The organism is Paludibacter sp. 221 (genome assembly GCF_010501035.1).
Classification (GTDB): domain Bacteria; phylum Bacteroidota; class Bacteroidia; order Bacteroidales; family Paludibacteraceae; genus QVMH01.
On record NZ_QVMH01000005.1, the window covers coordinates 1 to 57,051 of the forward strand.

The following is a 57,051-nucleotide window of genomic DNA, read 5'->3' on the forward strand; positions in this document are numbered from 1 at the left end:
CAATGGCAACAGCTTGGTCTATGTCGGGAATAATAAGAGAGGTATGCTCACGGTTGAGGGTAAGACCATCAGTACATTTTACGGTTACAATTCCTTCGGCATATTTCGTCAAATCAAAACGACCGCCCACAGGGATAGCATCAGTTAGAGTTATCTCACAATCGCCCGAAGTGTAGAGAGAAGCGTTATTCCATGTAGCATCCGATGTAACTTCGACGGGTAAGTCTGTAATGACTTTACCTCTATAGGCAATCCTTTCTTTTCCATTGGGGGTGTCGACAGTTATATCTGTACCAAATTCGGGATCATCGTTAGTATTCAGGTTTAAATGCACATGCTCTGAACCTACTTCTACTTGGTCATACACTGTTTCTCCAATTTTAATAGAAGTGTCAGCAAAAGTAAACTCAGAATCAGGTAGTATTATTCCATCGAAATTGATATAAGTTACAATGTGGTCATGGTACTTATCAAAAGTAAATGTTTCAATACCTACCCACTCATAGGTGTCAGATTCAGGGTTGTTTATATGCCGATGGGTTGCAAGACTTTCACTATCTATAACATTAGTAGATGTACGAGTACATATATACAATCTTTCCTCAGAACCCCATTCTCCAGCATCAGTAAACTCAGTGGCAATAATATCTATATTACCCTCAATTCTTAATATCCCTCCAGTATTTGCACTATTAAACTTTATACCTTTAGTCGTGTCAAATTTAACAGTCAATCCTCTCAAGTTCATTCCTACTGTTATATCTTCTAAAGAAATTACTTCTTCTTTAACATATTCCGCTAATCCTAATAATTCATATTCAGTAGAATCTTCATTTTTACCAAGAATCTTAGTTTTCTCCCTTAATTCAATATTATTATCTTGGTTGAATTTTACACTTTCTCCGCTTAATACCTCTATCTTTTTATAGTTGTATTCACAATCTACGTCTGTTGTTTCGTCACTCTCATAGGTAGTAGCATCAACAAAATTTGGATTTGAAGCAAAATTAAGAGCTGTAACTACCGAGCCTTCCGGCATAACCAATTCAGTTAATTGCCATTCTGTAACTCCGTCAATACAGAGAGCTATTCGTATATCTCCGAGTATTCCTCGAAGGGAAACGGCTGTTATTTCAGGATCAAATTCAAATGTATCATTATCAATAACCCCGTTTTCAAGATTAAGAATAGAGTTGTAAGTAGGGAAGATAGCAGGACGTGTCGATTTAGAAGTATCAAATCTTAAAGTCTTGCCCGATAAATCATCTCCTACTTTTATTTCAGATAAGTTGACGTAAACAGGAGCTTCATAGATATCGGCTTTATCATCCAATACCTCTTTCAAAGCCTCGTTATCTTCCGGCTGTCCTTCTATATCGGCAAACGAGGTTGATGTCGGAGCCCCCCCTCCGGATTTAAAAGAACCAATAAAAGCTGATAATTCCTTTACTGTTTCGGCTGCCGAATTGAGAACAACTCCATCCACTTCTATTTGAGTGTAATGAACAGGAAGGCTGTTTATTTTGTGTTTTTCGGAAAAAACAACAACCATATTTCCTGAACACTTTGCTGAAAATTCGGCGGTGAATGTATCGTTTGTTACTTCTTTACCATTTTTTATCTCAATATAACCGATGGTATTGTTTTCGCCTTTGGATATTTTTAATTGAACTGGCATAATAAATAGATTTATTTTTTGTCAAATTTATTTTAAAACATTTTCGGGTAAAAGGACAATTATCCGATGAATGATTTCCAGTAGCCCGGCTTGCCGTAATGGTGTCAGGTTGTTGATCAGATCGGACTTGATATGAAAATCGATTTCAGCGAGGCACTCATTTATCGGTAATCCATCGAAAATAGCTATTACACAATAGATCATTCCCCGCATTACTGAGGCATTGCTCCAACCATTGACATGAAGAATACCATCAACAATTTTAGCTTTAAAATAGCTTCGGCTCTGGCAGTTCCGGATGGGATGCTGCAGCAGCTCCGGCGGACACACAAGTCCGAGCTTATCGCTAAGTTCAATCATATAATTGAACCGGTTCTGCCAGGTGTCGAGCTCGTCCATCTCCCGGATGAAGGAATCTTGGTTTTCACGTAGTTTAGTTTTCATGGAATATTGTATTTGCGTTTTTAAACATGGCAACCCAACCGGCACACCCATGAAATTTAACCGGATCTACTACACGGATTTCTACCGGATCGGAAATAAGTTCGGAGTTAGCACAAAAATCGAGAGCATCCTGCTCGCTCTGCATGGTGATGATGATTTTTTCTAACAGAGCAAGGCACTGGTTCATCAGGATGATTTCATTCAGGTTGTCGTTATTATTATTTGAAAAATTGTAAGCTACAGTAATAGCCAGATGTTGCTTCACTCCTTTCAGAGTGTCATAGTTGACGCTTAAAGCACCATATTCTACAAAAAGAATAAATTTGTTTGCGTTTTTTATTCTTTCAGATATGTAATTCTCATTGATGGATACCACAAAAGTGTCGAACTCCTGAATTACATTGGTGTCGGGTGTACCGAGCAATTCGGCTTTAATTTCTTCATAGCCGGTTTTAATACTTTCCCTGGGTTGGATAAACATCCGACGAAGCACCTCTTTTGGGACAAACTTTACGAAATATTTATATAAAGAAATGATTAAATCGTTCATGATAATTTTTCGATGGTTGATATCGAGATTCCTGTCTGATTTGCTATTTCAGCTATTTTTACGCCGTCGGCAAGTGCCTTGCTTATGGTGTCTTTTAGTGATTGTATCTGAGCATCAAAGTAATCGTTCAAAGGCATATTATCCATACTTCCGTATCCCTGCTTTGTCAGGTGCAGTGCGGTGGCATTCATACCCAAGCCTATTTTATCCTCGCTTTTTTCTTTACCACCTGAAAAAAGCAGGCTGTAAACCGGATGTTCCGTGTAAAACCTGATTATCCCGGTGAACCAATAGAATATAAGCAGTTTTTTTACGGGTTCTATCATACGCATCTGTTCTATCTGGCCCGATACAAGGTTTTTCTGATGTTCGGGATGCGAAGGGTAAAGGATGGCACATAATTGATTGAGGCATTCTTCTCTGGACGACGGGTCCTCCAATTTATTTATAGCTGTATACAAGTCGAACGCATCAATAAATTCTTTTGCTACGATATCTGTTTTAACCGTAATGTCCATATTGAAGATCTTTCCGGCGTATTTCTTTTTGCCTATCTTGAGCAATGGCATCGGATTGCGCCTGAAGTTAAAATGAGGCACTATCCGTTTGACAGTTTCATTGTCCACTTGCTCGATGGTAAAGGCAAAGGTGAGCTGCTCAGATAAACGTATCAGGTTGAAGTTGATATTCTCCCGGACGGATTCGTCTTTAATACTTTTGTCAGGCTTATACCGGATAATGGCAAAAAGCATTTCAAGCCTTGCCCATCCCGGATCCATCTCCATGGACAGCACCCGGTGCAATAAGCCGATACAGATCAGCACTTGTTTGGGTGTCAGTTCGTCCCAGTACTCCGGTAGGTTTATTGAGCCTTTGTTTAACGGAATTGTTTTCATGAATAGTAAAATTTATCATCCTCGGTAATGTTGTTTCTTCCCAGTGCCGGTTTATCGGCTGCCGTTTTATTTTGTTCTGCGATGGCTTCCTTTTTTATCTCCAGGTCGACCGCTTTCCAGTACGTTTCGGCTTTCTGCAGAAATTTTCCGGCCACATGTTCCCGGATATCTTTATCTGCTTGCGCCTTGTGGTTTTTACCCATTTCGTTATCAATATCCCGCCGGATGGGAGATGGCAGGCAGGAGTAAGCAAGGCGTTGACAGGCAAAGCCCATAACCTGATAACATACAGCCCGTGTGATGGCATCTGTTTTAACAGGTTCTTTAAACCGTGACTTTACAAAATCGAGCCATACCTCCCTGATGATCCATCCTGCATAAATCATGAAGTATTCGCCTCCGGTAGTTTCCACACCCACCCATTTGTTGAAGTCAGTCAGATTGACCGGTAACTCATCATTTTCTTTTTTCTGGTCACTATTCTTCCATTCCGGAAAATCATAGAGATGATCGTTCAGGTACTGAATTAACTGGTTCATCCAGAACCACGCTGTAGTGATCAGGTTATCATTCAGCATATCGGTCTGATACTTGAAAGCGGTTGTTTCATCCTCGTTTTTTTTCGTTGTGATACCGTCATTGCTTATCCGGAGCATCAGGTATACTTCATGCTCATAAATAGTAAAATGAAGCATGGCCCGTTGGAGGTAATCGATAGCTGTTTTGTCATGTTCCTGAATGTTTCCGGCTTCGAACTTATCTATGAGCCTGTTATACAATGCTTGGGATATTGTTTTCGGAATCTGCACTGCAACCTTATACAAGCTGCTTTCTATATTGAAATATTCCAGAGAGAGATTGTTGCCTGATATTTTGGGCTTCATCTCACTGGCAAAGTTTTCCGGATTGAATGGTACTTTAATCATTGTTCCTGCGTTTTTTCGATGTTCGTCTGGTTGTCAGCTGTAGCTGTTTGTTGTGGACGCTGGCTTGGTGGTGTATCCTGCAGCTTGGCCGGAATGTCGATCCAGAATCCAAATTTGATTTTCTTCTTTTTCGTTTCCGGAAAATTAAGATGCAACGCCCTGTTCAGGTCTTTCATTACAAAATACTCATCCCATACGAGTGAAGCTACATATATCAGATAATTGTAATACACTTCAGAGCCTGAATTGCTGATGGAGCCGTCCTTGTCTACTCCGGAGATGGAAGGAGGTACACCTTTGCCGGCAAGGGTAACCTGATCGGCCCGTTTGTCGTAACTAATCACCGTATCAAAAAACTCTTTGAACTTGCCGGGGAACTCTTTGAACTCCCAACCTTCTTCGCCCCATTTGGTAGAAGCCCATAGTTTGCCCTGGTTTTTTCCTTCGCCGGACATGAGTGATGTAATCATTCGCAGCTCGTTGGCAATCACTTCGTCAATCATCGTTTCGTAGAAAGGAATTGGAGCTCCCTTTTCGTTTACGAGCTTCACGCCTTTGTATTCGGTCTGTACCGGAGCTTCTCCTTCCAGGTTTTGAGCACATATCCGTTGAAGTATATCTATTTGGGCATTGTACCACGTACCGGGTATGATAACATGAATATGAGCATTGAGGGCATTTTTTAGATACGAATTGAGGTATTTAGGCGAAAGGTTGGAGGCCTTTATCCACTCCAGTAGCCCCTCGAACCAGTCGTTGAACGCATATATCCATTTGGTAAATGTTTTATCGCTTTCGAACGATACGGCGGTATTGTACCTGAAAGGATCGGCCGGAGTAAATCGGTGGTATACCTGGTAATCGTATTTATTCGGATTTAGCCAGTCGGCAATAATCACATATTTGCAATCAGCATTTTTTATCCGTTTGCTTATTCCTTTTTCCCTGGTAGCGAGGCGGGCTTCATCGGCACCCACATAGCTCAATGCACGTACTTTGTGCGATCCCTGAAAATTTAAGGCTGACCGGCGTGAAGTATTGAAATGCCAGCGCGAACAGCATGTATTGACATAGTAAAAATCGACAATCCGGTTTTTGAGATAATCCCATACGTTTTCGACTCCCTGTTCCTCCCAAGTGTCGAGCCACTCATCCACAGCCGGCATATCTACAGGAATCCTGACACGGCGTTGGTTTTCACCTTCTCCACTGATGACTTCCTGGTATAAGCGTGGCCCTTTGCCGAACAGGAACTTCACCTGTTTTTTGATAACTTCAGGTAGCAGCTTGTTTTGTGAAGTTATGGAGAACACCTCTTGCGGATACAGGTTGTGCCGGTTACCCCACACCGGAACTGTGAAGTCGGCAATGGTCATAGTCATATTGTCGGACAAGTACCGGGAATATAAATTTTGATATTCTTTCTGTTGGATGCTTTCACGTTCGGCAAATCCCTGTACCTCAAATGTGAATACACCGCCGTTAGGAATGGGAGCAAAACCACGTCCGTCTTTAATCTCAATGTTTGTTTGATTATTCTGTATCATGGAACCAGTCTATTTTTAGCATTTCGTAGTCAGGAGGAAAAGCGATGTATCTCATCAGTCGTTTGAAGCACATTTTAGCTTCGTTGGTGTCAAGATCCTCGTAAGTAAAATAAAGATCTCCATCCAACCGGAATGTATCTTGCCTGAGTGCCGGGCGAACACGGCATCGGTCATGCTTTACCATCCGGCCAATGTCGTTCGTTTTCTCATTGCACGTCAGGTGCATCAGGGTGAAATATGCTCCCGGAATGAATTTAAGATTCCTGGCTCGCTGTATGGCTTCGGTCCCTGTTATCGTTTTTTGGTTCATTGTCTTTTTTTCTTCTTAATCTTCTGAATGCTTTTCCATCCAATGGCTGCAATCCCTGCCTTACACGCAATGTGTTGATATAAAATAATTGGTCATTCAAGTCGGTTTTTTCCTGATTTTTCATTGCTTTGTGTCGTTTTATGGTTTATAATACAAAAAAAGTATTTCAATTTTTTAATCTAAAGGACATTCTAAGAAGAATATGTTCCTGCCCCTTTCGGCATTTCACTACCGAGATCGGTATCCGGAAGATATTTGGAATACAATCCCCAAAGCAGATACATGAACGCTGATGAGAGTTGTGTGGAATTGTATGCCTGTTCCTCGAATGGTAGGCGTTCGCTGGTTTTATCTAAAATGATACGGCCTTCGTGCCGTTTCAGTGGGCTGTGATTGATGGAGGATACCAGAGCTTCACACTCATTTTTATCAATAAGTATCTTATCAATACGCTTATCCCTGCCTCTAAACAGGATGTTTAACAGGCGGTAATGTTGTGAATAGTAGATTGTCTTTTGCTTTGGTGATAGCAAATGCACAGTCCATCCGAGTGCTTGCAGCTCCTGCTTTATAAGTTTAGCATCGGTATCGTTTATCCCGTGTTCCTTATAATCAGGATAGTATTTTTTCCATTCAGGATCCTTCTGGTTAGCGGCACGGTCGTAGTAAAGGTAAAGCACTTTCTTTCCACCGGAGAAGAAATCGTCTATCTTTTTGGCGAATTCTGCATGTTGGTCAGGATGCCATACCCAAATGTTTTTGAGTACCCGGAGTTCTTTTTTATTGCTGTTTTGTTGAGCGAATATCATAGAGGAGAATGGTCCGGGGTCATAACCGGCAACTAAAGGTTTGCTCTTATCGTAATAACGCAGATGCTTGCACGAATCCTCAATCGTATCGCCGGCAGATAAACGGTCGATGTACCGGTATTCGTATCCGTCATCGAACAGGTGTTGTTTACCGAACTTACCGAAAAACATATCTTTCACCTTGAGCTTCCGGATGGCAAATATAGAGGTGTATAACAAATCCTTATCTTTTGTAGATTTTATTTGGTTTTCGATATAATCTACTCCTAAAATTTTTAAGTTGGAAAATGAGGAAGCCCTAATATATAATAATTGTTTCCTTTTTAACTCATTTAATTCTTTGGTCCATCTATTGATAAATCGCTCTAACCTCTTAATCTTATTAAAATCTAATGTTTTGCGGGCAATTTCAAGTTCATATAAGCGAAAGTCTATTTCATAAGCAATTTCGATAATCAAGTCTATTATTTCCCTGTTCATTTCTTTTTCCAAATCAATGAACCAATCTTCATCTGTTTCGAAATTGGGAGTAGATGTGAATCCGGACCAACCCATAAAATAAGGTGAATGTCCGAATTTGGAACGATCGGCACGTAATGTAGGCATGAATCGTTCCATCATAAATTCTTTTTTTATTTTTAATAATTCATCAAAAAATCCATGAGGTGTGCTAATACCCAGAACAGATTCAGGCCTGTCTGCAGATACAAATTTTATAACAGATCCATTATGAAAAGAAAATGAATGTTTCCAATCAAAAATAGGTGTAGTGCATTTCTTAAAATGCCTGGGAGGCTCTTTTCCTACTTCAAAATAAATACCTCTTTCATAATGTTCATTAAAATACTCCATGACTCCGGGAAGTATATTGCTAAAAATGTCCCGGTAGGTTGCAGCTCCTAATGTTAATAGTGCTCCTGGCATTGAATTTTGAACCCTGTCAATACGAGCTGCTTTTATATGAGTCGTTTTTCCAGATCCACGACCCAGTTCGGCTATTAAAGTATTAGTATCTGCTAATTTTATTTTTGTTTGGAGTGCTGATAGATAAGACTTTTCAAAGATTTTATCAAGTTCAAATTTCTTCATAATTAGTATCCTGAATATTTAACTCGCTATCTACTTCTTCAAATAATCTTCTATTTTCTGTATCAGAAAACCCTTGTTTTATAATAATTTCACGAGCTCGTTTTCGTGCCTCCAGTAATCCTCTTCTTTTTACTCCCATACGTTCAAGTTCGATATCCGGTGAAACTATCTGAGGTTTGAATCTGATACGTTCCGGATCGATGGCGTTGGCCGATGCTTTAATACGATATTCGCAGGATCTTTGCAGGCAAGTACGGGCCTCTCTGAAATTATGTGCTATTATATTCACTTCGAACATCTTCATGAACATATCAGCATAATACAGCAGCCATGCCTCAGATGTAACAGTACAGTCTGAATTGAGGTAGTTTATAGCATCGTATATCCGGCTTTTACAGGTATGAATGGATAGTTCCGGATAGCTTTGTTGTAATTTTTTTGCACATTCGGTTATAGAATGGTTGGTGCGATGCAGATTAGATGCTTCGTTGAGCTGCAGAATATAATCGGCCAACTTGGGAGGAATACCAAGCGGTTCGGCTTCACGGCTTTCGAGGAAACGTTCGACGATTTCAGGTGATAATTTCTGCAAGTGCTCGATCATAACAATCCGAAGTTTTCGTGTATTTTGTCGTTGATGTTATTTTTTGATTTACGTTCGTCAAGTAAGGTGTTTGCTATAGTATCATGGCCTTTGGTCGCTTTATCGAATAGATCTTTGTCCAGGTTATAGGCTCCGGTCCTGAGTCCTTTCCGGTATGCTTTATATACATCACTTCCTTTGGTAGCAAAATCAATTCGGAACTGCTGCTCGTCCTCCGGCTGAGTCAGGTCGATTATTTTCTCAACCGAATATCCCAGTACCCCGAATGATTTTACATTGTCCAGGAATGATTCACTGTAATTCATATTCTTCCAGTTCCTTCTTAGTTAATACTACTCCGTTCTTTTTGATCACAATCTTGGAGCCTGTGAATTTCATGAACCTCAAATATCTTTTAATGGTAAGGTCACAATACTTCGGATCCAGATCGATGGCATAACATTTTCTTTCAGTCTGTTCGGATGCTATAATGGTAGTTCCTGACCCATTGAAATTATCCAGGACGATATCTCCGATGTTGCTGCAGTCCATTATAGCATCTGCTACCAGTTTTACAGGTTTGGGAGTAGGGTGGTCCTTAGTAGTCACATCGGACGAGCTGCTGAAGGAATTAGCACCGGGATAATTCCATACATTAGTCCTATACCTTCCGGTTTGCCCTAACATGAAATTGTTGATATGCTTGGTATTACCATTCTTAAAAGCATATATGAGGCTATGGCCATCTTCGTATCCGTGTTTTTCGATGGTGTCCAGGCGGTTATCCAGTTCTTGGTCTGATACATTATCGGAGTTTCCAAACATGAAAATAAGTTCGTGCTTTGACCGGTAGAATGTTCCCATGCCACCATTGTCCTTATTCCAGACAATAAGGTTTTTCAGCTCAGTATATTTTTTGCCGGCTACAATTATTTCGTAGATATGCTTCCAGTCCATGCATATGTAGTGAATAGAGCCTTTTTTAGAGTAGGAAATAAGATTTTCAAAAATGTTCTCAAGGAAACGTATAAACTCTATTTGCGACATTTCTCCTGCACCCATTACGAATCCGGTAGCCTTGTTTTTGCCAAATCCGGAGAAATCAGAAGGCTTCAAGTTATAAGGTGGGTCAGTGAACACCATCACTGCCAGAGCTCCGGCCATCAACCTGCCATATGCGTTTATATCCTCGCTATTTCCACACAGCAGGCGGTGTTCTCCCAATTCGTATAAATCGTTCAGGTGAGTTAATGGCTCTTTGTTCTGGGTAGGTAGGTCGTTGAACTCATCGTCTATAATCTCTCTCTTGGCATCTTTCTCAATGTTCAACATTTCCTCCGATGGGAGGTCAGTAGATACCGATGGGAGGTCAAGCACTATATCTTTATATAGCCCGGAGAAATGTTCTTCAAGCATAGGCAAGCTCCATTCGCCGGCATGGGTATTGGAGATAAGCATATACTCATCCACTTCCTGCTTTGTGAGCATCCGGTTTGGTACACGCACATCGATGGATTCATTCTCACGACCACTCTCCATGTACACCTCCCATCGGCGTTGACCGGCTATGATATGGTTATCCAAGTTAATAACGGGTATCTCTACCAGGTCGAACTTATCAATGCTTTCGTTGAGCTTCTTTTGCTTCACCTCATTCCTGATGCGAGGGTTGTAATCGGTAGGTATAAGCTCCTTTACAGTTCTTTTTTCGGTAGTCCAAACTAATCTCATAGTAATGATTTTATATTGATACAAAGCTACCGAGTTATGTGTGTGTCTTAAAGGACGAAATGAATCGGATACTTTTTGGAGAGAATCTAACTTTTTAGATCTATAAGAATGGAAAAGAAGAGTTGATTATAAGTGATTGATATATAGGTTAATCATATTTCCAGTTTTAGGGATGGGTTTGTAATGCAAAGCCGGAACCCAGCGGCACGGATATAATAAGGAGACGAAAAAAAATGAAATATCATTTTCCGACAAAGTAATATTGATAATCAAACAAATAAGTGTATTTTAAATATCAAAAGGCTTAAATTCATACTGCTTTTTGAAAATTCCGATTATTTTTGATTTTTTTTTGAATGTTTTTAGCAAAAAAATAGCCTCTGAATTTTTAGAGACTATAATTTACTTTTTATTTACTTATTACTTCTTCCAGTACTTTTTTTCTGATTTCTGCACGTTCCAGGTTTTGTTCCCATGATTGTTTTTCTTCCTCTGATTTATATTTGTTTTTATTGAGGTTGCTTTGTATCCGGCGAATGTTCTGGGTGACATTGGTTATTTCTATCATCAATGCACCGGGGTTATTTCGCTTTAACTCGTACAGTTCTGCGAGCTGCTCATCGAATTGTTTCTTCTGTACGACAATAGGGTGTTTATATACAAATACTTTGTGATTGTTGTAGGCTTCGAGTTCTGCATGGGCGATCCTGGTCCGATTGTCGAGCTGTACCATTTCAAGTACAAGCTCCGGGTGTTTCTCTAATAACAAAGAAATCTCCTGCATGCGATGCCATGTGTTTACACGCTCGTCATACAGGAGAATACAGGTTTGAATATCCGGATTTGAATTATCAGTCCAGTTTATTCTTGGGAATTCTTCGGACTTACTTCTTTTTTTTTAGATGTTGTTTTTTTTGCAACATCTTCTTTTACTTCCGGTGTGGCATCATTAGCATTGCTGTTATCGGGCAATGTGTCTCCTGATTGTTCTTCAGATACTCCATCCACGCTTCCTTCTGGATTTTGAATTTCGTCTCTATCAGAAGTTCCATCGCTGTTTTGTTCTCCGGTGATTTTGGTGCTATTCTTCTCATCAAGCTCTGATGTACTGTCTGCTCCGGGAGTTTCTTCATCAGTTCCTTGAGGTACTGTTTCTTTCTCTGTTGGTAAGTCATGTTTTGTAGAATTAGTCCATGTTTTAGCAAAATTGATATAATTCCGAATTTCTCCTTCTGTTTTTCCTACCATTTGGTCGATAGCTTCAGAAGGATACGAATCATCTGTAAATTCGGAGTCAAATATTTTTTTCACTTCTTCTGTGGTATCGATAGCATCAATTTCAGTATCAATTCCTAACTTATAAATTTTATCCAGGAAATCAATAAAAGGAATAATTTCTTCTTTCTTTTTACCAATGAATAATGACAATGTTTCATTATTAAAGTCCTCAAGATCTATACTTGTATCCTTAAAAAGAAGTATTACTTCTTCATTGCTGTTAATAATTTCAGTTGATTCATTCTGCGTTTCGATACCACGATTTTTCAAAATTTCTTCCGGAGTACATTTTTCAAGTAATTCATAAAGCATCATACCATCGAGTTTCTCCATGGTAAACGAATTTACCCTTTTCAAATCGACGTGAAGTGGAGAACCAGAGCAATGTTGTTTAAAAAGCTCCAGATCTTTATCAAAGTATACTTTGCTTTTATGTTTGACTATAAAATTATTTTTTTCAGTAAATTTCATAAGATTATTTTTTTAAGGGTTTGACGGAGTATCTTCTTCTACTGGAAATTCAGTTGGATTGTAGAAATAGAATGGTTCAGGGCATTCCTGACCTTGAAACTGTAAAGCTATACCGCCGATACCTCCATCTAATGCACCTATATTGGTATAGGTAAGTCGTAGGCCACTGGAACATGGAGAGCCTCCGATGAATTTCTGATTGTCGATACAACGTACCCATACTACTACAAAATCTTCTCCTACGTTTTCGTATATCCATTGGAGTGATTGTGGAGAAATACCTTCGATATTTGGAGTTAAAGTTAAAATTCCATTCAATGGAGATTCTCCAGGGGCTGCACTTGGATTTATAGATGAAGAAGTTGAATCTACATAAGTAAATTTTTTGCCTTCTTTCAGTACATTTTCTGTAATTGTAGCATCTGTTGCTACGGGCCAGTTCTCTACATCCACATCATTTAAAGGTGCAGCATAAATTCTAAACAAAGGGGTATTCTGTTTAGATTCTTTAGGTTGTTTTGGCAAATTAAATATCATAATTGTGTTTTTTAGATGATTAATTAAGAATAAGGATACATATTATTGTATCCTTATTCTATGGATTATTAATACTATGAAACTTTGCGCTCCAGTTCTAAAAACTTACCTGTAGGCTGTACAACTTTCTTTTGTTTATTGCCAACTGTTTTTGTAACTTGTTCTAATTGAGCATATACCTTAATGTAATCGCCTACAGCAGTAGGATTCCACGCTGCAGTTATCTCCGAGAAATTTCCTGATTTAGCTATTGTTGTAGCATTTTCTGTAGATCCACAAATAATTTTGTAGACACGGTCAATATGTACATTGCTTATATCTGTTAGAGCTGTAGCAGTGGTATTTTCACTTGTTTCAATTTCGAATCCCAAACGTCCGTCGATGCTTGTTGCATCAGGATCCAATACAACTACCGGATAATTGGTAAACAGCCATTGAAGTTTACGTTCGGAGTTTTCTAAATCTTCAAGCATATTGAATTGAACACCTGGAGCAAGAACACCAGAACCTTCTTTCCACCAGGAAGCCATGATAAGTTGTTCTAGGTCTTGTTGGAAATAAAAAGCGTACATTTCGTTTAGTTTGTCCTCATAGTTTTCTACATTTCCTGGAATAGTGATCCACATTTTGTAGTCTACCATATCCATGTTCGGAACCCAAATGATATTTTCCGGCGAAAGGTCAGCAATGAAGTTTTTTACTCCGGTAAAGTCTGTGTCTTTACCATATTTATTACGAAATCCTTTTAAATACCAAGGTTGATGTTTTTCATTTGCATGAAGCCTGTAACCTGTCATATTTGGAAGAATACCCATCACCAATTCAAAAAATTCTTCTGAATAATCTACCATGGTTATCCGGTCGTATTGTTTCAATTCTTTGAACGGAAGTACTTTTAATTCTTCTTCAACGCGTTGTATTGCACGTAAACCTCCGTCTGCAGCAAACATTGCAGGTTGTGGAAATTCACCCTGGCGTGGAACTCTATAACCTATAACATGACGGCGTTGCTGTTCGTTAAAGAGTATTGTGCCAAAATGAACAATACACCATTCAAATAATGTCCATTTCATAGGATTTGAACCCTCACGGTTCATATAACCGATATATTCTTTTTCGAGCTGCTTAGGATCGTCAAAGAAAAATTTGAACATAACATCGTCAACATGATAGATTTCTCCATCAAAATTGACAGCTCCCTTAAAATGATGTCCGGATAAATAACTTTGAGAAAGTTCTTCAAAATGAGCTGTTGGAGCAGTCAGTTTATTTTGGACATTTGAAACTTTAGGGAAAATGCTTGCAACAGATTTCAATGTACGCAGATAAGCGATAACTGTATCCATCCGTCTAACAACGTGTTCTCCCAGTTTCGCATTCATGTTTGAATAATCCAGGTAACTTTCACCCTTGAGCATTTTACCATAGTCCAACAATCCAATCTGGTTTGAGGTTGCAAGTTCAATACAACGTGCCTGGAAGTCTTTTGTGTAATTATTGAATGCTGCACGAAATTCTGTAGCATCTTCATCCCTGTAGTTTTCCTTGCCCTTTCCGGTTGCAACAAGTTCTGACCACCATGACCCACGTTTGAAATAATCGCTTTCAATTCCAAACAAATGCGTTTCGGTATGTGGAGCATGTCCCATAACAATTGCGAATGCTTGTGGATTCATAGCTGAACCACTTCCGGATATAACAACTGCAGGACTATCATTTTCCGGAGCTGCTGCCAATGTCCTGATTGTACTGGTTGCAGAATTGAGAGCCCCTACAAAAGAAGCCATTGCTTCGTCTATTGTAGTTGGTGCTGTAGTTGGAGCTTGGTTACCTGTAGCTTCAGCAGCTTCGGTAAGTGCAGCCAAGATTTGGCTTTGCATGTTTTCGGGAATGCTAACTGTTGCAGTTCCTTGTGTCCCTTCCGGAGTTTCATCCGGAGTTTCCAAATCTTCCTGAAATGAAATTCCATACGTTTCTTTGTATGAAGCGTTGAATTTATTCCAATCTTCGTTTGTCATATTTGCTTGTTTTTCTTTAGTGAATCCTAAAGTTGCAAATAGGGCAATCACACGTTCTTTTACGTTTTTTTTCATTGCAAAATAATAATTAGAGGATTGATAAAATTTCTTTTCTTTTTGCTATCAGGATTTCAAGTTCCGAGATTACCTGAGTTAAGGTTCGGACACCATCGATCATACCAAGGCTTTCGGCTTCGTATGCATAATACATTTTTCCACTTAATACTTCTGGGTTTATTCCGGGGCGATTTTCTTTGACTATATCTTGAAAATGAATAGCTAATTTTGCGAGCTGCTCTTTAAGAGGTTCCTGGTTTCCATCTACTGCTTGACGTTCTGGTAGATTTTTGTCTTTAGATTCATCAGGATATACTTCAATAATTTGATACCGGGCATTTTCTTTATTGGGAATTACTATCTGTGCCATTACACCAATACTTCCGATACGAGCCATCGGGTTAATGGCATATAGTTTATCGAGATAAGAAGCAACTATGTATCCGCAAGAAGCACACATGCCATCTACAAATCCGTATGTAGGTTTTGTTTTTTCACTTAATACTTCCTGAAGGAGAAAAAGAGAATCGGTTGATCCTCCGGGAGTGTCCATTTTCAGAATGACTGCTGAAATATTTTCAGACTGATAGGCTAAACGTATAATTGTTGCTATGTCGTCAACTCCATAGCTCCACCAGTAACCATATTTCATCATCACTCCATATAATGGAATAATAGCGATAGAATCTTCAGTCCACTCATTAAAAGGATTGGATGAATTATTAGTTTCATTAAAAGCTCCGAGAATTTGTCCCTGGGTGGATATGATGGTTTGTTCCATCACTTCCGGAACAAAATTTCCATTGATGATGGCATTCGATATATTTGTCAAAACTTCAGAACCTGATGAATGAATCATCAGGCTTGAAGATTGTATTTCTTGGAGAAATAGTTGTCTAAGCATTGCGTAATTGTAAATTTTACGCAATGTTATATATTAATAGGGGGGCTTTAAAGGACGGAAAAGTAGAGTAATAGCGTGGTTATCTGATTGAAAATCATTTATAAAAACAATTTCAGATATTCAATAAAAGCGGCATATTGTTGCTTGGTATATATGCCAGTGATGGTAGTGCCATCTTCATTTATTGTTTTGATTTCATATTTGCTTTTATCTTCGGTTATTGTAACTGTAGTTGCTACCCGATTTATACCTTTATTCATAGTTATGCTTCCGAATTTCGTATGAATGAATAGTTCGTATATACTTTATTATGATTGAGCTCAGTAATAACCGGATATTCTGATGATCCCATAAAGAACGTATCATTATCGGTTTTAAGTCTCAATATGGTATAAAGATGGCTTAATGAAAGGAGCAACTCATCTTCATCATACCGTGATCGGGCTGATAATGTCTCCTGGTTAGTTGCTCCGGCATCGGATTGTTTTATATCGGAAGTATAGAGAGGCCTATCTGTTACCTTAATATTTTTCCATTTGGCATCATGTTTTAAAACAGGCACTCCGTTTTCAAAAAATTTAATTTCTGACAAGAAAACATAGTCGACGGAATTGCAAATTAATCTATTCATTATTTATTTTTATTAGTATTGATAATCAACTACATAACTTGTTTTATACAATAAAACGACCAGTTTTTCACATGTTTTATGCTGAAAAAAGGACAAAACACTACATCAAATACACAAAAAATCATACTGTTTTTCTTATGTATTCTCGTTTCTCCAGGTTATTGTTTTTACGTCTCCATCTCTGATGGTCCTTAATAAATGCTTCATCGGTGATGGACTCAATACAATACTTGCACTTGAAGTGATATACTGTATCAATAAAGCAAATACCTTTTCGGTGTTTGTTATGATCCAGCAGTTCATGAAGCTCCCTTAGCATCATACATTCAATTCTATCTTGTATCTTTTTTACCGACCGGTCTGATAAATAGTTATAGGTATCCGGATTCTTCCTTATTAGTTCATCATTGCTTTTACTCCGGTTAGGTATTACAATACTTAGATTTCCACAGTCTGTATGACATCCACGAGGACGCTTTTGTGTTAGGTCATGTATCAAAAAATATAGCTCTGTACTATCTGGGAAACATACCGGTTCATTAGGAGCAGTTCCCCATTTACCTATGCAGTACTCAGCCAGGTGAGGAGTAATCTGAATCTTTGTTGTTACCATACGTAAATCTATCTGTTTATAAATCAATTCAAAATTACAAAAACAAAACATCAATACCAAAATATAGATAGCTGTATTTAGATTTACATTGCTTGATATTGAACATCCCCCTTTGAAATATATAGCTAAATTTTTGTGCATTAGTGCGCTTAAGTGGATGTTTTTAATTTTTATTATTGTGTATCAGCTATTTAAATGCGCACTTTTTCTGTACTAAATTGTACAGAATTTGAAAATCCTGTACAAAATGAAAAAAAGTGCGGATAAGTACGAAAAGTGCAAATTCGTGCAAAAAAAGTGCATCAGTAAAATGCTGTTATACAGTAAATTATTTTTTAAAAATTAAATTTTGCACAAATGCACAATTTTTTTTCTTTTTTTTTGATAGTCATTTTTTAAAAATGAGGAATAATAAAAAAAGAATATTATATATGTCTCCTGTCTTTCTTTTTGTTTGTCATTTTATCCCGGTAGTTTACATTTTGCTGCAGCAGCAGCTGTTGTTATTATGAGTACCGGGGAGATATCGCTTTCTTTTTGTTACATTTCGTGCAGTTGCCATTTGTGTTCATTTGCACTAAATTTTTCATCCAAATTATTGAAAGGGGAATGGGGAAAACTTGCAAAAGAAAAAAGATAAAATGAATTCGTGCATTCGCACTCATGCGTGTTCAATCTTGCCAAGGCAAGATGATAAATAATGAAGCTCGCACTTCGTTTTATAAAATAGTCAACTATACGGCTTTGCCGCAAGCTGACTATTTTATAAAACTCGATTGCTCGAAATTAAAAAGCCGGCATTACGCCGGCCCGGCTGGTTTAGATTAGCTTTAGTTTTTAAATATTGTTTTCGGTGTATATCTCACAAATAAATTCATATTCAGGTGGTAGTTTCTTTACTCCTACAACGACCGCTATACCTTGTACAGCCATTTCATACAGCCGTTGTGTGGTTTGTGGGTGCTTGCGGAAATCGTGCGTTTCGGCCAGGATGAAATAAGCAGTAGTCAGATCATAGTCAAAAGGCGATTGTTTGATGATTTTATTGGCATCTCCGGCTGTGATGGCGAAGCCTAACTTTACTGCCAGACGTTGGAGCATCTGGCGGCGGATTCGTTCGTCTTGAGAGATTATAACCATTATTTTATTCTGCTTTTTCATCGCTATTGTTTAAAATTCAAATTGTTTTTCTTGTTCCGGTTCTTCATCAGGAGTACCGATTTCAAAATACTCAATACCACCTGTTTTGTAATCAATAATGGCATCTCCCGATTTTTTATCATAGTACAGTGGCTCCCCTGATATTGGATCAAAGCGGCTCTTGTTGAAAATGTACCCTTTCCATTTACAATACGCCTTAATCCGTTCTTTGAATGAAGTGGCCGAAATGAATTTACGTTGCTCCGGAAACTGCACAATGAATTCTTCGTACAGCTCACGCCTTTTTAATTGAGTATTAAGTTTTGCTTCATCACTGAAGTATTCTTCTGCCCATAGTAGGAAACTTTCGCCCATTTGCTGGCGTAGGTTACGTAGCTCGATGCGCTCGGCCGGAGCTTCCACTACTCCGAACCGGAGGTAAGTTTGCACACATACAGCCAGTAGATTCCACAAATAATTCCATTGGTCGAAATCCCATTCGTCAAAAAATAGTTGTCCGAAATCGTCCACCGGCTTATGGTTGTCGTTATAAAAATCGCTGAAAGCAATTATCCACATACGGTCGGTAAATGAGCTTCCTTTGCCATTCAGGGCATGATTAGTAGGGATGTATATTTTGGGTGATTGTTGAAAAGGTATGATTGCCCGGCGGCCACCTTTATAGTTTACATTCCAATCGCCGGTTATATTCGGAAAAAGGAACTCGATATTGAAATTTGTACGAACGTCGTCGATAAAAACAATTTTAGTCTTTTCTGTGATCGGATCCCATAAGAAGTTGTCATCTTCAATATTCTTAGATTTACCATTTATAAAAGCGGTAGGTAGTATTTGCTTCAACATTTCACCAATGATGGACTTTCCTGAGCGTCCGTTCGACTGGCCAACTTCACTTTGTTTCCCATCCATTGCAATTACTGCTTTTGCTACGCTACGGTCTTTACATGTCATAAGCATATAGCCAATGGCCGAAAGTTTGGCAACCAGATGTTGAACGTTTTCTTCTTCCTCTTTAGCCAATTCTTCCGGATTTATTTCTTCCTGGTTATTATTTTGTTTTTTTCTCCAGTTAAAATTCGACGTGTTGATAAGAAACTGCAGGAAGTGTGCCTTTTCTGCTGTAGATGACAGTTTATAAGAAAACACTCCATCATCAGAGCACTGTATGGTAATTAGTGGGTATTGGTATAATGTAGGTTGCGAATCTTGCTTCTGATCACTCCATATCTGATACGTAACCTGAGAATAGTCAACCTCCTTTATTCCGTCTGCGTTAATCTCCCAACATGTGTTTTTAAAATAAAAACGCTGCATGTCACGCACCGGCTTTTCAAAATTTGGTTCGATATACTGCAGGTTTGATAGTTTGTCGGGGCCCATATATTGCGGGCCACCTCTGTAAAGCATATTGAGTACATCTTCATTAGCAACCATAGTTGTAAATTCAGAAACAAAATCACGTATTTCCGTGTGTGTAACCTGCCTTACTTCGTGCTGCGATGTGTGTATAAAAACATCTGTATTATCTAACATGCGATAACGTCCAAATCCGCGATTTCGGAGGAAGCGAAAACAATGCACATAATTAAATTCATATGAGGTGCGTTCTTTTCCGGATCTGTCCGTTCTTGTCACTTCTTCCCAGTACTGTTCATCAGGGTCGATGGGCTGTGCCGATTCTATCTCTCCGTTTTCTTTAAAACGCCAGGTGTGCCGGCCAATCCGGAACTCCGGCATTCCGCTTAGAACATCCTTGTGCATCTGGGCAAATTTCTGAGGATTATTAAGTCCCCATAATTCTTCCAGTTTAGTATCCGGCCATGCTGTTATTTTGTAAAGATGGATATATTTTCCGTCAAGATTTTTAGAATTTATGAGCTCTTTAATGTCTTTTTTGAGTTCATTTTCTTTTCCTTTGAGACTATTGGCCAATAGGTCATCAATGCCTTTGTCAATGCGTTTATTTATCTCTACTTTGTTCAGGTGGCCGATGTATGTTTCTACATATATTTCTCTGTTTTTAAGTGTACGTATGTAGTCCCGGAAATTACGTGCGGCATAATAGAAGTTGAGTGGACGCTTGGCCACAGAGGTGTTTAATTTTATTTCTTGCGACAGTTCATTCCAATCTGCATCAAAGAGTAAAACTATTTCTTTTACTTTGAGTGATTCAATAATTCGGATGAGATCTGCCGGCAGCTGGCCGTCTTTTCCCAGATTATTTATCCCTGATATACCAACCGACCATATGCCGTGCTTACAGGCCTTTTCTGCCTTCTTTTCTCCTTCCTGTACAAAGAGTAAGGGAACTTCTGTTTTTTCTCTGTAGAGCTTACGGATTGCTTCCGGAATGTAAAGATTATTTGAAGATCCCGGAGGTGACTTGTATTTACATGGTTTACCGTTTTTATCCAAGTGCTCATGTGGAAATTGAAAACGAATACGAAAAAATGTTTCGGTAGTAACCTTTTTGGAGTATGTGTCCTTTTTCTCGTATGTGACAGGTTTTCCGTCCAGATCGTAATACTCTATAATAACATCGTCGCCGTTGGCATCTATGTTGAATTTCTTGTCTATTGTGCCTGATTTGAATACATTGGAGGTCAGGCAGGTCTTGTTTTTATCTTTGAGTATAACACTTGCTTGCAGATCTTTTACTGTCAGTCCGGATTCTTTAAGCATCCGTTCGCAGAAACTCTTTTTTTTGCCGTTGGAGTCTCCCTGTTTTATCTTTTTCGGCGTGGCTGTTTTCGGCTCATCAATTATAACAGAAAATCTCTTTGTCAGGTATTCAAGTGCTTCAACAAATTCCATTTCTTTGGCCGACATGAGGAAAGCCAAAGCACCGCTTCCTTTCACATGGCTGCATTTGAAGCATTTAAACAGGTTTTTTGAGGGAGTAATACTAAGCCCTCTTTCCGAACCACAATGAGGGCACTTTGCAAGATAACTCGTTCCGGATTTTTTCATATCCGAAATAAAATCTTTTGCTACATCAAGCAAACGTCCTTCTGAGGCTCTGAGTATTTTATCTTTATTTTCCGGTGAAAATACCATTATCTAATAAACTTAATTGTCGCATTTCAAAAGCATCTTGAAGTGATACTTTAAAATGGAGGGTAAGATTTCGATATTCTTTTTCAGTTATTTTTTTTTCGCCCCGGTACAGTTGCCAGAACCTACGTTGACCTATGCCTACAGCTTTATAAAAATCCTTTGTAGGAGTAAAGTATTCCGGTTTTGTAAATTTTAAAGTCAACATTTCTAACAGTAAATTACGCTCTTTCTGTTCGGGGAATATACGGTTCTGCAGTAGGAACAATTTCAGATTATAGGACGTTACTCCTATTTCTTCTGCCATTTGCTCAGGGGTCATTTTGTTGATGTTGTCCCGGATAAATTGGATATGTTTTCGCCAATGGTCGTGCATTGCTCTTGTATTTTTGGTTTGGTGTAAGCATGGGGGATAATGTGTCTAATCTCGGTGAATTTTGAATTGAATTCAAAGTTTTGCGCTTTTTGTTCTGAAATAAAAAGACAAGCAGCTTTGATAAACAAATTATAATTCCGTGGGTCAACCTTCGCTGTGATGGAGAAGCTCTCACCTTCCGGAAGATCCATTAGCAATCCATAAACTTTATTTACATAAGAGCGAAGTTCCTTTTCGCCCATTTGTTTTTCATATTCTTCGTACCACGAAAAATCATTAAGATCTTCCGGCCGGTGGTGAATTAAGTTTATTGTATCCATACGTTTTTGAATTTAGAATTTCAATTTTTCTCGCAGTCACCATTCCCCCAGTAAGTATGTTTCAAAACCTCGTTTTTCATACAATCATCACTCATGCAGGCACGGTAAACGCAAGTAGAATCGGTTATTTTACAGGTCATACTTGTTTTATAAAAACAGTTTTAAAAATTCTTTTTTCACGGTCAACAATGCAATACGGCAACTAACCAGTGTATTATAAGATATCCTATTTTGAACTTTCAGCGTTATAATCGCATTGATACTTGACACTGCAGCAACTTTAATCCGGCGGCGGATAATACTAATTTTCATCTTCTAATGATTTTTGCGAGGCTACACACTCGGAGAAGTGATAAATGCCTTTTACCTTACTTATTGTCAGGAAGAAAACGTTATCCTGATTGCCGTTTGTCATTTGGTATATGCTTACCCTGTCTTTGCTAAACGAAAGGAATAACTCTTTGCATTTAGGATAGGCTTCGTTTATCATTGTTACAAACATTTCAAATTCTGCTTTCATCGCATCCAGTGCCAAATCATCAGCTACAATTAAGTTTTCGTATTCTTTGACACATTCCAGAACATCCGCCCATTTCCTATTCTTAGCGGCGTATGTGTAAAGGCTGTGGGTAATATAGTATTTCATAATTTTTAGTATTATTTGTTATTATAGGCTTCTTCGAGTAAATCAAGAAGTTTCTTAGTTAGCTTTGTCTGTGCTGTCAATTTCCCTAAATAAACAAAATCGTCAGAATGTTGCTTCTCATAATTTCGCCTAACAAGCAACAATTCTTCGTGCTGTTCTTCTGTGGTTAATCTCTTAAAGTCCTCTACTACTTCATCAAAATCTTTAAAATAATTTAGTTTCATGGTCTACTCGTTTTCAAATAATATAGCTGGCATAGAATTATTTAGCATAAATAATGCTTCAATAGATAATACTTTTGGATAACTATTTTCGAATTCTGAAAACGATTGAAATATATCTGGTTCGTTTTTTAATGAATCATGGACTATAATTGAATTATCTTTCATATATCGGCAACAAATGATATGATTCTTTTCTTTAGTTGAAGGAACTACAATAAAGAATGGATACCAGCAATTATTATAAGATTCTTTTGATAGGTCAGTGGAACTAAAATCAATCATCTCGACAGGTTCTCCATTATTATATCGAAGATATGCGATATAACACCCCTCTTCTCTTTCAAGTAGATATTGATTTAATTTACCTACATTACCTCCGTTAACTTCTCTCCTTAAATTATGCTCTGTTATCGGCCAATTGTCTTGAAAAGCGTTAGCTAATGCGTATAATCCGCATCCATATGGCTGCTCTTGTTTAAAATGTTTCATATTATTTTTTCGGTCTATTGTCGTTGTTAAATGTTTTTCTTCTTTCTATAATCCTTTACGATATTCCACTTACTATCAAAATAGCAGGTTTCCCATGTAGGGTGGAAGGGAACTGTAGCATCATCGTCGAATAGCTTTGCTTTCAGTCCGCTGTTCGATACTCCGGTTACCTTTCCGGCAGCGCCTATCACTACTACATTCATTCCCATATAGAGGAATGGCATGTCATAATTCTTTTTTATTTGCTCCAAGGCAAAGTCAGTAGCATTCATAGTATTTTATTCGTTTTCTGTTTGTATTTCTTCCGGTAAAATAACTTCGGATACTTCACCGTTAATTTCTAATATTTTAGATTGTAATGAGGCTTTAAACTCATCAAGTAGAGAATAAACATTTCCACCATAAGCATGAACTGTGTCATTCCATGTATATCCTTTCTCTTTATGATCTAACTCAGCTTTTAGGTGAAATTGATTATTGTCATAACACTCAAAAACTCCTGATGTACGATTTAGTCTCCAGCTCGAAAAAAGCTCAATATCGAATCCTAAAAGTTTTTCAGTATCCTTAACCTGTTCAAAAGCATTTTCAGCAAAAGAAGAAAAATTCAAAGGCATTGCTTTGGTCTTGCCAAGAACATAACGTTCTACCAGTTTAGAATATTCCAGATTATCGTTTTTAGCCTGTGCTACTATTTGCCGGGCGATAAGTTCAGCATCTTCTTTTATAGCTGCAGTCAATACAGCAATAAGCGTTTTGGGGTTAATTTCTTTTGGGTTCATGAAATTTATTTTTCAAATAGTTTAAAAATTTCAATTTTTTCAGGTTGCAGAAATAGCGTTCGTTTTTTCTCCTGCAGGTATTTGTTGAATAGTTCTTCCACTTTCACTGATTGGCCCGTGTGCGGATTTTCTACTACCCACGTAGGAATCATATCCACATACGCCGTGCTGCCATGTGTGTAGAAGCTCACAGGTATATCTCTTAATTCCACCTTTAGCCCCAGGTTCCGGAGGATCTTAACAGCTTCGGCGGTCGAGAATATGAGTTCGGTTTTTATCATACATTTTTTAAAAATAAAAGAGAGGTTGGTTCTACGCCCCGGCACTCAGAGCGGACCATTCAAAATAGATATCAATACCAATTACATTTATTTAATTAATTAATGTGCCGCACCTCTCTTTTATAGGGTTGTTAATTATCAACTTCTTGAGATTTTGGAAATAAATCTTCAAAGGGCCTATTTAAAAACTTTGCAATAGCTTGTTTCTCAAGAAGAGTAGGGTTGTTTTTTCCTTCGCACCAACGTCGAACTGCAATTTCCGACTTTCCAGTAATTTCAGCTATCTTTTTTATAAATTGCTGCCTTTCCGAAATTCCAACTTGACCACTTAGTGAATTGAAGTACGTTGTTAAGTCCATATTATTTTTTGAGTTTTAGTGTTTTTTTATTTGTAAATGTTTTTTTTGGCTTTATCTTTGTGATTATTCAAATTATCAAAACGATAAATTCAAGTATTACAGTGCAAATTAAAGTATAATAATTTAATAACGCAAGTAAAATACTTTAAAAGTTTAAAGTATTTTGAAAATAAAAATGAATATGTCTGATATTGAAAGAATTAACGATATAATTAAGTATAGTGGCTTATCAGTAAGAGCATTTAGTAGTCACATAGGATTACGTGGCCCTCAAAGTATTTATGATATCCAAAGAGGAAAACATGGTATATCCAAAAGATTAGCAGATTTAATTCACTCAAAATACTTGAATTTTAATTACAATTGGATACGTACTGGAGAAGGAGAAATGCTAAAATCAAATGAAGTAAAATTAGAATCTGTTTCCAATGATGATGCAATGACTCCGGATGAAAGAATAGATATGCTTATAAGGTCATTAAGTAAAATGACCGAAGTGCATGACCGAGATAGTCGGAGTATTGAAACAATGGTTAATCTAATAAAGGATGCTGAAAGCGATAAAAAGGGGACTGCCCCTGCGAAACAGTCCAAGAGTTATACTGCCGACAAATACGAGGATGCCGGCTAAAACACGCACGTAGAATTAGCTTAATTGATTACAAAAAATAGGATTGGTAGTACAAAATTAACATAATGTTCTTAACAAACAAAATAACGGAGCTTGCAGAAAATCTGATTTCAAAAGATAATTCGTGGAATTTAGAGCACATCGCTGCAGCTTGCGGGTTATCTCTAAGTAATTTCAATTATATACGGAAAGGAAAGTCTGTGCCGGGTATTGATAAGGTAGAGAGGATAGCACGTTTTTTCGGAGTAGATATGAATTACTTTTTTGATTACTCCGAGTGGAAAAGCATCCCTATTTCTCCTACAGAGGAAGTAAATTATATGACGAAAAGGCTTGAGGAATTGGTTAGAGAAAACGAACGATTGAAGAGTGAAAAATCTTGATTTTACAGACCGTTAGCAGACCGATAAATTTTAAACGACTAAGAATAATTCAGATAGATAATCCGCCAGGAACCTCAATTACATGCATAAAGCCTCTTAAAGACAGTACTTTAAGAGGCTTTTGTTTTGCTGGGGACCAATCTGGGGACCGCAAGCCATTATTGTGGCTCATCGTAAAATTATTGTTTGTTTAAATTGATTATTTTATCATTGATTTGTAGGGCTATTCAATGAAATGAAGTCAAAATTTCCCTAGAAAATTTCCAAAATTTATCTTGCGAGTAAAATTTAAACAACCTCTTAAAGCTAGAAGAAATATGCCTGAAATATCATGGATAATCTTATAACACACTATATCTTGACCTTCAGCTCATCATCTATTATTAAATATTGTAGCATGCTTTTTATAACATCACCTCTTATTCTTCTATCCGTAACTTTCCGGCAGCTTTCATATAATATGTTTCACTTAATTTTAAGGCAGCTTTAGCATTGATGAAGTCGGATGAAGCTTTTTGCCAGAGAGTCTGTGCTTCCAGATAATCGGCAAGGGTTTCCATGCCCACATCATAATGATTCCGGCTTATTTTCAGGTTTTCTTCAGCTTGTTTCAGTGAATTGGCGGTTAGTTGTATTTCCAATATAGATTCTTCATATCTGTTTAGTGTTTGCGTTAGTTCAAGCTGCATTTTTTCGGTTGCTTCCTGCCATTGTATTTGTGCAATTTTTTTTTCTGTTTCAGCTATTCGTATTTTGTTAGCACCTTCGCCCCAATGAAATAATGGGATGTTTACTGAAATCATCGCCGAAAATGAAGTATTATCCATCAGTACCTCATCATTTAATTTTAGTCCATACATATAGTTATATCCGCCTCTGACTCCTATATTGGGCAGAAATTCACTTCTGACAAGCTTTTTTTCCTGTTCCTTTAGTTGTACCCGCTTGCTTAGCATAGCATATTCAGGGCGGGAGGTAACATCCACATTGTCATCCATGCTTAGCAACGCATAATCAAACGACTCCGGCAACATAATTTCACTTAAAAGATGTATTCCGATAATATGGCATAAATTCATACGGGCTAGCCGCGTACCATTTTCAGCCTGAAGCAATTGTAATTCGGCTTCATTAAGTTTTACCTGTACTTTCATTACATCATTTTGCGATTTCATCCCTGTTTTTTGTGCATTTTCTACTACCCGGTAAAGCTCGGTAACCACTTTCTTGTATTTCTCACTTGACTTTTTTAATTCTGTTGCTTTTACATACATCCAATAGGCTTCATCAGTTTGCTGTATGACTTCTGTTTCCGTCAACTTCTGGTTTTGCTTGGCGATATCATTTCCGGTTTTTGCCATTTTATAAGCAGAAGTAATTTTGCCCCCCATAAAAATAGGTTGTTCTACACTTACCCCGACCAGATATGAATTATTCAGATTCAGATTAAAATTCATATCAGGAATACTGATTGTGGAAAACTGGCTGACTACAGGCAATAAATTTGGAGGCAAAATCCCGTTTAAATCATCCGGATTAAATAAATGAATATTATCTGTTTTTACTTTAAAGTCATTTTCAGCACTAGTATAATATGCCAATCCTGTAGCTGAAATCCGAGGTAAGAAATTTGCCCTGTAAGCCTTAACTGTAGCAGAAGCCTTCTCTTTATTTTGTTCGGCAATAGCTATCTGCTTATTGTTTTCCAATGCCATTTTACGACATTTTTCAAGTGTCATAGATTCCTGCCCATGGAGAAATAACGGGAATAGCATGAATACAATACAGATGTTCCAATGGCAGAAAGCGACATATTTTGCTGATATATATTTTATTTTCATCGTAATTTGTTTTTAATCAGACTTTTTTATTTCATCTTTATTTTAAAGAATAATGCGTATAATACCGGAATGAAAAGTAATGTGATAAGCGTCCCGATAAGTAAACCACCCATAATGGCTACCGCACCCGGACCAAACAGCGGGTCGCTCAAGAGTGGTATCATACCCAGAATAGTGGTCAGTGATGCCATCATAACCGGACGAAAACGACTGGCAGTGCTATCCAATAATGCTTTTATCGGTTCTATACCTTCGGATATCTGCAAAGTGATTTCATCCATCAGTACGATCCCGTTTTTGATTATCATTCCCATCAAGCCGAGTGTTGCAACAATCGCGACAAAAGCGAATGTTTTCCCTGAAATAAGCATTCCGAATATCACCCCGACAAACATCAGCGGAATACAGAGAAAAATAATCAATGGTTTCTTATAATCTTTAAAAAGCATTATTAGAATAGTAATCATTAATATAATAGCCAATGGGTAGCTTTTGAACAGATATTTCATAGATTGTTCACTGGCGCTTTTCTCTCCTTCCCATTTCATTGTATAACCTTCGGGTAGTGAAATATTCTCAATTTGCGCCTCAATGCTTTGGCGTGCATTTTCGGCGGCAACACCACTTACTGGATTACATTGCGCGCGCATGGCACGTTGCCCGTTACGCCGTATCACAAGCGGATCTTCCCACTGAAGTTTTACACCATTTGAAGCCTGGCTTAATGGGACAGTCTGCAATGCAGAAGCAAGTAATTCTTCTTCGGTGATTGCTCCTGTTATTATTCCTTGCAAAGTTTGTTTGTCAATCCCATTGAGTGAAGGTTTAATACTGAATACAGGTGTATTTTCAATTGACTCGATGGGATTTCCATCTTTATCGATACATTTTAAATAGATAGTTTGCTGTTTTGTGGCGTCGTAAAAACCTCCGGTTGGAATACCACCTGTCACGGTCAGCAAGGATAATCCCACATCCTGACGGCTAAGTCCTATATTTCGTGCAACTGGTTGATTATAATCCACCATCAACACGGGTGTCTTGGGTTCCCAATCTGTATTTATCAAAAATATATCGGAACTACTATTCATGATTTCTACCGCTTGAGCTGTTAAACTGCGCAATACAGTAGGATCGGGTCCGGTAAATTCTACCTCTATCGGATATTTTTTATACATCAAGTTATACCGTTTAAGACGTACGTAGGCATCCGGATAGTTCTCTGTCAGATAATCTTGTATTTCATTGATAGAAGCAACCAATTGCTTAGGCGAAGTATAATCTACGATTAATTCTCCATAAGCCAATGAGGGATTGGCTATATTTCGTACCAGATTATAACGACTAGGAGTTCCTCCAATGGATGTGGTTACATGAGTAACATCCTCTCGTGTTAACAGATAAGTTTCTATAGTTTCCAGGTCGGCTTTTACGCGAGTGCTGTTTACACCTTCAGGGAGTTTGTATTCTATATATAGCTGATCATAATCCATATCGGGAAAAAAGCCGCGTGGAAGGAAACGGAAGCAGAATAAGCTGATAAGTACTAACGTCACTCCAATACTCAACGAAATAATACGGTGAGATAAAACCCATGTCAATACTTTTCGCAATGCACGGTAGTATTTATTATTATAAGGATCTTTTCCTTCTTTTACCGGTTTTGTTTTGAGGTATTTATCGGCATGGATAGGAATCAATACTAAAGCTAATACCCAACTTAACAGAAGTGATACTGCCAGTACAATAAATAAATCGCGGACATAAATACCGGCACTATCGGGCGACAGGAAAATAGGGAAAAAAGCCAGTGTTGCGATTAAAGTAGCTCCCAGTAAAGGCATGGCAGTTCTTTTTCCAATAGAAGTAAGTGCCTCCCGTCTTGGAACACCTCGTTGTAAATCTACCTGAATGCCATCAATAATTACAATAGCGTTGTCTACCAACATACCCATTGCAAGAACAAATGCGGCAAGCGAAACTCTTTGCAACGTGCCATCAAACATATTGAGCATAAATAACGACCCAAATACGGTAATAACCAAACTCATTCCTATGATGATTCCACTGCGGAATCCCATTGTAAACATTAGGAGTATCACTACAATCAGAACCGACTCAAGAAGATTTAGCATAAAAGAGTTTAACGCAGCATTTACTCTTTCAGGTTGAAAGAATATTTTTTGGATTTCAATTCCCGTAGGCAATTTTGTAGCCTTAAGTTCATCAATTAGTTTATCAGCCTGTTTACCTATTTTAGTAATATCAGTACCGCTTAATGCCGAGATGGAGATGCCTAATGCTTCTTTTTGATCGTAACGCAGTTCGTTGCGTACAGGACTTTCGGTACCTTTGGTAATGCGGGCAATATCGCGAAGACGTAGCTGGTCATTTTCGTAGCCTTGCAACAATAAATTGCCGATGTCTTCTATTGTTTCGTACTTATCGTTTACCGAAACGCGTATACGCATATCACCACTTTCGTAATAACCGGAATATACCGTTTGATTCTGGCCGTTGAGTGTAGAGATTACCTGAGCAGGATGTACGCCCATATTAGCCATACGGTCTTCGTAAAGTTCAATGTAAATGCATTCTTTTTTCTCTCCATAGATACTGACTTGAGATACTCCTTCTATGTCCTGCATCTTACGTTGGATGAGTTCTGCATAACGCATAGCTTCCCGGTTAGAGAAACCATCAAAAGTTAACGCATACACCATTCCGTATACATCTCCGAAATTATCCATGACAATGGAACTTACCGCTCCTTCAGGCAACTTACTCTGAACGTCATTTACTTTCCGACGGAGCATATCCCAACATTGCTCTACTTCTTCATTTTGCACTATTGTTTTCAGTTCCACACTGATCATCGATACATCATTCATAGAACGGCTGGTTACATCTCCTACACTGTTCATGGAAAGAATGCTTTTTTCTAAAACATCCGTTACTTCCAGTTCCACCTGATGTGCAGAAGCTCCCGGATATGCTGTTACGACCATGGCTTGTTTAACTTTTAGCTCCGGATCTTCCAGTTTACTCATGTCGTAATAGGAGAGTATGCCCCCGATAACCAGTACTGTAACTAGAAAATAGACCAACTTGCGGTTATTAAGCGACCAACTGCCAATATCTTTCATAGCATTCCTCCTACATTGGTTTGTGAAATTTCAGGAAGTAATTTAACATGCTCGCCATTCTGTAATGTATGAACACCTGCCGAAACGACGGTTTCACCAGCTTGCAAGCCTTCGGAAATAACCACTGTACCATCTGTAAGTATTTCGGAAAGCTTTACCGGGCGAAATTGTATTGTTTGTTGTGTAGGATTATATACCCAGATAGCTGATTGTCCGTCTTTTTCGAATATAGCTGTCATAGGAATGCAAACAAGATGTGAATTCTCCGGTTTGAATGAAATAGAAACCATAGTGGACATACCGGGTGTAGGAAGTGATTTATTTCCATTGGCTCGTACCTTCAATCGCATAGTATATAGCTGATTAAGATTGGCTTTCTGGTTGATGGATATTAAATCTAATGAGAATACGGTTTCGGGATAAACATCGAAGGCGCAGGTAAAAGAGTCAAATTTATCACGCTGTATAAAATATCCTACAGGAATGTTAACTGTCACTTCGGGTTCTCCTATACTGATAATTGAAAAGACAGGCATCCCGGCACTGATAGTTTCATCCTTATCATACCAGCGCTTTTGTACATATCCATCAAAAGGAGCTATCAACTTGGTATCAGCAAGGGCATTTTTGTGTGCATTGTACTTGGCGGTAATTTGTTGTAATCCAGCAACCGCTTTTTCATAATCATTTTCCGATATGCTTTCCTGCTCATACAGTTTAATTACTCGTTCGGCTTCGCCCTTTATTTGATTATATTCAGCTTCGGTTGCCGAAAATTGTATTCTATAATCGCGGTCGTCCATTTCGGCAAGCACTTGTCCTTTCCGTACAAATTCCCCCTCATTTACATGTATGTTGGAAATGGGGCCACTGATACGAAAAGACAAGTTAATATCAGAAGACGCCTTGACCTTTCCGGGAAAAGTAACCGTATGATTTTCGCCATAAACTAAGGCGGTACAGACTCTTGCTGTTTTGATTTCCGTTTTAGGTGTTTTTTCTGACTTACAGGCGGAAAACAAAATGATAATACCGCCTAATAACATAATCGAAACTTTTTTCATCCTATTTATTTTAAATTTATATTTTCAAATTTTATAGTGCCAATACTTTTGTGTATTTATTTATAAGAGTTTTATACCTTGCACAAAAGTAAGAGGACAGGTTGTCAAAAGGATGTTTGTTTTTTTACTAAAAATGTTCAATTTGTACAATTTATGATATTTTATGATTGTTGCGAAGTAAAATAATGTTTATTTTTGTTAGAAAATAATAGAAAAACAGGTAGAGTTATATGAAAATAGAAAGAGAGCCGGAATCAAGAGTACAATTTATCTCAAGTGATGTATTCCGGGGTAAGATGTGTGGAGCTCTGTTGGATATCGATGAAGCCTATGACTATCTGGTGAATGATGATGACGAGGCTATTCCTTTTGAAATAGAATTTGCAGCAGTATTTATTTGCTTAAGTGGTGAGGCAGAAATAATGCTCGATACGAAAGCTTATCGGATAAATAAAGGAGATTTATGTGTATTGTTTCCTCATTCGGTAGTACAAAAGATACGAAAAAGTAATGATTTTGAAGGTTATGCACTTGGTGCAAATATAGAGTATATAAGTAAAATCCAGATACCATCTACCATGAATCATTTTCTGAATATATCAGAGAACCCATGTATTTCATTATCCGAAGAAGAACAGAAAGGCCTTATAGAAATTTCTAATTTGATAAAGGAGCGTCAGAGGAAGATGAATGAACATCCTTTTGCAGAAGATGTAATGAATAATTTGTTGATGGCTTTATGCTATGAAATAGTAGGAATTTACACCCGACGAAAACCTATTGAACAGCAGTTTTACTCGCGGCAGGATACTATTTTTCGTAAATTCCTTTTTTCACTGACGAAAAACTGTAAAGAACACCGGGATGTTGCTTTTTATGCAAATGAACAGTGCCTGACTCCAAGGTATTTTTCCTTTATCATAAAAGAAAAATCGGGTGAAAATGCGATAGTCTGGATTCAGAGGAGTATTATGGTAGAAGCAAAAAAGTTATTGTCAAACAGACAATTAACAGTTCAGCAAATATCAGAAGAGTTAAATTTCCCCAATGCATCATTTTTTGGACAATTTTTTAAAAAGCATTCGGGAGTAACACCTTTGGGCTTTAGAAATGGGTGTAAAATAATAGCTTAGAAATTGCTTGAGCCCCAATGGCCACTGATTTAATGATAAGAAGAGATATGATGTTATTGAATATGATAAAGTAATCTGACTTTCACCCTTTTTTTATGAATTTTATTAAACCTCTGAGATTTCAATATATCTTCAGTTAAGGCTTAAAATAATAAAACATCCTATTTTCCTCTTTTTGATGGTGAATGTTGTTTTGTTTGTACTTTCTTAGTAGGTGCTTTGGATTTTCCTACCCGTTTACCGCTTCCTTCTTTTTTTCTCATAGGTTTCTCTTTTGTTATTTCGCCGGCGAATACTCCGGGAGATTTATCTGATTTTGGATTTTTAGGCTGCTTGGAAATACTACTCGATTTGCGATAATCATTTTTTATATCATGTTCCTTCAGGGCTTTGTTTATAGCTTTATTGCTATTGGCGGGTTTACTGCCCTCAATTACAGATTTTGACTTTTCCAACAAATTAAATAAACCTTCCAACTCGCTGGGAGTAAGATTCCGCCAACTGCCTTGTCCTAAATTGCCTAATTTAATGTTCATAACCTGGATGCGCTCCAGTTTGACCACTTCATAATCAAAATATTCGCACATGCGGCGAATTTGGCGATTAAGCCCTTGAATTAAAGAGATTTGAAAGGTGTATGGATTAATCTCCTTTATTTCGCATCGGCGAGTAACACGGTCAAGGATTGGGACACCTTGCGTCATTTTAGTAAGAAACTCTTTTGTTATAGGCTTGTTTACTTTTACAAGATATTCCTTTTTATGGTTATTGCCAACACGAAGTATTTTGTTTACAATATCTCCATCATTGGTCAGGAGAATGAGTCCCTGTGAGTCCTTGTCTAAGCGGCCAATAGGAAATATGCGCTGCTCGTGGCTTATGTAATGAACAATGTTATCACTTTCATTTGGGTCTGTAGTACTAACTACCCCTACAGGTTTGTTAAAAGCAATATATATAGGTTCAACTTCGTTTTCAATCAGTTCGCCACGTACTTTAACCTTTTGCCCGGGCAGTACACGCATTCCAATACTTGCGCGCTTGCCGTCAATGGTTACATGTCCCTCTTCGATAAGTTGGTCAGCTTCTCTGCGCGAACAATAGCCTGAACCACTAATATATTTATTAAGCCGATATTCCATTTTTCAATTTAGTGCGAATCCGTAATCTATAGTTGAGATTACTTAAGTGTTATTTTGGCCCAAAGGTAAGTAATATTGCTAAACTGGCATTTTCTGATTTGAAAATTATAGCTGTTTACAGAATCTTTCTTCAAAAAACAGGATTATAATCCTGTCAAGTACTTTACAAGCCATAGTATACTGCCTAAATATGGATGTCCCTCTGTATATATGTGGTAAGTTGTTTGGCTTGTTAGCTATGCCTGAACCATGTTTTAATTAACTATTTTTTCTTAAAGAGGCTTTATACTTGTTCAGGTTCACAAATAAAAGCCTACCTTTGATGTTTAAACAATAGATTTCAGAAAGCAATATTGAGTAAAAAGAAACACCAAATAGATAATAATACTTTTGCAGAACAGGAAGCTGAGTTCCAGTCCTGTTTGGAAAGAATTATAGGTGGCGTTCAGCTACCACCGAGAGAGATACAACTGTTTGAACAGGATGTTCGTAAGGCTGTGGAATATTATATAAGCTCGTCGCTGACGATGGAAGAAGCGTTTGAACGCATCGGGCCGGATATTTTTGGCACCTTCTATTCCGAGCCTGACCCAAACGAATGGTATCCTTTGGATAGTGCCGCCAAGATTTATCCGCTCTCCATGACACGGTCGAACATGTCGATGTACCGTATATCGGCAAATATGACGAAACAGGTTGTACCTGAAATTCTGCAGTTGGCCTTACATGCGGTTATTAAACGGTTTCCTACCTTTGCAACCACGCTGAAACGAGGAGTCTTCTGGCATTATCTGGATGCAAGGCGAAAACGGTTTACGATAGAAGAGGAAGAAAATCAGCCCTGCTCCCCAATAAAAGTAAACACAAACAGCGATCAGGTTTTCAGAATATTATATTTCAACAGGCGAATATCTATAGAAGTGTTTCATGTGGTAGCCGACGGATATGGAGGTATGACACTTTTCAAAACGCTTCTTAATGAATACCTGCGTATGCTTGGTGAGCCAACAACTGTAGCCGACGATATATTGGATATTTCAGAAGTTCCAAAACCCGAGGAATCTGTTAACGCATTTACCCTTACCGATAAATCAAAGAATACAAGCGGATATGGTAATGCAAGTGCGCTGCAAATAAGTGGTAAAAGAACAAAAATACAGCCGGCACAGTTACTGCACTTTATTATGCAATCGCAAGATTTGATTCAAACAGCAAAAAAACATGGAACGAATGTAACCGGCTTCGTATTGTCTGCCATGTTTCTTGCGGTGAAATCGGCTACGAAAGAAACAAAGGGGACTTTTCAGATACAGGTTCCGGTAAATATGCGCCAGTATTATCCGGTAAGGACTTTGCGGAATTTTTCGATGTATGCAATTGTCAAAATACCGTATGAAAATGTGGTTGACATGGAGACACTGATTCCAATGATAAATGAGCAGTTGAAAGTAGGAACGAGCAAAGAATCACTCGACCAAATGGCGGCAATGACTAATAAAATAGTGAGCAATCCGGGGGTGAAATATATGCCGATTGGCTTGAAGGGGATTGTAATAAGCCGTATTATAAAATACATTACCCGGAAATCGTTTACGGCAACCCTCTCTAATATTGGTGCGGTAAAAACAGATTTCTTTGGTAATATAAGAAGTTTTGAAGCCATTTTAGGGCCTGTAAACTCCAACGAGGTAAGCTGTGGTTTGGTAAGCTATGAGGATAGTATCGTATTATCTATTACAAAAACGGTAATGGAAAGTGCCTTTGAAGCAAAATTATATGAAGTATTTACTTCGTTAGGTATAGATGTAGTGATAGAAGGGAATAATTTATGAGAATATGCAAATGCTGTAATGCGAAGGTCGGCGATTCTTTTGATAATTGTCCGGTCTGTGGCTCCAAAATAGAGATTAAGTCGGAAGAATCCAACTATCCTGTTTATAAATGTAAGCGTGATATTACAACAATTTATCTTACGTGGAGTGTCCGTGTCTTGATAATTCTGACAATCATTTCAGTTGTTGTGAATATAGCGGTAGGAGGGATTCCGTGGAGCCTGTATGTTATTACCGGAATTTACCTGTTTTATAAGATATTTTTATCACGTAACCTTGTCGAAGCCAATTTGATACAAAGGTTCCTTTCGGTTGTAATTACTGTTTGCCTGCTCATGATTATAATTCGCTTAATCTCAACCGAAGCATTGAATGTGCAGATTGTAATTCCAAATATACTTTTTGGAGCCTTGGTGGTGAGTGGCGGATTTTATTTTTATGATTTCCAATCTCAGAAAAGCCATATATTGCCTATAATTTTTACTATTGGTGTTGCTATATTCAGTATTGCCATTTTGTTTTTCCTGTTTGGTATAATCAGGTGGCCAATGATAGTGTTGGGTGGTGTGTCGCTGTTTATCATAGTGTTTTCATTATTGTTTTACCGTAAATCAATAATTGCTGAGATAAAGAAGAAAATACATACGTGATAATATAGTTACGAGTTACAAGTTTTATTTTCTGGTAAATAAAGAATAGAATTTATTATATTATGTTTGTAGAATGCTTGTTTTTGTATTCAGCTCTTTTGTTTTAAAACGAAAGGTTTGAACAAATCCCTTTGTTATTCGTTCTGCTTGTACAAAGAAACAACATATAAATTGCCGAAAACCGAAAAATAAAAGCAATGAAAGAATTTATTATGCATGTGATATTTGGAATTATCCTGTTATGTTTTGTTGTTTTTGTTTTGCTCTCCTGCAAAGGAAAGATGAGGATAAGCAGGTCGAAGTATAAGATAACGAATTATTCGGACGAAAGTAACTGGCTTGTCAATCCCGGTAAGGATGCTCCAAAGCCTGTGGATGTTTTTTATCTTTATCCTACCTTTTACGTTGGGCCGGAGCATGCAGGTGCTGTAACGAATTTTATAATGAGAGAAGGAGCCAGAATAAACCATGCATCTTTTGCTTCGGTATATGAAAAGAGCGCCAATTTGTACATGCCTTACTATCGGCAAATGAACGCCGATTATCTATTAACTTTACCTCCAAAAGATCAGGAACGGTTTATGCGCGGTATTCCGGGTATTGATTGCATTAATGCCTTTATATATTATATCGACCATTATAATCACGGGCGTCCGTTCATATTGGCAGGTCACTCGCAAGGCTCTAATACGCTACTCTATGTGTTGGAATATATGAGGACACGTCCGGAGTTGATGCAACGTTTCATTGCTGCTTATGCAATAGGTTATACCGTTACCGATGAGTTTTTGAGAAAAAATCCGCCGCTTAAGTTTGCTACAGGCCCTACCGATTTACAGGTTGTTGTATCGTGGAATACGGAATCGCCCGGACTCACAGTTCCTAATCCCGTGGTAAATCCGGGTGCTTTGGCAATAAATCCTATATCGTGGACTACTGATGAAACCCATGCTCCAAAAGAGGACAGTAAAGGAAGCCGTATTGGCTTGATTACTAATTTTGAAGACAGGCCTCACCATGCTGATGCACAGGTTAATAAAGAGCGTGGCGTGGTAGTTTGTTCTACTGTCGACCCCCGTGATTATAAATTACCCAGCAGCCTTTTTGAAGTGGGGATTATGCACGCGGGCGATTATGCTCTGTATTATTATGATTTGCAGCAAAATGTAGCCGACAGGATTGCTGCCTATTTTAATTCAAAGAAAAACTAGCCGATTACGAGGCAATGAGACAAAAAAGGAGAAAGCTTTTCGGCTTTCTCCTTTTTTGTAGCGGGAACGAGAGTTGAACTCGTGGCCTCCGGGTTATGAATCCGACGCTCTAACCAACTGAGCTATCCCGCCTTCTCTTTGAGCGGTGCAAAGATAGCAATTTTGATTTTTCCTGCAAAGTATTTTGTCTGTTTTTTTCTATCCTTTGTTTAAGAACTGCTTTTGTAGTTTATATTCAGCTTATTATATTATTTACTCCCATTGTTAAAGGTAGGAGTCATGCCCAGATTATACATAACAAATGACCATACATCGGTTTGCGCATCAATTATTTTATGTATTGGCCGGCCTGCTCCATGCCCGGCATTGGTATCTATGCGTATAAGGGCAGGATAAGTGCCATCGTTTGCAGCCTGTAGTGTGGCGGCAAACTTAAATGAATGTGCCGGAACTACACGGTCGTCGTGGTCGGCTGTAGTAACTAATGTAGCCGGATATTTTATGCCTTCGAAAACATTGTGCAGGGGCGAGTACGCTTTCAGGTAAGTGAACATCTCTTTACTATCTTCGCTTGTGCCATAATCGGTAGCCCATGCCCAGCCAATGGTAAATTTGTGATACCGCAGCATATCCAATACGCCTACTTCGGGAACTGCTACAGCAAACAAATCGGGGCGTTGTGTCATACATGCTCCAACGAGTAGCCCACCGTTAGAGCCTCCATTTATGGCAAGTTTTTTTTCATTCGTATATTTTTCATCTATCAGATATTCGGCTGCAGCAATGAAATCGTTAAATACATTTTGTTTCTGTAGTTTTGTTCCTGCTTTGTGCCATGCTTCGCCATACTCGCCTCCGCCACGGATGTTTGCTACTGCGTAGATACCTCCGTTTTCCAGAAATGGGATGTGCATTGCATTGAATCCCGGCACTCTGCTATGATTAAAACCACCGTAACCGTACAGCATGACGGGATTTTCCCCGCTCTTTACCATCCCTTTTTTGTAGGTAATGAACATGGGTATTCTTGTACCGTCTTTGCCGGTATAGAATATTTGCTCGCTTACGTAATCTTCGGGGGTAAATGCTACTTCCGATTTTCTGAATACTTCCGATTTATTATAATCAACGTCGAATCTGTAAATGGTAGGAGGGAATGTGAAAGATGTAAAAGTATAGAAGGCTTCACTTTCGTTCTTGTTGCCACTGAAACCGCTTATAGTGCCAAGCCCCGGAAGGTTTATTTCGTACAGTTTTTCGCCCTCTAATGTGTATGCGTAAGCATGGCTGGCTACATCCTGCATATATACTGCAATAAGTTTTTCTCCTGCAACCGATATTGATTTCAAAACATTGTCGGTTTCCGGAATAATTTCGACCCAGTTCTCTTGTGCCGCGTTTGCAGGGTCAACCTGCATAATGCGCCCCTTAGGAGCTCCCCAGTTTGTGAAAATATATAATTTACCATTGATGTGGTCTATCACGTCATAATCGTTGTCGAAACCCGGTGCAAGCTCTACAAACTGCGACCTACGCTTCGACAAGTCTTTCATCAACAATGCATTTCGTGAGCTCGACTCTTTTTCGTATATAAACAGATACTTGTCATCATCTGTCACATAAGCATCATAGTTTCTGAGAGGGAAATCCTGATTTTGATATATAAGTTCATCACGGCTTTGAGGTTGCCCCAAAGTATGATAATATATTTTATGGTATTCGTTTTTGTTTGAATATTCTTTTCCTGCTTCGGGAGCATCGTATGCACTGTAATAAAATCCGTTTTTGTACCAGTTTATTCCTGAGAATTTGACCCATTGCACATGGTCGTCGAGCAACTCTTTGGTTTGTATGTTCATTACATAAATCTCGTTCCAGTCCGACCCGCTTTTTGATATGGAATAAGCCAGGTATTTTCCGTCTTTAGAAAAAGAAATCCGCGATAAAGCAACCGTTCCGTCTTGCGATAGTTCATTAGGGTCTAACAATACTTCCGGCTCCGAATCCAACGTTTGCTGACGATAAAGGATGCTTTGGTTTTGCAATCCGTCGTTTTTGAAGAAATAATAAACGCCGTGTTTTTTGAAAGGCGAACCGTATTTAGGATAGTTTGTCAGGTCATTTAGTCTTTTTCTCAGTTCTTCCCTGAATGGTATTTTACTCAGATACTCAAATGTAACTTCATTTTGTGATTTTACCCAATTTTCGGTTGCTTCGGAGCGGTCGTTTTCCAACCAGCGATAAGGGTCTTGTACCGGAATGTCGAAATAATAATCAGTAACATCCTCTTTAGGCGTTTCGGGATACACAATGCCTGTTTTTTTTGAATTGCATGATGCCATACAAGTTAGAATAATTAAAATTGAAAAGATTTGTTTCATGGTTATTACGTTTTATTATATCTCAATCGTTATGTTCTTTTATCTCTGTTCAGGTGGGGTTAGTCCAAGTTCGGCGGCTACCTTCATCATATATTCCCGTGCTGCTTCGTATTCGTTAGGGATAACTCCATCCAAAATTGCATCTTTTATTTTCATCTTTATTTCGCCCACTATCGACGAGGCAGGCAGGTTGAATGTCTGCATTATTTCCTCGCCCTTTACCGGAGGTTGAAAATTTCGTATGCGGTCTTTTTCTTCAATTTCCTGAAGTTTGTTGCGAACTATTTTAAAATTGTTTTTGTATCGTTTTACCTTTTCCGGATTCTTGGATGTAATATCTGCCTCGCACAGCATCATCAAGTCTTCTATATCATTGCCAGCGTCGAACAACAAGCGTCTTACAGCCGAATCGGTAACTTCTTCTTCGCTTAAAATAATGGGGCGCATGTGTAGCAATACCATTTTCTGAACGTATTTCATTTTTTCGTTCATGGGTAGCTTCATCTTGCGAAAAATCTCATGAATCATCTTCATCCCTACGAAGTCGTGGTTATGAAAAGTCCATCCGAGCTTTTTGTCATACCGTTTTGAGCGTGGTTTGCCTATGTCGTGCAGGAGTGCCGACCACCTGAGCCAAAGATTGTCGGTTTGCCGGCTTACATTGTCAAGTACCAGAAGGGTATGGTAAAAATTGTCTTTGTGCCCGATTCCCTCTTTGGTTTCTATCCCTTTAAGGGCTACAAGTTCGGGAAATATTAATTCCAAAAGCCCGCTTTTATCAAGCAATATAAACCCTGTAGAGGGTTTAGGCGACATGATTATCTTATTCAGTTCGTCGTTTATACGTTCTTTGGAGATGATGCCGATGCGCTCTTTATTTCTGGCGATAGCTTCAAACGTATTCGTCTCAAGGAAAAAGCCAAGCTGCGAAGCAAAACGAATACCACGCATCATACGCAAGGGGTCGTCGGAGAATGTAATATCCGGATTGAGGGGCGTGCGTATGACTTTGTTTTTCAGGTCGTTCAGCCCTCCGAAGGGGTCGATTAGTTCTCCGAACCGTTCTTTGTTCAGGCATAATGCCAAGGCATTGATAGTGAAGTCGCGCCGGTTTTGGTCGTCCTCCAAAGTACCGTCTTCAACAATAGGTTTACGCGAATCGCGCTGATACGATTCTCTGCGTGCCCCTACAAACTCTATCTCTAAATCTTTAGTCTTAACCTGTGCAGTGCCGAAGTTTTTAAAGATAGAAAGTACTGCTTTTTTTTCCAGTTTATTAGCCAGTTTTTCAGCCATTTCTATTCCGCTACCTACTACAACCACGTCAATGTCTTTTGAGGGGCGTTTCAAGAAAATATCGCGTACGTAACCTCCTATCACATAACACTCTTGTTCGCTATCGTCGGCTATTTCTGAAATCAGTTGAAAAACTTTATGTTCTAAGTGCTCTTTCATCAACAACGTATCATTTGGCGGTATTTTCTTCTTCTTCTTCTTCTTTAATAGTCGGTTCTTCGGACGGGGTTTCTTCTTTCGCTTTTGGATAAGCGATACGGGTATGGTAAATATTAATCAGTTTTTCCTTGAAAACTTGCTTCACCATTTCCACATCCTGAAAAGTAATCGGAGAGTCTTTAAATTGCCCGTCGGCTATTTGCGAGTCAATCATATCTTCCACCATATCGCTGATAGACTGTTCGGTATACTCTTTTAAGCTACGCGAGCGTGCTTCTACCGCATCGGCCATCATAAGTATAGCAGTTTCTTTGCTGCTTGGGGTAGGCCCCGGATAGGTAAATGCCGCTTCATTGGGTTTTACGCCGGGGTTATCGTTGATAAAAGAGTTATAGAAGTATTTTGCTTTGCTCCGTCCGTGATGTGTTCCAATAAAATTAACTATCTGTTCAGGCAAATGATGTTTTTTTGCTATTTGGATTCCATCCGTTACATGGTCGATAATTATTCGGGCTGCATCTTCGTAATCTCTCTCAAGCAAGGGATTCTTTCCGCCTATTTGATTTTCGGTGAAAAATCCCGGGTTTTTCATCTTTCCTATGTCGTGGTAGAGCGCGCCTGTACGTACAAGAAGGCTGTTAGCTCCGATTTTTTTAGCCGCTTCGGTTGCTATGTTCGATACTTGCAACGAGTGTTGGAAAGTACCCGGAGCAGTTTCGGCAAATTTGAGCATGAGGTCGCTGTTTATGTTCGTCAGCTCAATCAGAGTCACGCTCGAAATTAATCCAAATATCTTTTCAAATAAGTAAATCAAAATATATGCGAACAGCAGAAACATACTGCTTATAGCAAAATATATTATAGGCATCCATGCAATACGGCTTATGCTCCCTTCGGTTATGGCGGTGTACGACAGGTACACCACTACATAGCATAGGAAAATGTACAAAGCGGTTTGTGCCAACTGCGAGCGTTGTGCCAAGTCTTTCAAAGTAGAGACAGCCAACATTCCTACTGCAATTTGCAGTATCAGGAACAGAAATGGGTCGTCTATCATGAGTGAGACAATAACCGATGTTATTATATGTGTGTAAAGTGCTGTGCGTGAGTCGAAAAATACACGGATAATAATTGGTAAGAGGGCGTAAGGCACCATGTAATAATTGATAACACTGTTGTGAAAACGTATGGTGAGTGATGCCAGTGTGATAATGAACAATACCAGCATAAGTATCAGCAGTAGGTTTCCATAGCTCTCGTAAATACGGGGGCGGAAAAGGTAAAAATAAGTAAACAGCAGGACGATAAAGCCTAAAACAATGACTATTTTACCTATCAATGAAATATACGACTGGCTGAAACTGCTTTCCTGTTCATTATACTTCATTTTTAGCGAGTTAAGTATAATGTAGGTTTCGGGAGTTACTATCTCGCCCCGGTCGATGATACGCTCGCCGCTCTGAATCATTCCCATAGTCAGCGAGAGGCTTTTTAATAATTCTTTTTCTGACATCTGCGAAGTAATAGTGTCGTATTTCACATTTTCAATCAGATACGAACTAAGATTGTAAGTGTCCAGCAGGTTTTTGTCGGCTACTGTACCTCCGTTCAGTATTTCATTATAAGCAGTTGTGGGTGTATACAGGCTTGTTACTTTTACTGTGCGGGTCAATCGGTCGGGATATATGCAGTTTATTTCCGGTTTTTCCTCAGAAAATAGCTTTTGTTGTTCTTCGGCTGAGATAATTCCTCTGGAATATATCTTATTGAATTTTTGTTGTATAGTGTTTCGTAATATTGGTTGGTAACCGTTATTTCTTTGAAAATCGGAAATAAATTTTTCGTACTGAGTTTTGATTACGGTTGTATCTATTTGATAATAAGGAGTAAAGTTTCTCATTATCTCAGCCCGTTCTTCAGCTATCTGTTCATCGCTTTTATATATCGGAAAATCGAACGAAGCTGTAATAAGCTCGTGTCTCCATGGTTTTCCTACTTCATATTTATAGTTGAATGAATCTGCCGAAGGAAAAAGTTGTATGATAATTATCACAACACAGAGGAATAACCCAAACTTAAACAGGTTTTGTATATGGCTTTTTGTTAATTTTAGTTTCATGCGAAGATATTATATGGTAAATTGAATTTGTGCATGCAAAAATATACATTTTTATTCTAACATATCTCATCTAATTACTTATTGTATAGACAAAATTGCAGAATATTTTTTGCGTTTGAAAAAAATCATATCTTTGCGCTTACATCAAAAAAAGACCAAAAATGAAAAAAAAAACTCTTATTGCTTGTGTGTTTGTAGTAGTTGCTTTGCTAGCATGGTATTTTTACCAACGCTCTGTAAATAACAAAGTAGAAGTATCCGTAGTTGGTATGAACTGTGATAAAACGATGCCCGAAGTTTATCTTCTGGTTATGAATTCGAGTAAAGATGATGTTTCGGGAAACATCAATCTTACATTTACCGATAAAGAAACAAAAGGGAAATTTACTGTGCCCTATACGATGAAGCGTGCGGTAGAGGCTCGTGAGTTCAAACAGGATACTGCATTTATCTCAAATATGTATATTAAAGACTTTGATTGCGAAAGGTATGAGGTAAAGGCCAAAATGAGTAAATAAAAAGATTGAAGATATAAATAAATACGGGGTTTAAACTTCTTGTTTAAACCCCGTATTTATTTTAATGTCTTTTTTTTATTAGTCCTCTATCTGTATTTCTTCTTTTTCCAATATTTTCAATGCAAAGTCTAATATTTGTGTATCGTCAAGCATAACAAGACCACCATCCGGTCCCGGTTCAATATGAACACCCGCACTTTGTCCTGCTCTGTAGTTAGAACCACCGAAATAGTTGCGGACAGTATCGATTTCCAGGCCAAGTTCGTCCGCTATCTTAGCCATACTGCCGTGTGGAAGTGCATCTTTTATCTTACGCAGTTCGTTAAATGTGATTGTCTTAGTCATGATTTTATGGTTTTTGAGATGTTAATAATAAATTAAGTCATAAATAATGTGCTATAAACTTAAGCTATTATTTCTGAACAACCAAACTTTTTTGTATTTTTTTACATGTAGGATGTATATAAAAATTTTATTATGCTGAAAATGCGATTTAGGGCTTTCCGGTGGTGACGTTCTTCTAAAAATGAATAGGTGGGTAAAGAGAATGAGACTTGCAACTCGTAACATGCTTCATCCGACAAGCGGCATGAAGCCGCTGTTCGGGTTGTGTGTGAAAAATTTGTTGGGTTTTGGAGGCTAATGGCTGCTATCAGAGCCTGAGATTAGTAATCTTGTAGCTCGTAACTTATTTGTTATTTCTATTTGGCCTTTTATTATTGCCCGGCTTTTTACCAAAGTTGCCTTTCTTCCCTTTACCGGGGAAACTCCTTTTCATCCGGTGTTTTTCCGGCTCGTACTGAGGGGCTTCTCCTAATTCCTCAGGTATAGGTATTTTATAAATATCTTTACCCAGAAAGTCCTCTATTTGCTTAAACCGGTATTGCTCTTCTACCGATACGAATGTGATTGACATCCCCTCATCGCCCGCCCGTGCCGTGCGTCCTATGCGGTGTACGTAGTCTTCCACTTCGTACGGAACATCGTAGTTTATCACAAGTGTTATGTCATCGATATCAATGCCGCGCGAAACGATGTCGGTAGCCACCAGAATGTTGATTCTGTTGTTTTTAAATTCGTGCATAACATGTTCGCGTTGCGATTGTTCCAGGTCCGAGTGCATTTCGCCTACCGAAAACCCCATGCGACGCAATTCTTTTGTAGTCTCTTTTACTTTCAGTTTCGAGCTGGAAAATAGGATAACCTTATTTGGCTCCTGAGTCGAAAACAGATGCTTTACAAGTTTGGATTTTTGATTTTCGTAGCAGATAAAAGCTGTCTGGATAATGCTTTCGGGAGGACGCGAAACTGCAATGTGTATTTCTTCGGGGGTGTTTAAAATGCTTTTGGCCAGTTTCCTTATTTTGGGCGGCATGGTAGCCGAGAACATGATGGTTTGCCTATCTTTAGGTAATTGTTTTGCAATCAGCATTATATCGTCATAAAACCCCATGTCGAGCATCCGGTCTGCTTCGTCCAGAATAAAGTATTGAACCTGTGAAAAATCAATTTTGTACAGATTGATATGCGACAATAATCGTCCCGGTGTGGCGATAACTACATCTGCCCCTTTTTGTAATCCTCTTTTTTGGACATCCCATGCCTGCGAGTCGTTTCCACCGTAAACCGCCACTGATGAAAAAGGAAGAAAATACGAGAAGCCTTCCATCTGCATGTCAATCTGTTGAGCCAGTTCGCGTGTAGGAGCCATAATGATGGCTTTTATCCCGTCGGTGTTTTGCCCTTCGGTCTGGAGGTTGTGCAGAAGAGGCAGGATAAAAGCGGCTGTTTTTCCTGTGCCGGTTTGCGCGCAGGCTATCACATCTTTTTTTTGCAAAATGATAGGGATTGCTTTTTCCTGCACCGGTGTTGCTTCTTTAAAATTCATTGCCCGCAGGCCTTCCAACACTTCTTCACACAAAGCTAATTCTTCAAAATTCATGAGCTATACTATAAAATGGGATAAGGTGATTTAGATTAATGAAAAAACAGGTTTAATTTTTTTTACCTGCTTACTTTTATATTTAGGCTTTTAAAAAATCGTCTCTCATTGGGCTGAATGCGTCTATGAGAATGCCGGCTTCGATACAGGTTACTCCATGTTTCACATTTGGCTCGATGTAGATGCCATCTCCCGGTTTTACAACCTGTTTTTCATCTCCAACCGCGAATTCAAAAACACCGCTTGCAACGTATGTGCTCTGCGAGTGGGGGTGCGAATGTTCGCTTCCTACTGCATCTTTCTCAAATTCCACTTTTACTATCATCAGGCTGTTGTCATAGCCCAATATCTGACGGCGCATCCCGTTTCCGGCATGCTCCCATTCTGTTTCATTCTCCAGAACGAATGTATTACTTTTTATTGACATATTTTTAATGAAAGATAAATTTTTTTCAGGCTTCAAATGTACGAATAAATGCTGAATAAATGTTATTAAAAAACACTTATTGGAGGATGCAAAACGGCTTTTTGTAATAATGATGCTTTTAAGAAAAAATAAACCTGTATTTTTGCATTGATAAATTAATTTAGAATCACGCATCATGGATTTAAAAACATTGGAGCCTAAAGCACTTTGGAATTATTTTTACGAGATAACACAAATACCCCGTCCATCTAAAAAAGAGGAAAAAATAATAGCTTATTTACAGCAATTCGGCGAAAAGCATAATCTTAGCTCGAAAACCGATAAGGCAGGGAATGTATTGATATATAAGCCTGCAACTAAGGGTTACGAAGGTAAAGATGCGGTGGTTTTGCAAGCCCACATGGATATGGTTGGTGAGAGCAATGTACCTTTTGATTTCGATACAGAACCTATACAGGCATACATAGATGGTGATTGGGTGAAAGCAAAAGACACAACCCTTGGGGCTGACAATGGTATTGGCATGGCTATGATGCTGGCTATTTTAGCATCGGACGAAATACCGCATCCTGCATTGGAGTGTTTGTTTACAGTGGATGAAGAAACGGGGCTTTCCGGAGCATTCGCTTTAGAGAAAAATTTTATTACGGGAAAAACTTTGATTAACCTCGATTCGGAGGATGATGGCGAGATATTTATTGGTTGTGCCGGGGGAGTTGATACGGTAGGGCAGATTGAATTTAAACCGGATAAAGCGCCCGAAGGCTATTTCGCTTTCGAAGTGTCAATAAAAGGGCTTAAAGGAGGGCACTCGGGCGATGATATTGATAAAGGTCTGGGCAATGCAAATAAGATATTGAACCGTTTTCTGTGGAAAGTAAATAAGGAAACTGATTTGCGTTTGCATAGTTTCGATGGTGGAAAACAGAGGAATGCTATTCCCCGCGAAGCTGTGGCTGTAGGGTGCATCCCTTATTGTGATAAGGAAAAACTACGTGTATTGTTCAACCTCTTTGTGAGTGACGTGGAAGGGGAGAAAGGTAAAGTAGAGCCGAAAATGAAATTGTCATTATCGTCGGGCGATATGCCGGAGAATGTGATGGATAAAAAAACGTCCGACGCTCTACTGAATACGCTATATGCCTGTCCGCATGGGGTGATTGCAATGAGCATTGATATGCCCGGTCTGGTCGAAACTTCCACTAACCTGGCATCGGTAAAAATGAAAGAAAAGAATATTGTAGAAATAACTACCAGTCAGCGTAGCTCTATCGAATCGTCGAAATATGATATTGCCTGTCAGGTAGAATCTGTATTGTTGCTTGGAGGTGCTGAAGTAAAACATGGTGACGGGTATCCGGGTTGGAAACCTAACCTTAATTCGGCGATATTAAAAAAAGCGGAAGAAAGTTATAAAAAACTGTTTGACGCAGATGCAAAAGTGCGGGCTATTCATGCGGGATTGGAGTGTGGCTTGTTCCTTGAGAAGTATCCTTATCTGGATATGATTTCCATTGGGCCTGCTATGCGTGGGGTGCATTCGCCCGACGAAATGTTAAGTATATCGTCGACACAAAAGTGTTTCACCTGGCTGTGTGATATTTTAAAACGTTGAAATAGTCTTATTGTAGTTTTATTGAAAAGATAATTGCTTCTTAACCTCCCCTTGGGGGAGGTTGGAGGGGCTAATAATAACAAAATGGGAATCCCAAATAAACGAAAAATGATTAACGACCCGGTTTTCGGGTTTATCAATATCCCCAATAATTTTATTTATGATATAATCCAGCATCCTTATTTTCAACGTCTCAACCGCATAAAACAACTGGGGCTGTCATCGGTTGTGTATCCCGGCGCACAGCATACCCGTTTTCAGCATTCCCTTGGGGCAATGTATCTGATGGGTGAAGCTATCGCCCAACTTCGGTGGCAAGGGCATGAAATTACTGCGGAAGAAGAAAATGCGGCTCTCGCATGTATCCTCTTGCACGATATTGGTCATGGCCCTTTTTCACATAGTTTAGAGCATAGCTTGGTTTCGGGTGTAAACCACGAAGAACTTTCCCTCCTGATGATGCAAAAGATTAATGTAGAGTTTGACGGTAAATTAGAGCTTGCGCTGGAGATATTCCGGAATAAATATCCTAAGAAATACTTACACCAATTAGTTTCGAGCCAGCTCGATATGGACAGGATAGATTACCTGAGCCGTGATAGTTTTTACTCAGGTGTGAGCGAGGGTATTATTGGTGGGGCACGTATTATCGAAATGTTGAATCTGCATAATGGTGAGCTGGTTGTAGATGTGAAAGGAATTTATTCCATCGAGAAATTCCTCGTAGCCCGCCGTCTGATGTACTGGCAGGTTTATCTTCATAAAACATCTGTTGCAGCTGAGAAAATGCTGTTGAATATATTGAAGCGGGCTAAACAGTTGGCTTCGGAAGGTATTCAATTATTCTCGTCGCCTGCGCTTCATTATTTTCTTTATCAGGACATATCAAAGCAGAGCTTCTCTACTTCGGACGAAGCGCTGGATAATTTTGCATTGCTGGACGATTCGGATATTATATGTGCTATAAAAGCGTGGTCTTTGCACACGGATATTGTTTTGTCTGCATTGTGCAAAGCGTTTATGAACAGGCGTTTATTTAAAGTAAATGTATCGGATAAAGCAGTTGGAGAACGGGAGAAGAAAGCCTGTCTTGATAAGTATATTGAATTTTTTGGTATAAATATTGACGAAGCAGAATACTTTATTGGCGAAGAAACCGTTAGTACTGATACTTACAATCCTAAAGACGACAGGATAAACATATTGTATAAAGACGGGACTATAAAAGATATAGCTGATGCCTCGGATATGCTGAATATAAATGTCCTGACAAAAAAAGTGGAGAAAAATTATTTTTGTTATTACAGGCTATGATAAAGGAAGTGTTTTTCATGCTTAACCAACATTATTAATTTTCAAATAAATACATCTTAATTAATATATTTAGAAATAGTTTATTATTTTTGTGCCAAAATTTTTTTATATGGAGTTTACTGCCCAACAAATTGCAGAATATCTAAAAGGTGAAATTCAAGGAGATAAATCCACAAAAGTACATGACTTCTCAAAAATAGAAGATGGTAAACCCGGAACGCTGAGTTTTCTTTCCAACCCCAAATACAGCCAATACATATACGATAGTAAGGCAAGCATCATTTTGGTAAACAAGGACTTCGAGCCTGAAAAAGAAGTGAGTGCTACATTGATACGTGTGGATAATGCATACGAGTCTCTGGCGCAGTTATTATCCTTAGTAGAACAATTTACCCCGAAGAAAACAGGAATATCTTCGCTGGCAGTTGTATCTTCTTCGGCTGTCATTGGCGAAAATGCTTACATTGCCCCTTATGCTTATATTGGCGATAATGTAGTGATTGGTAAAGATGCCCGCATACATTCTCATGTATGCATCGAAGATGATACCAAGATAGGAGATAGCACAACGATTTATTCAGGAGCTACAGTTTACAAAAAATGTATAATCGGCAACAACTGTACGATACATGCCGGAGCAGTGATAGGTGGCGATGGATTCGGATTTGCACCCACTGAAGACGGCTCTTACAAAAAGATTCCACAAATGGGGAATGTCATTTTAGAGGATAATGTGGATATAGGGTGTAATGCTACGGTTGATAGGGCAACGTTGGGAAGCACCATTATTCGCAAAGGTGTGAAAATAGATAACCTGGTGCAGATTGCGCATAATGTGGAGGTAGGCGAAAACACCGCAATCGCATCACAGTGTGGTGTGGCAGGTTCTACCAAGATTGGACGGAATTGTGTCCTTGCCGGACAAGTTGGTGTTTCCGGCCATTTGCAAATAGCCGACGGAAGCATATTCGGAGCTCAAACCGGAGTTCCCAACTCAATAAAAACTCCAAACCAAACATATTTAGGCTATCCGGCATTGCCTGTTGGTAATTTCCGCCGCTCGTCGGTAGTTTATAAAAACCTTCCTGAACTTCAGAAAACGGTTTTTGATTTACAAAAGAAAATCGCAGAATTAGAAGAAAAAATAAACGGTTCCAAGTAAAATATGTCTAAACAAAGAACAATTAAAGATTCTTTCTCTTTCAACGGAAAAGGATTACATACCGGATTGGATATTACTTTGACATTCCTTCCTGCGCCCGAAAACCACGGCATAAAGATACAACGTATAGATTTAGATGAAAAACCAATAATAGATGCTCTTGCAGAGTATGTAGATGCAACTACAAGGGGTACAGTATTGAAAAAAGGAGATATACAGGTTAGTACTATTGAGCATGTTATGTCTGCTTTGTATGCACTGGGCATCGACAATTGCTTGCTGGAAGTAAATGCTCCTGAGTTTCCTATACTTGATGGTAGTGCTAAGTATTATATAGAGGCTATTCAGAAATTCGGAATTGTAGAGCAAAACGAGGATAAGGATTATTTTATAGTTAAGAAAAAAATAGAGTACCACCTTCCCGACAGCGATTCAAGAATAATAATACTCCCTGACGATAAATTCAGTGTAGATGTTCATATCGGGTTTAAATCTCCAATATTGAACAATCAGTTTGCATCGCTAGAGTCGTTGGATGATTATGTGGATGAAGTTTCAGCAACACGTACGTTTGTGTTTGTGCGCGAGATAGTGCCTTTGTTGAAAATGGGACTTATAAAGGGCGGTGACTTAGAGAATGCCATTGTTATATATGATGAGTTGATGCCGCAGGAGGATTTGGATAGTTTAGCTGACTTGCTGGGAGTGGAGCGTCTTGATGCTTCTAAATTAGGCTACCTGACAGACTTAAGATTTGAGAATGAGCCTGCCCGTCATAAATTGCTGGATGTGATTGGTGATTTAGCATTAGTCGGAAAACCTATTGTCGGGAAAGTAATTGCAACTTATCCCGGTCATAAAACCAATACGGATACGGCAAAACTTATTCGCAAGGAAATCAAAAAACAGGAAATACAAGCTCCGGTTTATGATGAATCTTCTGTGCCTGTATTGGATGTAAATGCGATACGTAAACTGTTACCACATCGCTGGCCTTTTCTTTTGGTAGATAAGGTGATAGATATACGGGATAAGTTTATTGTAGGGGTGAAAAATGTAAGCGGAAATGAGACTTTTTTTGTCGGTCACTTCCCCGAAGAGCCTGTTATGCCCGGAGTGCTTATAGTAGAGGCGATGGCGCAGTCGGGAGGTTTGTTGGTATTGAGCCAACTGGAAGATGCCCATAACTATTCTACTTATTTTTTGAAGATAGACAATGTTAAATTTCGGCAGAAAGTTGTACCGGGCGATACGCTTATTTTCCGTGTAGAACTTCTTACCGAAATCAGGCGTGGAATAGCCACTATGCGTGGCTTGGCTTTTGTGGGCGGTAAAATTGTTTGTGAAGCAGAGTTTACCGCACAAATAGTAAAAAATAAAGGATAGGGGAGTTAGAAAGAAGTTAAAAGAAGGGGATGAATTTATAATGTCAAAATATTGGGACATTATTTTTATAATCCAAATATAAACCGTATTTTTGCAACCGCTTTTCGAGAAAAAGCATTTTAGGTATAATCATTTAAAAATAAAAAAAACATGCCAGTAAAAATGAGATTGCAACGTCACGGTCGTAAAGGATATGCTTATTATCATATCGTGATTGCTGACAGCAGAGCGCCACGTGATGGCCGTTTTATCGAACGCGTTGGGTCGTACAACCCAAACACAAACCCAGCTACTGTAAATTTGAAATTTGACAGAGCTTTGTATTGGCTTCAAACAGGAGCACAGCCTACTGATACAGTACGTAATATCCTATCGTGGGAAGGCGTATTGATGAAAAATCACTTGTTAGGTGGTGTTAAAAAAGGCGCTTTCAGTGCCGAAGAGGCTGAAAAACGTTTTGAGGCTTGGAAAGCTGACAAAACAAATAAAGTAACAAAAACTAAAGAACAACTTGCTGCTGATAAAAAAGCTGCTGAAAAAGCGCGTCTTGATGCAGAAGTTGCAATAAATAAAGAAAAAGCTGCTGAATTGGCGAAGAAAAAAGCTGCTGAAGCAAAAGCAGCCGAGGCAAGCGAAGAAGCAGTAGAAGAAACTCCTGCTGAAGAAGCTGCTCCTGTAGCCGAAGAAGCTGCTCCTGTAGCCGAAGAAGCTCCGGAAGCTGCTGCTGAGTAATCAGGTTTTTTCTTAAAGAAAAAGTATAGAAAAGAGTCGGGAACATGTTTCCGGCTCTTTTTGTTGTAGCTTGTATTGAAAAAATGCTTCAAAGTATTTTTCAAAAAAAAACTCCCAGCCAATAAAGGTAGGGAGTTGATGTATAAGAATATTCAAAAAAAATTTTTAACGAGAAATGTGAAACGTAGCTATTTTTTTCGATATATCCTCAAATGCAGCATTGAGTGTTTCTATCTCTTCGGGGGTAAACTGTGCTGGTTTGCCGTTTACATTTAGCTCATTAATACGTTGGCTCAACCAACTTTTGGTTTTATTAAAGTAAGTCTTTGCAATATACGACATAGATACTATTTCTGTTATTTCACTCATCTGCTCTTTTACTTTTAGTTTTTTTGCATCGTAGAGTGTCCTGCGCATACTAGTAATCACAGCTTCTTCAAATCCTTCTGGGTCTTCTTGAGCAAGCCGTTCAAAATCGGCATTGAGTATTGTCCTTGCTTTGTCCGATTTTGCATGAATGTCCTGATCTTTCAGAATTTCAAATTTTTCTTTTGTTGTCATATCCGTATGTTTTTAGGATTAAATATCTGTTTTAAGTTCTTCCACTATTTCGGCGATAATTGCATCTAGATCGTCTGTGTTTTTGAATCTGGAAGAAAAGAATCTGTATTTTCGCAGGTAAAACAAAAGTTCTTTTTTAATTCTTCGTCTTTCCTTAGATACATACTGTTTCATTCTTTGCTATATTAGTTCTTTTTAATGAAACAAAGGTAATAAACTTTTGTTTATTGGTCAAGCGATTTGAAAAAACACCTCAATTATTTTGAAAAAACATCTTCAGTTTTAATTAAGAGGGTATTGATATTGTAGTCCCGCAGTTTGTAGCTTGCGACTTTTAATATTACTTTTGTGCGATAAAATAATAACGATAAGAAGCGATGAAGATTTTAATTCTGGGTGCCGGAAAAATGGGTGCTTTCCTTACTGACGTTTTATGTTTACAACATGAAGTTGCGCTTTTCGATACGGACCCGAAACAGTTGAGGTTTGTGTTCAATACTCTGCGGATGACAAAATACGAGGAAATAAAGGAGTTTGAACCGGAGTTGATGATAAACTGTGTGACGCTGAAATACACCATGGATGCTTTTAATAAAGTGCTGCCATACCTGCCTAAAAGTTGTATAATATCTGATATTGCTTCGGTGAAAACAGGCTTGCAAAGCTATTATGACAAAACGGGTTTCAAATATGTATCTACACACCCGATGTTCGGCCCTACATTTGCTACGCTTGATAATTTACGGACTCAAAATGCTATTATCATATCCGAGTCCGACCATATGGGCAAGGCATTTTTCAAAGATTTATATGCTTCGCTCAATTTGAATATCTTTGAATATAGTTTTGAGGAGCATGACGAAACTATTGCTTACTCTCTTTCCATCCCTTTTGCATCTACATTGACGTTTGCGTCGGTAATGAAACCTATCGAGGCACCGGGTACTACTTTCAAAAGGCACATGGATATTGCAAAGGGTTTGCTCTCGGAAGATGATTATCTGCTTTCTGAAATTCTGTTCAACCCCTATACTCCTACGCAGCTTGAAAATATACGTACGGAGTTGGCCAACCTGCTCGAAATGATTGAAACCAAGGATACTGAAAAAATGCAGGCTTTCCTGAAAAAAGTAAGAAAAAATATAGAGTAAGTTATTTCTCAAGTATTTTACTTTCTCCTATGCCGAACAAAGCGAAATCGTATAAGATAGGGTCGGAGGGGTTTATTCCATTCAATACGGCGGTTAATTCTTCCACAGCTTTGCGGTCGTTCTGTTTGCGCTGAAGTAAGCCTAATTTGCGGGAAATATTCGCTACATGCACATCTAAAGGTATTTGGAGTTCGGAAGGCGATATGTTTTTCCACGCTCCTATATCTACAATTCCATCATTCCTTACCAGCCAGCGTAAAGCTAAATGGAGGCGTTTGCAGGCAGAATTGTCCGGGTTGGATACGTGCTTCAAACTTTTATCCGAAACGTCTGAATTTGCATGTTGAATGTGCTCTCTGAAGAGACGTATACCTTCCCATATCCGTTTCTCTTTATCGGGGTTCGAACTGAATAAGGTTTCAATGCTGTCATATTTATTGTATATAGTATTCAGCCCACGGCAGATATATGCCATGTCGTCTTCAAAGAAAGTGCGGTGAACGTTTGTCTTTTCAAGAGATTCATAGCCTTTTCCCATCACGTAGTCGTAAGGCGAAGCTCCCATAATAGTGTGCATCTTTGCTGCCGATTTCAATATCAGGCTTCTTTTGCCCCATGTTATGGTTGCTGTAAGGAAAGCGGACACTTCAATGTCCTGCATATGCTCGTACCTGCGCGGAAACTGGACAGGGTCACTCTCAATAAACGCAGGCACATTGAAGCGTGTTGCCATCGTATCAAGTAGTTCTTTTATTTCATCACTTACTTTTACATTCATTTCCGTTAGAATTTCTTTAAACCATACTCATCGAATGCCTGTTTGCGGCACAGCCACATGGAGAATAGTACGGCGATGAGTGAAGATGCAAAAATGGTAATCATCAGCATAATCTGGTATTTGATGGCAGTATTGGGGTTGCTGCCTCCAAGTATTTGTCCGGTCATTGTTCCCGGTAGGGAGATAAGCCCCATTACAGCCATAGATGCAATGGTAGGGTTGAACGACTTGGTGATAGCTTCTCTGATGAATGGCGCTAACGCCTCGCTCCGGCTGGCACCATTGCCCAGCATATAATAGTAGTATTGTTTTTCGCGTTCTAGACTGCCAAAGAAGGAATTCAGTGCAAGCACGTTGGCAGTAAGCATATTGCCGAGCAGCATGCCGCTTACGGGTATAAAGTAGCGTGCCTCAAATAGGTGGTTTAGCCGTACCACCAACCCCATAAAATAAGTATCGATAATGGTAATGGAAAATAAGAGCGAAATGGCGATAGAGGTAAACAACTGTTTCAAAGGCAACTTAGTTCGTTTTAAAATAGTATAAGAAGCTACCATGACCATCACAAGTACCCAAAGCACGTTCACCCACCAAAGGTTCAACTTGAACAGATATTCGAGGTAAAGCCCTACAAGAAACAACTGTATGGTCATTCTTGATGCTGAAATTAGTGTCGCTTTTACCAGTCCCGTGCGAAAATAGTAAAGGAAATAAACGGGGATAAGCAACAGCAAGAAACCCGCTATAAATCCCCATAAGCTTATATCGATTGTTTGATTCATATTTCGGTAGGTTTTAATTCGAGGTTGGTAAATGATTCGGTAAACCGTCTGTCGTGCGAAATAGCAAGCATCGTAGTTTGTTCCAATCCTTTTATGAACTTGATTAAGCTCTCAATAGAGTCCGGGTCGAGTGCCGAAGTGGGCTCATCAAGCAGAAGCACCGGTTTTTGGAGTAACGCGGCTATGGCTATCATAATGCGTTGTTGTTCGCCACCTGATACTTCGTTTAGCCTTTTTTCGTACAAAGAAGCGTCCAATCCTAATTGTTCAAAATAGCTCAGAATAAGTTCCTTTTTCGGAAATTTGTTTTTGTTTGCTTTAAACTGAAAGGGTGCGGCTATTACATCTTTTACATATTCGAAAGGGAGGGCTGCTTCCTGAGGCACCCATGCAATTTCTTCGCGGATAGTATCAATCGTTTGCTTGTTTATTTCAGTTCCGTTTAGAGAAACGCTTCCTGCCGCCGGCTGATGAAAACCGAGCAGGAGAGACATAAGCGAACTTTTTCCGCTTCCGGATTTACCCCAAAGCACAAATTTTTCGTTTTTGGAGATTTCGAGAGAAAAGTTTTTTACAATGGTTTTATTATCAAAAGTGATGGAGATGTTATCGAAACTTATCATTTTCTGAAAAATTTATACAAAGGTAAGCAAAATAATTAATTGAAGGGGAGAGGTGAATTTAAGGGAAAGGCAATTCGCATCAAAATATGCCGAATTGCTATTTTATTCTTTCGTAGCCGAAGCTAATTTTTCCGCCTCAACTGGTGAGCGTTAAAAAATTCAGCGTAACGCAGTGTTAAACAGGATTTGCTGTTTGACGAGCGAAGCGAGGAGTTTCAAAGACTGTAGCGGAGTGTAGCTGAATTTTAGCGAAGCAGGTGTAGCGGTGAATGCACCGTTTAAGCGAAAGCAGAGTCAAGCTTGCTTGA

57 protein-coding genes and 1 tRNA gene are annotated in these 57,051 nt (G+C 38.7%); 13 read left to right on the forward strand and 45 right to left on the reverse strand.

Going from position 1 to position 57,051, the window contains the following annotated elements; all coding sequences use genetic code 11:
* From D0T49_RS01880 to D0T49_RS02025, 30 genes are all read right to left on the reverse strand, one after another.
* Positions 1-1,678, reverse strand: a 1,678-nt coding sequence (locus D0T49_RS01880) for a hypothetical protein (protein ID WP_163628897.1), incomplete at its 3' end; no start/stop codon positions are given.
* A gap of 27 nt (positions 1,679-1,705) precedes the next feature.
* The gene (locus D0T49_RS01885) at positions 1,706-2,122 is read right to left on the reverse strand and encodes a SufE family protein (RefSeq protein ID WP_163628898.1); all 417 of its coding nucleotides are present in this window, start codon (positions 2,120-2,122) and stop codon (positions 1,706-1,708) included.
* Positions 2,112-2,672 carry a hypothetical protein gene (locus tag D0T49_RS01890; RefSeq protein WP_163628899.1) on the reverse strand — a complete coding sequence of 187 codons (561 nt, stop codon included), beginning with the start codon at positions 2,670-2,672 and terminating at the stop codon, positions 2,112-2,114. The genes D0T49_RS01885 and D0T49_RS01890 overlap by 11 nt, the downstream gene beginning before the upstream one ends.
* The gene (locus tag D0T49_RS01895) at positions 2,669-3,568 is read right to left on the reverse strand and encodes a hypothetical protein (RefSeq protein WP_163628900.1); all 900 of its coding nucleotides are present in this window, start codon (positions 3,566-3,568) and stop codon (positions 2,669-2,671) included. Before D0T49_RS01895 ends, D0T49_RS01890 begins: the two co-directional genes overlap by 4 nt.
* Positions 3,565-4,494, reverse strand: a complete 930-nt coding sequence (locus D0T49_RS01900; RefSeq protein WP_163628901.1) for a DUF6712 family protein — start codon at positions 4,492-4,494, stop codon at positions 3,565-3,567. The genes D0T49_RS01895 and D0T49_RS01900 overlap by 4 nt, the downstream gene beginning before the upstream one ends.
* Positions 4,491-6,041, reverse strand: a complete 1,551-nt coding sequence (locus tag D0T49_RS01905) for a hypothetical protein (protein ID WP_163628902.1) — start codon at positions 6,039-6,041, stop codon at positions 4,491-4,493. The genes D0T49_RS01900 and D0T49_RS01905 overlap by 4 nt, the downstream gene beginning before the upstream one ends.
* Entirely contained in the window at positions 6,028-6,351 is a 324-nt protein-coding gene (locus D0T49_RS01910) for a hypothetical protein (RefSeq protein ID WP_163628903.1), read from the reverse strand. Before D0T49_RS01910 ends, D0T49_RS01905 begins: the two co-directional genes overlap by 14 nt.
* Positions 6,296-6,475 (reverse strand): hypothetical protein, encoded by a 180-nt coding sequence (locus tag D0T49_RS01915; protein ID WP_163628904.1) that lies wholly within the window; start codon positions 6,473-6,475, stop codon positions 6,296-6,298. Before D0T49_RS01915 ends, D0T49_RS01910 begins: the two co-directional genes overlap by 56 nt.
* A gap of 67 nt (positions 6,476-6,542) precedes the next feature.
* Positions 6,543-8,249 (reverse strand): hypothetical protein, encoded by a 1,707-nt coding sequence (locus D0T49_RS01920; protein ID WP_163628905.1) that lies wholly within the window; start codon positions 8,247-8,249, stop codon positions 6,543-6,545.
* Complete coding sequence (locus D0T49_RS01925) at positions 8,236-8,853, reverse strand: hypothetical protein (protein WP_163628906.1); 618 nt, start codon at positions 8,851-8,853, stop codon at positions 8,236-8,238. Before D0T49_RS01925 ends, D0T49_RS01920 begins: the two co-directional genes overlap by 14 nt.
* The gene (locus tag D0T49_RS01930) at positions 8,850-9,158 is read right to left on the reverse strand and encodes a hypothetical protein (RefSeq protein ID WP_163628907.1); all 309 of its coding nucleotides are present in this window, start codon (positions 9,156-9,158) and stop codon (positions 8,850-8,852) included. The genes D0T49_RS01925 and D0T49_RS01930 overlap by 4 nt, the downstream gene beginning before the upstream one ends.
* Positions 9,145-10,563 carry a DNA modification methylase gene (locus D0T49_RS01935; RefSeq protein WP_163628908.1) on the reverse strand — a complete coding sequence of 473 codons (1,419 nt, stop codon included), beginning with the start codon at positions 10,561-10,563 and terminating at the stop codon, positions 9,145-9,147. Before D0T49_RS01935 ends, D0T49_RS01930 begins: the two co-directional genes overlap by 14 nt.
* A gap of 409 nt (positions 10,564-10,972) precedes the next feature.
* The gene (locus tag D0T49_RS01940; RefSeq protein WP_163628909.1) at positions 10,973-11,347 is read right to left on the reverse strand and encodes a hypothetical protein; all 375 of its coding nucleotides are present in this window, start codon (positions 11,345-11,347) and stop codon (positions 10,973-10,975) included.
* 77 nt (positions 11,348-11,424) lie between these two features.
* Positions 11,425-12,312 (reverse strand): hypothetical protein, encoded by an 888-nt coding sequence (locus D0T49_RS01945; protein WP_163628910.1) that lies wholly within the window; start codon positions 12,310-12,312, stop codon positions 11,425-11,427.
* 12 nt (positions 12,313-12,324) lie between these two features.
* Positions 12,325-12,798, reverse strand: coding sequence for a hypothetical protein (locus D0T49_RS01950; RefSeq protein WP_163628911.1), 474 nt, complete (start codon positions 12,796-12,798; stop codon positions 12,325-12,327).
* 125 nt (positions 12,799-12,923) lie between these two features.
* Positions 12,924-14,942 carry a hypothetical protein gene (locus D0T49_RS01955; protein ID WP_163628912.1) on the reverse strand — a complete coding sequence of 673 codons (2,019 nt, stop codon included), beginning with the start codon at positions 14,940-14,942 and terminating at the stop codon, positions 12,924-12,926.
* 13 nt (positions 14,943-14,955) lie between these two features.
* Positions 14,956-15,783 carry a S49 family peptidase gene (locus tag D0T49_RS01960; RefSeq protein WP_163628913.1) on the reverse strand — a complete coding sequence of 276 codons (828 nt, stop codon included), beginning with the start codon at positions 15,781-15,783 and terminating at the stop codon, positions 14,956-14,958.
* Positions 15,784-15,926: 143 nt separating this feature from the next.
* The gene (locus D0T49_RS01965) at positions 15,927-16,088 is read right to left on the reverse strand and encodes a hypothetical protein (RefSeq protein ID WP_163628914.1); all 162 of its coding nucleotides are present in this window, start codon (positions 16,086-16,088) and stop codon (positions 15,927-15,929) included.
* Positions 16,089-16,090: 2 nt separating this feature from the next.
* Positions 16,091-16,459: a hypothetical protein gene (locus D0T49_RS01970; RefSeq protein ID WP_163628915.1), complete on the reverse strand. Its 369-nt coding sequence runs from the start codon at positions 16,457-16,459 to the stop codon at positions 16,091-16,093.
* A gap of 1,450 nt (positions 16,460-17,909) precedes the next feature.
* Positions 17,910-18,233, reverse strand: coding sequence for a hypothetical protein (locus tag D0T49_RS01975; protein ID WP_163628916.1), 324 nt, complete (start codon positions 18,231-18,233; stop codon positions 17,910-17,912).
* 9 nt (positions 18,234-18,242) lie between these two features.
* Entirely contained in the window at positions 18,243-21,290 is a 3,048-nt protein-coding gene (locus tag D0T49_RS01980; protein WP_163628917.1) for a CHC2 zinc finger domain-containing protein, read from the reverse strand.
* Entirely contained in the window at positions 21,268-21,663 is a 396-nt protein-coding gene (locus D0T49_RS01985; RefSeq protein ID WP_163628918.1) for a hypothetical protein, read from the reverse strand. Before D0T49_RS01985 ends, D0T49_RS01980 begins: the two co-directional genes overlap by 23 nt.
* Positions 21,606-21,983 (reverse strand): hypothetical protein, encoded by a 378-nt coding sequence (locus tag D0T49_RS01990; RefSeq protein ID WP_163628919.1) that lies wholly within the window; start codon positions 21,981-21,983, stop codon positions 21,606-21,608. Before D0T49_RS01990 ends, D0T49_RS01985 begins: the two co-directional genes overlap by 58 nt.
* 301 nt (positions 21,984-22,284) lie before the next feature.
* Positions 22,285-22,629, reverse strand: a complete 345-nt coding sequence (locus tag D0T49_RS01995; RefSeq protein WP_163628920.1) for a hypothetical protein — start codon at positions 22,627-22,629, stop codon at positions 22,285-22,287.
* 11 nt (positions 22,630-22,640) lie between these two features.
* Complete coding sequence (locus D0T49_RS02000) at positions 22,641-22,853, reverse strand: hypothetical protein (RefSeq protein ID WP_163628921.1); 213 nt, start codon at positions 22,851-22,853, stop codon at positions 22,641-22,643.
* Between the two features lie 3 nt (positions 22,854-22,856).
* Positions 22,857-23,342, reverse strand: a complete 486-nt coding sequence (locus D0T49_RS02005; RefSeq protein WP_163628922.1) for a hypothetical protein — start codon at positions 23,340-23,342, stop codon at positions 22,857-22,859.
* A 26-nt stretch (positions 23,343-23,368) separates the two neighbouring features.
* Entirely contained in the window at positions 23,369-23,614 is a 246-nt protein-coding gene (locus D0T49_RS02010) for a hypothetical protein (RefSeq protein ID WP_163628923.1), read from the reverse strand.
* A 6-nt stretch (positions 23,615-23,620) separates the two neighbouring features.
* The gene (locus D0T49_RS02015) at positions 23,621-24,124 is read right to left on the reverse strand and encodes a hypothetical protein (protein ID WP_163628924.1); all 504 of its coding nucleotides are present in this window, start codon (positions 24,122-24,124) and stop codon (positions 23,621-23,623) included.
* Between the two features lie 5 nt (positions 24,125-24,129).
* Positions 24,130-24,405, reverse strand: a complete 276-nt coding sequence (locus D0T49_RS02020; RefSeq protein WP_163628925.1) for a hypothetical protein — start codon at positions 24,403-24,405, stop codon at positions 24,130-24,132.
* A 131-nt stretch (positions 24,406-24,536) separates the two neighbouring features.
* The gene (locus D0T49_RS02025; RefSeq protein ID WP_163628926.1) at positions 24,537-24,764 is read right to left on the reverse strand and encodes a helix-turn-helix transcriptional regulator; all 228 of its coding nucleotides are present in this window, start codon (positions 24,762-24,764) and stop codon (positions 24,537-24,539) included.
* A 181-nt stretch (positions 24,765-24,945) separates the two neighbouring features.
* On the opposite strand from D0T49_RS02025, the gene D0T49_RS02030 reads away from it, so the two are divergent.
* Positions 24,946-25,395, forward strand: a complete 450-nt coding sequence (locus tag D0T49_RS02030) for a hypothetical protein (RefSeq protein WP_163628927.1) — start codon at positions 24,946-24,948, stop codon at positions 25,393-25,395.
* Between the two features lie 65 nt (positions 25,396-25,460).
* Entirely contained in the window at positions 25,461-25,778 is a 318-nt protein-coding gene (locus D0T49_RS02035; RefSeq protein WP_163628928.1) for a helix-turn-helix domain-containing protein, read from the forward strand.
* A 419-nt stretch (positions 25,779-26,197) separates the two neighbouring features.
* On the opposite strand, the gene D0T49_RS02040 is transcribed toward D0T49_RS02035, so the two are convergent.
* From D0T49_RS02040 to D0T49_RS02050, 3 genes are read right to left on the reverse strand one after another with little or no spacing between them, the layout of a single operon-like run.
* Positions 26,198-27,619 carry a TolC family protein gene (locus tag D0T49_RS02040; RefSeq protein ID WP_163628929.1) on the reverse strand — a complete coding sequence of 474 codons (1,422 nt, stop codon included), beginning with the start codon at positions 27,617-27,619 and terminating at the stop codon, positions 26,198-26,200.
* A 26-nt stretch (positions 27,620-27,645) separates the two neighbouring features.
* The gene (locus D0T49_RS02045; RefSeq protein WP_163628930.1) at positions 27,646-30,765 is read right to left on the reverse strand and encodes an efflux RND transporter permease subunit; all 3,120 of its coding nucleotides are present in this window, start codon (positions 30,763-30,765) and stop codon (positions 27,646-27,648) included.
* The gene (locus D0T49_RS02050) at positions 30,762-31,829 is read right to left on the reverse strand and encodes an efflux RND transporter periplasmic adaptor subunit (RefSeq protein WP_239056987.1); all 1,068 of its coding nucleotides are present in this window, start codon (positions 31,827-31,829) and stop codon (positions 30,762-30,764) included. Before D0T49_RS02050 ends, D0T49_RS02045 begins: the two co-directional genes overlap by 4 nt.
* 230 nt (positions 31,830-32,059) lie before the next feature.
* Between D0T49_RS02050 and D0T49_RS02055 the strand changes: the two genes are divergently transcribed.
* The gene (locus D0T49_RS02055) at positions 32,060-32,962 is read left to right on the forward strand and encodes an AraC family transcriptional regulator (protein WP_163628931.1); all 903 of its coding nucleotides are present in this window, start codon (positions 32,060-32,062) and stop codon (positions 32,960-32,962) included.
* A 161-nt stretch (positions 32,963-33,123) separates the two neighbouring features.
* Here D0T49_RS02055 and rluF read toward each other — a convergent pair whose 3' ends face one another.
* The gene (rluF, locus tag D0T49_RS02060; RefSeq protein ID WP_163628932.1) at positions 33,124-34,104 is read right to left on the reverse strand and encodes a 23S rRNA pseudouridine(2604) synthase RluF; all 981 of its coding nucleotides are present in this window, start codon (positions 34,102-34,104) and stop codon (positions 33,124-33,126) included.
* Positions 34,105-34,457: 353 nt separating this feature from the next.
* Between rluF and D0T49_RS02065 the strand changes: the two genes are divergently transcribed.
* The 3 genes from D0T49_RS02065 (at position 34,458) to D0T49_RS02075 (ending at position 37,797) form a co-directional block, all read left to right on the forward strand.
* Positions 34,458-35,936: a hypothetical protein gene (locus D0T49_RS02065; RefSeq protein ID WP_163628933.1), complete on the forward strand. Its 1,479-nt coding sequence runs from the start codon at positions 34,458-34,460 to the stop codon at positions 35,934-35,936.
* On the forward strand, positions 35,933-36,586 hold the full coding sequence (locus D0T49_RS02070; RefSeq protein ID WP_163628934.1) for a DUF6320 domain-containing protein: 654 nt from the start codon (positions 35,933-35,935) through the stop codon (positions 36,584-36,586). Before D0T49_RS02065 ends, D0T49_RS02070 begins: the two co-directional genes overlap by 4 nt.
* Positions 36,587-36,783: 197 nt before the next feature.
* Positions 36,784-37,797: a DUF3089 domain-containing protein gene (locus tag D0T49_RS02075; RefSeq protein WP_163628935.1), complete on the forward strand. Its 1,014-nt coding sequence runs from the start codon at positions 36,784-36,786 to the stop codon at positions 37,795-37,797.
* A gap of 58 nt (positions 37,798-37,855) precedes the next feature.
* On the opposite strand, the gene D0T49_RS02080 is transcribed toward D0T49_RS02075, so the two are convergent.
* From D0T49_RS02080 to D0T49_RS02095, 4 genes are all read right to left on the reverse strand, one after another.
* Positions 37,856-37,929, reverse strand: a tRNA-Met gene (locus tag D0T49_RS02080).
* Positions 37,930-38,045: 116 nt separating this feature from the next.
* Positions 38,046-40,178, reverse strand: coding sequence for a prolyl oligopeptidase family protein (locus tag D0T49_RS02085; protein WP_163628936.1), 2,133 nt, complete (start codon positions 40,176-40,178; stop codon positions 38,046-38,048).
* 39 nt (positions 40,179-40,217) lie between these two features.
* On the reverse strand, positions 40,218-41,633 hold the full coding sequence (locus D0T49_RS02090; protein ID WP_163628937.1) for a CCA tRNA nucleotidyltransferase: 1,416 nt from the start codon (positions 41,631-41,633) through the stop codon (positions 40,218-40,220).
* A 10-nt stretch (positions 41,634-41,643) separates the two neighbouring features.
* Positions 41,644-43,752: an HD family phosphohydrolase gene (locus D0T49_RS02095; protein ID WP_163628938.1), complete on the reverse strand. Its 2,109-nt coding sequence runs from the start codon at positions 43,750-43,752 to the stop codon at positions 41,644-41,646.
* A gap of 161 nt (positions 43,753-43,913) precedes the next feature.
* Here D0T49_RS02095 and D0T49_RS02100 point away from each other — a divergent pair, with 161 nt between their 5' ends.
* Entirely contained in the window at positions 43,914-44,270 is a 357-nt protein-coding gene (locus tag D0T49_RS02100) for a hypothetical protein (protein ID WP_163628939.1), read from the forward strand.
* 78 nt (positions 44,271-44,348) lie between these two features.
* Here the strand turns inward: D0T49_RS02100 and D0T49_RS02105 are convergent, their stop codons facing one another.
* From D0T49_RS02105 to D0T49_RS02115, 3 genes are all read right to left on the reverse strand, one after another.
* Complete coding sequence (locus D0T49_RS02105; protein WP_163628940.1) at positions 44,349-44,615, reverse strand: DNA-binding protein; 267 nt, start codon at positions 44,613-44,615, stop codon at positions 44,349-44,351.
* Between the two features lie 343 nt (positions 44,616-44,958).
* Positions 44,959-46,212, reverse strand: a complete 1,254-nt coding sequence (locus D0T49_RS02110) for a DEAD/DEAH box helicase (RefSeq protein WP_163628941.1) — start codon at positions 46,210-46,212, stop codon at positions 44,959-44,961.
* Between the two features lie 82 nt (positions 46,213-46,294).
* Entirely contained in the window at positions 46,295-46,639 is a 345-nt protein-coding gene (locus D0T49_RS02115; RefSeq protein ID WP_163628942.1) for a cupin domain-containing protein, read from the reverse strand.
* Positions 46,640-46,814: 175 nt separating this feature from the next.
* Here D0T49_RS02115 and D0T49_RS02120 point away from each other — a divergent pair, with 175 nt between their 5' ends.
* From D0T49_RS02120 to D0T49_RS02140, 5 genes are all read left to right on the forward strand, one after another.
* Positions 46,815-48,254 (forward strand): aminoacyl-histidine dipeptidase, encoded by a 1,440-nt coding sequence (locus tag D0T49_RS02120; protein ID WP_163628943.1) that lies wholly within the window; start codon positions 46,815-46,817, stop codon positions 48,252-48,254.
* A gap of 90 nt (positions 48,255-48,344) precedes the next feature.
* Positions 48,345-49,568, forward strand: a complete 1,224-nt coding sequence (locus tag D0T49_RS02125) for an HD domain-containing protein (protein ID WP_163628981.1) — start codon at positions 48,345-48,347, stop codon at positions 49,566-49,568.
* A gap of 109 nt (positions 49,569-49,677) precedes the next feature.
* Positions 49,678-50,730, forward strand: a complete 1,053-nt coding sequence (gene lpxD, locus D0T49_RS02130; RefSeq protein ID WP_163628944.1) for a UDP-3-O-(3-hydroxymyristoyl)glucosamine N-acyltransferase — start codon at positions 49,678-49,680, stop codon at positions 50,728-50,730.
* 3 nt (positions 50,731-50,733) lie between these two features.
* Positions 50,734-52,116, forward strand: coding sequence for a bifunctional UDP-3-O-[3-hydroxymyristoyl] N-acetylglucosamine deacetylase/3-hydroxyacyl-ACP dehydratase (locus D0T49_RS02135; RefSeq protein WP_163628945.1), 1,383 nt, complete (start codon positions 50,734-50,736; stop codon positions 52,114-52,116).
* 150 nt (positions 52,117-52,266) lie between these two features.
* Positions 52,267-52,848, forward strand: coding sequence for a 30S ribosomal protein S16 (locus D0T49_RS02140; RefSeq protein WP_163628946.1), 582 nt, complete (start codon positions 52,267-52,269; stop codon positions 52,846-52,848).
* Between the two features lie 165 nt (positions 52,849-53,013).
* Here D0T49_RS02140 and D0T49_RS02145 read toward each other — a convergent pair whose 3' ends face one another.
* Positions 53,014-53,409 (reverse strand): DUF5053 domain-containing protein, encoded by a 396-nt coding sequence (locus D0T49_RS02145; protein ID WP_163628947.1) that lies wholly within the window; start codon positions 53,407-53,409, stop codon positions 53,014-53,016.
* Positions 53,410-53,786: 377 nt separating this feature from the next.
* On the opposite strand from D0T49_RS02145, the gene D0T49_RS02150 reads away from it, so the two are divergent.
* Positions 53,787-54,560, forward strand: a complete 774-nt coding sequence (locus D0T49_RS02150; protein WP_163628948.1) for a prephenate dehydrogenase/arogenate dehydrogenase family protein — start codon at positions 53,787-53,789, stop codon at positions 54,558-54,560.
* A gap of 1 nt (position 54,561) precedes the next feature.
* Here D0T49_RS02150 and D0T49_RS02155 read toward each other — a convergent pair whose 3' ends face one another.
* The 3 genes from D0T49_RS02155 to D0T49_RS02165 are packed head-to-tail and all read right to left on the reverse strand — an operon-like array spanning position 54,562 to position 56,743.
* On the reverse strand, positions 54,562-55,338 hold the full coding sequence (locus tag D0T49_RS02155) for a TIGR02757 family protein (RefSeq protein ID WP_163628949.1): 777 nt from the start codon (positions 55,336-55,338) through the stop codon (positions 54,562-54,564).
* A gap of 5 nt (positions 55,339-55,343) precedes the next feature.
* Positions 55,344-56,120: an ABC transporter permease gene (locus D0T49_RS02160; protein WP_163628950.1), complete on the reverse strand. Its 777-nt coding sequence runs from the start codon at positions 56,118-56,120 to the stop codon at positions 55,344-55,346.
* Positions 56,117-56,743: an ATP-binding cassette domain-containing protein gene (locus D0T49_RS02165; RefSeq protein WP_163628951.1), complete on the reverse strand. Its 627-nt coding sequence runs from the start codon at positions 56,741-56,743 to the stop codon at positions 56,117-56,119. The genes D0T49_RS02160 and D0T49_RS02165 overlap by 4 nt, the downstream gene beginning before the upstream one ends.
* Positions 56,744-57,051 lie beyond the last annotated feature (308 nt).

What these genes read in the sequence shown, in the direction of transcription:
- D0T49_RS01885 (WP_163628898.1), bottom strand. Translation starts at nt 2,122, where the DNA reads ATGAAAACTAAACTACGTGAAAACCAAGATTCCTTCATCCGGGAGATG.
- D0T49_RS01890 (WP_163628899.1), bottom strand. Translation starts at nt 2,672, where the DNA reads ATGAACGATTTAATCATTTCTTTATATAAATATTTCGTAAAGTTTGTC.
- D0T49_RS01895 (WP_163628900.1), bottom strand. Translation starts at nt 3,568, where the DNA reads ATGAAAACAATTCCGTTAAACAAAGGCTCAATAAACCTACCGGAGTAC.
- D0T49_RS01900 (WP_163628901.1), bottom strand. Translation starts at nt 4,494, where the DNA reads ATGATTAAAGTACCATTCAATCCGGAAAACTTTGCCAGTGAGATGAAG.
- D0T49_RS01905 (WP_163628902.1), bottom strand. Translation starts at nt 6,041, where the DNA reads ATGATACAGAATAATCAAACAAACATTGAGATTAAAGACGGACGTGGT.
- D0T49_RS01910 (WP_163628903.1), bottom strand. Translation starts at nt 6,351, where the DNA reads ATGAACCAAAAAACGATAACAGGGACCGAAGCCATACAGCGAGCCAGG.
- D0T49_RS01915 (WP_163628904.1), bottom strand. Translation starts at nt 6,475, where the DNA reads ATGAAAAATCAGGAAAAAACCGACTTGAATGACCAATTATTTTATATC.
- D0T49_RS01920 (WP_163628905.1), bottom strand. Translation starts at nt 8,249, where the DNA reads ATGAAGAAATTTGAACTTGATAAAATCTTTGAAAAGTCTTATCTATCA.
- D0T49_RS01925 (WP_163628906.1), bottom strand. Translation starts at nt 8,853, where the DNA reads ATGATCGAGCACTTGCAGAAATTATCACCTGAAATCGTCGAACGTTTC.
- D0T49_RS01930 (WP_163628907.1), bottom strand. Translation starts at nt 9,158, where the DNA reads ATGAATTACAGTGAATCATTCCTGGACAATGTAAAATCATTCGGGGTA.
- D0T49_RS01935 (WP_163628908.1), bottom strand. Translation starts at nt 10,563, where the DNA reads ATGAGATTAGTTTGGACTACCGAAAAAAGAACTGTAAAGGAGCTTATA.
- D0T49_RS01940 (WP_163628909.1), bottom strand. Translation starts at nt 11,347, where the DNA reads ATGCAGGAGATTTCTTTGTTATTAGAGAAACACCCGGAGCTTGTACTT.
- D0T49_RS01945 (WP_163628910.1), bottom strand. Translation starts at nt 12,312, where the DNA reads ATGAAATTTACTGAAAAAAATAATTTTATAGTCAAACATAAAAGCAAA.
- D0T49_RS01955 (WP_163628912.1), bottom strand. Translation starts at nt 14,942, where the DNA reads ATGAAAAAAAACGTAAAAGAACGTGTGATTGCCCTATTTGCAACTTTA.
- D0T49_RS01960 (WP_163628913.1), bottom strand. Translation starts at nt 15,783, where the DNA reads ATGATTCATTCATCAGGTTCTGAAGTTTTGACAAATATATCGAATGCC.
- D0T49_RS01965 (WP_163628914.1), bottom strand. Translation starts at nt 16,088, where the DNA reads ATGAATAAAGGTATAAATCGGGTAGCAACTACAGTTACAATAACCGAA.
- D0T49_RS01970 (WP_163628915.1), bottom strand. Translation starts at nt 16,459, where the DNA reads ATGAATAGATTAATTTGCAATTCCGTCGACTATGTTTTCTTGTCAGAA.
- D0T49_RS01975 (WP_163628916.1), bottom strand. Translation starts at nt 18,233, where the DNA reads ATGAAAAAGCAGAATAAAATAATGGTTATAATCTCTCAAGACGAACGA.
- D0T49_RS01980 (WP_163628917.1), bottom strand. Translation starts at nt 21,290, where the DNA reads ATGGTATTTTCACCGGAAAATAAAGATAAAATACTCAGAGCCTCAGAA.
- D0T49_RS01985 (WP_163628918.1), bottom strand. Translation starts at nt 21,663, where the DNA reads ATGCACGACCATTGGCGAAAACATATCCAATTTATCCGGGACAACATC.
- D0T49_RS01990 (WP_163628919.1), bottom strand. Translation starts at nt 21,983, where the DNA reads ATGGATACAATAAACTTAATTCACCACCGGCCGGAAGATCTTAATGAT.
- D0T49_RS01995 (WP_163628920.1), bottom strand. Translation starts at nt 22,629, where the DNA reads ATGAAATACTATATTACCCACAGCCTTTACACATACGCCGCTAAGAAT.
- D0T49_RS02000 (WP_163628921.1), bottom strand. Translation starts at nt 22,853, where the DNA reads ATGAAACTAAATTATTTTAAAGATTTTGATGAAGTAGTAGAGGACTTT.
- D0T49_RS02005 (WP_163628922.1), bottom strand. Translation starts at nt 23,342, where the DNA reads ATGAAACATTTTAAACAAGAGCAGCCATATGGATGCGGATTATACGCA.
- D0T49_RS02010 (WP_163628923.1), bottom strand. Translation starts at nt 23,614, where the DNA reads ATGAATGCTACTGACTTTGCCTTGGAGCAAATAAAAAAGAATTATGAC.
- D0T49_RS02015 (WP_163628924.1), bottom strand. Translation starts at nt 24,124, where the DNA reads ATGAACCCAAAAGAAATTAACCCCAAAACGCTTATTGCTGTATTGACT.
- D0T49_RS02020 (WP_163628925.1), bottom strand. Translation starts at nt 24,405, where the DNA reads ATGATAAAAACCGAACTCATATTCTCGACCGCCGAAGCTGTTAAGATC.
- D0T49_RS02025 (WP_163628926.1), bottom strand. Translation starts at nt 24,764, where the DNA reads ATGGACTTAACAACGTACTTCAATTCACTAAGTGGTCAAGTTGGAATT.
- D0T49_RS02030 (WP_163628927.1), top strand. Translation starts at nt 24,946, where the DNA reads ATGTCTGATATTGAAAGAATTAACGATATAATTAAGTATAGTGGCTTA.
- D0T49_RS02035 (WP_163628928.1), top strand. Translation starts at nt 25,461, where the DNA reads ATGTTCTTAACAAACAAAATAACGGAGCTTGCAGAAAATCTGATTTCA.
- D0T49_RS02040 (WP_163628929.1), bottom strand. Translation starts at nt 27,619, where the DNA reads ATGAAAATAAAATATATATCAGCAAAATATGTCGCTTTCTGCCATTGG.
- D0T49_RS02045 (WP_163628930.1), bottom strand. Translation starts at nt 30,765, where the DNA reads ATGAAAGATATTGGCAGTTGGTCGCTTAATAACCGCAAGTTGGTCTAT.
- D0T49_RS02050 (WP_239056987.1), bottom strand. Translation starts at nt 31,829, where the DNA reads ATGAAAAAAGTTTCGATTATGTTATTAGGCGGTATTATCATTTTGTTT.
- D0T49_RS02055 (WP_163628931.1), top strand. Translation starts at nt 32,060, where the DNA reads ATGAAAATAGAAAGAGAGCCGGAATCAAGAGTACAATTTATCTCAAGT.
- rluF (WP_163628932.1), bottom strand. Translation starts at nt 34,104, where the DNA reads ATGGAATATCGGCTTAATAAATATATTAGTGGTTCAGGCTATTGTTCG.
- D0T49_RS02070 (WP_163628934.1), top strand. Translation starts at nt 35,933, where the DNA reads ATGAGAATATGCAAATGCTGTAATGCGAAGGTCGGCGATTCTTTTGAT.
- D0T49_RS02075 (WP_163628935.1), top strand. Translation starts at nt 36,784, where the DNA reads ATGAAAGAATTTATTATGCATGTGATATTTGGAATTATCCTGTTATGT.
- D0T49_RS02085 (WP_163628936.1), bottom strand. Translation starts at nt 40,178, where the DNA reads ATGAAACAAATCTTTTCAATTTTAATTATTCTAACTTGTATGGCATCA.
- D0T49_RS02090 (WP_163628937.1), bottom strand. Translation starts at nt 41,633, where the DNA reads ATGAAAGAGCACTTAGAACATAAAGTTTTTCAACTGATTTCAGAAATA.
- D0T49_RS02095 (WP_163628938.1), bottom strand. Translation starts at nt 43,752, where the DNA reads ATGAAACTAAAATTAACAAAAAGCCATATACAAAACCTGTTTAAGTTT.
- D0T49_RS02100 (WP_163628939.1), top strand. Translation starts at nt 43,914, where the DNA reads ATGAAAAAAAAAACTCTTATTGCTTGTGTGTTTGTAGTAGTTGCTTTG.
- D0T49_RS02105 (WP_163628940.1), bottom strand. Translation starts at nt 44,615, where the DNA reads ATGACTAAGACAATCACATTTAACGAACTGCGTAAGATAAAAGATGCA.
- D0T49_RS02110 (WP_163628941.1), bottom strand. Translation starts at nt 46,212, where the DNA reads ATGAATTTTGAAGAATTAGCTTTGTGTGAAGAAGTGTTGGAAGGCCTG.
- D0T49_RS02115 (WP_163628942.1), bottom strand. Translation starts at nt 46,639, where the DNA reads ATGTCAATAAAAAGTAATACATTCGTTCTGGAGAATGAAACAGAATGG.
- D0T49_RS02120 (WP_163628943.1), top strand. Translation starts at nt 46,815, where the DNA reads ATGGATTTAAAAACATTGGAGCCTAAAGCACTTTGGAATTATTTTTAC.
- lpxD (WP_163628944.1), top strand. Translation starts at nt 49,678, where the DNA reads ATGGAGTTTACTGCCCAACAAATTGCAGAATATCTAAAAGGTGAAATT.
- D0T49_RS02135 (WP_163628945.1), top strand. Translation starts at nt 50,734, where the DNA reads ATGTCTAAACAAAGAACAATTAAAGATTCTTTCTCTTTCAACGGAAAA.
- D0T49_RS02140 (WP_163628946.1), top strand. Translation starts at nt 52,267, where the DNA reads ATGCCAGTAAAAATGAGATTGCAACGTCACGGTCGTAAAGGATATGCT.
- D0T49_RS02145 (WP_163628947.1), bottom strand. Translation starts at nt 53,409, where the DNA reads ATGACAACAAAAGAAAAATTTGAAATTCTGAAAGATCAGGACATTCAT.
- D0T49_RS02150 (WP_163628948.1), top strand. Translation starts at nt 53,787, where the DNA reads ATGAAGATTTTAATTCTGGGTGCCGGAAAAATGGGTGCTTTCCTTACT.
- D0T49_RS02155 (WP_163628949.1), bottom strand. Translation starts at nt 55,338, where the DNA reads ATGAATGTAAAAGTAAGTGATGAAATAAAAGAACTACTTGATACGATG.
- D0T49_RS02160 (WP_163628950.1), bottom strand. Translation starts at nt 56,120, where the DNA reads ATGAATCAAACAATCGATATAAGCTTATGGGGATTTATAGCGGGTTTC.
- D0T49_RS02165 (WP_163628951.1), bottom strand. Translation starts at nt 56,743, where the DNA reads ATGATAAGTTTCGATAACATCTCCATCACTTTTGATAATAAAACCATT.